We start from the raw sequence: 49,133 nt of genomic DNA, 5'->3' as shown, positions 1-49,133 counted from the left end.
GTTTGCGTCATCTAGCGAAATAGAATCTGCTGTTAGAACTCAATCTGTACGAGTGCCCACACAGATGATTGCTTCATATTTTTAAAGAACATTCCGGTTACCCGGTTTCGAGTTGCTTTCGCGTCTCGAGGGCTGTGCATTCTACTCAACCCTGATTTGTTGTCAACACTTAATTTTGAGAAAGTTTTCATTTTTCAAAACTGAAGTTTTATTTGACTCCCTGAGTCGCTAGCGCCTCGCTATGCGTTGCTGCCTGCCGTCTCAGTGGGGTCGCATTATAGGGAGATTCGCTTTTGACGCAAGCCCTTTTTTAAAGAAAATTGCGAAAAACGGATCGTTTGCGCAAATTACACACAAAAGGCATTAAAAAAGGCCATTAAATATCCTTTTAATGGCCTTTTTCGCTGTTTTAATTGTATCTGTGCTTATGAAACACCCGCTATATATTGATAAAGACTCACGCCCCACACCAAGGCGGCTATCAGTAGAGATAAGGTCACTGCGGCAGAACCCATATCCTTGGCACGCCCGGATAGCACGTGCATATCGGTAGAAACTCTATCTGTCAGCGCTTCAATCGCCGAATTGATCAACTCGACGATAAGAACCAGTAGCAGCACAACCACTAAAGCCAGCCAATGCATCATGTCGGTTGCAATAATAAAAGACAGGGGCAACAAGAGCAGTGCTAGGGCCAGCTCTTGACGAAAAGCAGCTTCTTCTTTTATTGCCGCGCTTAAACCTAGATAAGTACAACGTAAGGCTTTAAATAATCGTCCTATACCTTGGCCATTGGGTTTATTGGAATTTACTTGCATCTACTACTCATTCCTTTAACCATAAAAAAGCCCCAATGAAGGGGCTCTTTACTCTATATTAGGCAACACCGTACTGGTCACGGTACGCTTTGACCGCTTGCAGGTGCTCGTCCATATCACCTTGCTGTTCCAGATAGGTAATAAGGTCGGCTAACTTAACAATAGAGACAACCTGCGTATTAAAGTCACGCTCTACTTCTTGAATCGCCGATAACTCAGCCTTGCCTTTTTCCTGACGGTCTAGGGCGATAAGAACGCCTGACAGATCCGCGCCGTTGGCTGCAATGATTTCCATCGACTCACGAATCGCCGTGCCAGCAGTGATCACATCGTCCACCAGCATGACCTTACCTTTAAGCTCTGAGCCTACCAGACTGCCGCCTTCACCGTGGTCTTTCTTTTCTTTACGGTTAAAGCAATAAGGTACGTCTTTATCGTAATGATCCGCTAAAGCAACCGCCGTGGTAGTAGCAATTGGAATACCTTTATAGGCCGGGCCGAACAATAAGTCGTACTCTATACCTGCATCTTCCAGCGCTGCAGCATAAAAACGACCTAGTTTGGCCAGGTCTTTACCCGTGTTAAATAAGCCGGCGTTGAAAAAGTAAGGACTCGTGCGCCCAGACTTCAAGGTGAACTCACCAAACTTAAGTACCTGTTTGGCTAATGCGAATTCAATAAACTGCTTTTGATATTCTTTCATTACTCTACTCGTCAAGCTGTTAAGGGTTAGGCCAAGGTTTGCTTTTGGATATCGATGATTTCACGAATAGAATGCTTCGCCAGGCTTAGCATTTGCTCAAGCTCATCGAATGAGAAAGGTTCACCCTCGGCAGTGCCCTGAACTTCAATGATTTTACCGGTTTCGGTCAAAATCACGTTCATATCGGTTTCAGCCGCAGAATCTTCTAAATATTCCAAGTCACTGATCGGCTCACCATTGTAGATACCCACTGAAATAGCAGCGATCATGTGTTTAAGGGGATTGGTATTGATCATGCCCTTGCTGCGCATATAGGTAAGCGCATCGACAAGTGCAACACATGCACCGCTGATTGACGCGGTACGGGTGCCGCCATCGGCTTGAATAACATCGCAATCTATGGTGATAGTGTTTTCACCCAGGGCTTTTAAATCAACCGCCGCACGTAAGGCACGCGCGATCAGGCGTTGAATTTCCATGGTACGTCCACCTTGTTTACCACGCGCCGCTTCACGGTTATTACGAGTATGGGTAGAACGCGGCAACATGCCGTATTCTGCGGTAACCCAGCCTTTACCCTGACCCTTCATAAAGCGCGGTACACCCGCTTCAACACTCGCCGTACATAAAACCTTGGTATTACCAAACTCAACCAATACCGAACCTTCGGCATGCATGGTGTATTGGCGAGTAAAGGTCACTGGGCGAATTTGATTAGGTGTTCTTTCACTAGGACGCATTCACTATCCCCTTCAATAAAAAATTTCGTTCATTATATGTGTTCACCCGCGGCTATGCCACGGCACTTTTATGAAAATGGCCATTTTTGCCGGAAAATTCTGCTAGAGCTCACATTTTGTTAAGGTATAATCATAGCGATACTGCTATTCAAAATTAGGAAATCATTCATGATCCACAGCATGACTGCGTATGCTCGCCAAGAAGTGAAAGGCGACTGGGGTACCGGAACTTGGGAAATTCGCTCCGTAAACCAACGTTACTTGGAAACTTTTATTCGCGCCCCTGAGCAATTTCGTGGTTTAGAGCCTGTGATCCGTGAACGCCTGCGAAAGAACCTGCAAAGGGGTAAGGTTGAAGTTTTCCTAAAATTTGCCGCTAACCCGGCCCATGTGGGCGAGCTCAACATCAACGAGTCACTGGCCTCACAGCTGGTAAAGAGTGCCCAATGGGTACAGGCACAAAGTAAAGGCGACATTAACCCGGTTGATATCCTGCGCTGGCCCGGTGTGATGGAAGCAGAAGAAATGGATATGGACACTGTGCAAAGCGAATTGCTTGCCGGTTTAGACGGTGCCATTGAGGACTTTAAAGCCGCCCGTGGCAGCGAAGGCGAAAACCTTGAGCAGATGATCAGCACTCGCCTTGACGCCATCCTTGAGCAAGTGACCATAGTTGAAGCGCATATGCCGGAAGTGATCAAATGGCAGCGTGAAAAGCTATCGCAAAAGCTTGAAGAGCTGCAAGCCGAGATCGATGAAAGTCGTCTTGAGCAAGAACTTATCTATCTGGCGCAAAAACAAGATGTCGCCGAAGAGCTCGACCGCCTAAAATCGCATGTAAAAGAAACCCATAAGATCCTGAAAAAAGGTGGTGCCTGTGGCCGACGCTTGGACTTTATGATGCAAGAGTTTAACCGTGAGGCCAATACCCTGGCGTCCAAGTCGATTAATACCGAAGTCACCAACGCCGCCGTAGAGCTTAAGGTGTTAATTGAGCAGATGCGTGAGCAAATTCAAAATATTGAGTAAACCTTAGGCCCGACTTTAGACGTCTTAACCGGCCTCGCTTTATGCGGGGCTTTTTTATGCCTTACGACTTGGCAACAAGCTGTCTTCCCAATCTAGTACCTTCACTTATTCCTTCATAAAACAGAAAAATATATTAAAGAAAAAGAGGGTTAGAAATTAAAAAAACAAACAAAAAAAAGTAATTATAAAAACATTTAAAAACCTCTATCAAAAACTCAACGACCCATAAAAACTAACACCAATACATCAGGTTAGAAATTTTCACGATTTCAAATCCGCAAAAACAACTTAGTACACTTTCAATACAAAATGGTACATATAATAAATTGACCACATCCGCTGATTATTAAATAACTAAAAGCCGCCGTGAATATAATAAAAATCTCGGTGAATAATAAAAACCATCAACGGAGAAGGTCTAATGAAAGCTACATCTATGCTTAGGAAGGCTTCGGTTGTGCTGACGGTTGCTGCAGGTTTATCACTTGCTACTTCAGCCAACGCCATGAAGTTAAAGCAACAAAACTTACTAGAACTCACTGCTGCTTCACAAAACATCATTGCCGGCGAAGTAATTAAAGTCACCGATGGCTTCGATAACAAGCGTCCTTACACTGAAGTCACCATCAACGTCAGCAGCGATGCAAAAGGCAAATTAAAAGAAGAATCAACCTACACTTTCCGTCAGTTTGGCCTACTGAAGCCGCGTTCTATGGGCAATGGTAAGGTTTATTTGGGTGTCACACCTGACGGCTTCGCTAAATGGAATGAGGGCGAAAACGTCATCGCCTTTATGTACAAGCCAGCCTCTATCACCGGTTTCCAAACTACTGCTGGCATGGCACAAGGTAAGTTTGTTGTCCGCGATGGCAAGGTAATTAACCAATTCGCTAACTCAGGCCTGTTTGAAGGCATGGACACTGCAAGCTTCTCTGACGAAGAGCGCAACATGCTTACTAATCCAGAAGCAGTGAAGATTGATGTGTTTATGAACCTTGTCGGTAAACTTGCGGGAGTACAACAACAATGAAATTCTCTAAACTTGCTGCTGGTATCGCACTAGCTACTCTTTCTGCTGGTGCTTTGGCGGCTGGCCCACTCTATATTCACGATAAAACCATGCAGCCCTACAAATGGGATACGAGTAAAGGCGCAATCCCAGTTTGGACCGATGGCGGTATGCTGGTTCAAGATAAGGATGGTAACCAGGTTGAATCGTTTACCGTGCTAAAAAAGGGCACCAAGTACAACCTCAACATCACCTTGCCAGATGGCACTGTGATCCCTAAAAACACCGTACTCGATCGCGACTACACCTTATTAACGGTTGAGCGAGCGAACGAAATTACGGCCAATGCCATTGCCCAGTGGTCAAACGTAGAAACCGCGACATTAGACATGGCCGTTGCAGGCACCATTGCAAGCAAAACTGGGATATCTGATATCACTGCCGCAAATGCAAATGAGGTCTATGGCGCCGAAAATGGCTATGGTTTTTGGGTAATCTATGACACGGATGGCTCGGTTGTAGAAGACGTGTTTGGGGTACCGAAACAATCTGTTTTAGGTATGGCATTTCCTGAATGGGCCAACGAAGAAACCGGTGAGATTTTAGAAGCAACAGCAATAATGAATGGCTGGGCAGTGGCTCCTAATGACGATGGCAGCAAAATTGCGGGCGTATTCACGCATGAGTTTGGTCATGCTATCAACCTTTCCCACACTCAAGTAAATGGCCAACTAGCCTATCTAAGTTCAGCGGCAAACAAGCTGTACCCAGGCGTGCCTGGCTGTGGTGTGAACCCTATCGCTGGCGGCAATCCAGCGATGATCGAAACCATGTACCCGTACATTGATCACTACAAGGCAGGTGCAGTTAATCAGAGTAGCATCGAACATCCCGATGATGTTGCGGCGATATCAAACCTGTACCCAAGTGCTCACTATGCTAATTCCCGCGGGGCCATAACCGGCGTGTTACGCCTTAAAGATGGCAGAACTGAGTACAGCGGGATCAATGTGGTCGCACGCAACGTCAACAACCCGCTATTCGATGCGGTGTCAGACATGTCAGGCTCTGCCACACAGGGCAAAGTCGGTCCGGATGGGCGATACACGATTCGAAATCTGACGCCGGGTGAGCAATACGTGTTGTATGTAGAGCCAATCGTTGCCGGTGGCTTCCCAACAACACCTCAACCTTTACTTTCAACGGCAGAATATTGGAACGAAAACGAAAGTAGCGATCCCCTGATCGATGAAGTCTGCGACCAAACGGCTATTATCGCCGAAGCAGGTGTTACCAAAGAAGCGGATTTCACTTTCAATGGATACATGAAAGGGGTGCAGGTAACTCCCCTATCCTCAGTGACTTTTAGCGATTTGTCGAAAAATGGCCGCAAGGCAGTTGGTACTGCCGGTCTCAGTGCGGTGATGTGGGATGCCAATAACGGTTTTGAAATTTTACCCAGCCGCTATGTGGGTGCTGAATCATACCTAAGCCGCAACGGTAAACATGTTTTGGTGCAACACGATCAGGATGGCAACGGCATTATGGAGCCCACCGTTTGGTCAGGGAATGAAGCGCGTTCGGTTGGCTATCTCGGACAAAGCCAATGTAACGTCTCCACCAGTTTCGCCGGGGTAAAAATCAGCGCCCTTGGTTCAGCCATGGACGATTCAGGTTCTACCGTTGTCGGTATGGCATACCAAGACTTAAACGGCAATGGCAACTGCCAAGAGTACTTCTCCGGCGAAATGAAACCCTTTATCTGGGATGAAAAAGGCGGTATCCGCGAACTGGATACCAGCGGTGTGAATTGGAACCGAACTTTGTACGCGTTTGCTCACGGCTTATCTGGTAACGGTAAAGTGGCGCTCGGTCAGGTGAATTACAATCAGGCCGTTGCCTGGGTTGATGACGGTCCTATGCTCGACCTCACCACCGCGTTCAATGCAAAGCAAGCTAAGGTCTCAAACTTCGACGGCAGCCGCGTTGCGCTGACCAGCAATTACGGTGTTCAATTATGGGATTCAAGTAAAGGACTGAGTGAAGATGCGGTAACCAACATCGGCTCGCTGCCATGGTGTGAGGATATTCAATACATCTTCTACTCTTGGAACCTGTGTAAAGAGCTATCACCAGATGAGATCACAGCCTCTTACGGTGCCGTGCCTATGACGGTTAGCGATTTGAGCGATGACGGCAGAGTCGCAATTGGCCGAGCCGGTGGTAGCCGATTTGGCTATTATGGCGCACTGTGGGTGGAAGATATTGGCTGGCTTGAGCTAAGCCGCTTCTTGCGTGAGCAAGGTGCAGCGGAACTCGGTAAATTGTCGATGAGTAATCCGATTGCCCTAAGTGGCGACGGTAGCAAAATGCTGGGTGTTGCCGGTGGGATGTCTTGGTATATGGATTTGAGCCAAGTTTATGTGTGTGACAATGGTGATTCGATATTAACCGGGTTCCCTGGTGGACTAAGAGAAGCGGTCGCCAATGGTGCTAAAATAGGACGCTGTGGAATGATTCAGTAACTTGTCAGAATCTAACAATGTGCTTTTCTTGTTAGTCTGATATCTCAATTGGGACTCGCTCTGTCGGGTCCCATTTTTTGTTCAGCGAGTTTGTGCTTACAGATGCAAACAACAACAGAAGCCGCAAAAATTTTTCATTGATACCCAACGAACCAAGATAGCATCCTAGTTGCTAAAAGTAATTCCCCCTCGCTGTGTTCTGTGTCTGCAGGATCCCCAACAGGACAATTAACACAAACCGCATTTACGGTCCGGGCCAAAAATGATGATAAACATCTAGTTGTGTACATGGCCCACCAGCCAAAACAAAAAATTAACAACAGTTCATTTATCACCCGAAAAACGCTCCCTTCACATCGCAACCCAATAAGCCATTTTAGGTACATTTATACCGACAAAGAATATGAGAATAAAAATAACAAAGATTAAAGAATATCTAACCCATGAAAATGAATAAGCATTCAGGTGGTTTAATCAGCTCCAATGTCGTGAAATTTGAATTAAAACTCTAATTTAAAAAGTAAACAAAACTCTTCAGATGCACAAAACAAAACAACAAGAGCATTTAAATCAATGACTTATGAAAAATAAAAACAACATCAGCATTAATCAGAAAGACTCTAAAAAAACCTCTGATACAAAATTGAACAAATAATCAATTGAATAACAATTCGATTTATAAAACCTTAGAGAGAGCTGAGTGTTAATAGTCAGTAAATAAAAATAAAATCATCAACGGAGAATTTCTAATGAGAGCCAAATCCATGCTCAAGAAGGCTTCAATTGCGCTAACGGTAGCTGCAGGGTTTTCCCTGGCTACCTCAGCCAATGCCATGAAGCTGAAGCAACAAAATCTAGAAGAACTCACTTCCGCTTCACAAAACATCATCGCCGGCGAAGTCATTAAGGTCACCGATGGCTTCGATAACAAACGCCCTTATACCGAGGTCACCATTGCAGTCAACAGTGATGCCAAAGGCAAACTAAAAGACGATTCAACCTACACTTTTCGCCAGTTTGGCTTGCTAAAGCCACGCTCAATGGGCAACGGCAAGGTGTATTTAGGCGTTACACCGGACGGTTTCGCCAAATGGAACGAAGGTGAAAACGTGATTGCCTTTATGTACAAACCAGCCGCTATTACCGGCTTCCAAACGACCGCCGGCATGGCACAAGGTAAGTTTGTTGTGCGCGATGGCAAAGTCCTAAACCAATTTGCGAACACGGGCTTATTTGACGACATGGATACATCAAAATTTTCTGATGAAGAGCGCAATATGCTCACTAATCCTGGCGCTGTGAAAGTGGATGCCTTTATGAATTTGGTCGGTAAATTAGCGGGAGGACAGCAGTAATGAAATTTTCAAAACTAGCAGCAGGCATCGCTTTAGCCACACTCTCTGCCGGAGCATTCGCCGGTGGCCCTCTTTATATCCACGAAAAAACCATGCAGCCATACAAGTGGAATACCGCAAACGGAACCATCCCTGTATGGACCGACGGTGGCCAACTCATTAAAGACAAAGATGGTAACGATGTTCAAGCCTTCACCATTTTAGAGAAAGGCACTAAGTTCAACGTTGATATCACATTACCCGATGGTGAGGTGTTACCTAAAAACATCCCCCTAGAACGCGATTACACCTTCCTGACGATTGCTCAAGCTAACGCCGTAACCGCCGATGCCGTTGCGCAGTGGTCGAATGTTGACACATCAACCTTGGACATGGCCGTTGCTGGCACCATTGAAAGCCAAACCGGCATCAGTGACGTTAATGCATCTAATGTAGACCAAATCTATGGGGCGGAAAATGGTTATGGCTTCTGGGTTAACTACGACAGTGATGGCGCAATTCTGGAAGAGTATTTTGGCATCCCCCGTAACCAGGTGCTGGGCATTGCCTTCCCTGAATGGGCCGATGAAGAAACCGGTGAAATCACCGAGGCAACGGCGCTTATGAACGGTTGGTACATAGATATCAAGGACACCGAGGGCAAGATGGTTCAGGGCGTATTTACCCATGAGTTCGGTCACGCTATGAATATGTCTCACTCACAAGCAAACGGCCATTTTACCTATATAGCTTCCCCTTGGAGCCCTCAATACGACGGCGTGCCCGGCTGTAGCACAACTAACCAATACACGGGTCGAGGCCAGGCACCGGCCGATGGCATCGAAACCATGTTCCCCTTTATCAACGTGCGCGGCACAGAAGGCATGGAGCAAGGCACTGTCAATGTACGTGATGATATCGTGAATATTTCCGACCTCTACCCAACTGCGGATTACAAAACCAAGTACGGTACCATCAAGGGTAAACTGTTTACCAAAGAAGGGGTTGAGTATTCGGGTATGAACATGATCGCCCGTAACCTGGATAACCCCATGTACGATGTGATCACTCAACAAACGGGTAATATGACACAAGGTCGTATCGGTCCCGATGGCTCATTCACCATCAATGGCTTAACACCCGGTGGTCGTTATGCGTTATACATGGAGCCAATCCGAGCCGGGGGTTACCCAACCACCCCATCCGCGCTTATTTCTGAGTCTGAATTCTGGAATAGCAACGAGAGTTCATCACCGGCAATGGATAATGCCTGTGACATGACTGAAATCGTTGTTGCCGGCGGTGAAACCAAAGAAATCGAAATGCATTTCAATGGTTACAAAAATGGTATCCAATACACGCCATTAGTTTCTGCATTTGTCACAGAGCATTCGAAAAACGGTAAAAAAGCGCTCGGTTCAACACCAGGCGGTGTTCCGTTCATGTACGACAGCGTGCAAAACTCTTTTTCTACAATGATCGCTCCGGATGGTTCAGCACTACTTAGCTCAACCACCGCAGCAATGAACAAAACAGCTACAAAAGCGGCTGTTATTGCTGACCTAGATGGTGATGGCATTGGCCAAGGTGCGGTTTGGGATATTCGCTCTAACAAGCTTATGGAACTGGAAGACCCTTCAAATAACACCTGTACACTGGGCAGCCAACAAGGTGTGAGCTCTCAGTCAATTTGGGATATAGACGATGAAGGTAAACTTGTTGTCGGTACTTACCGCAAACCAACATCTGGTGGCCAAGAATGCGCGCAAGGTGAAGGTGCTCGCTCATATGCTGTACCAACGGTATGGGACACTACGACTGGCAAAGCGACTGAGCTAGGTGGTCTTGAGTATGTGCCTTCGCTTTACGGCTCTCGTATTGATGTACTAGTAAATGGTGAGCGCAGAGAAGTATGGATGCGTGCCGATCGTATGTCAGGTAATGGTAAAGTCATTACTGGTACAGGCAACAGCCAAGGTCTAGTGGCTTGGATTGATGGCGAACTTCATGACATCAATAGTAAGTTTGGCGCCCGCGATATTGCCGTAATTAGCCAAGATGGCGGAAAAATTGCGTTTAATACTCTCATTGGTGAAGGCCGCGACCGCAAGTATGACGGGATCAAAGTTTGGAATACCCAAACAGATGAGCTTGAGGCGCTAGGCAGCATGCGTTGGTGTGATGACATTCCTTACATCCAGCGATTCGTTAACTACTGTGAAGCACCGTATAACTTGGATCATGAATACATATCGTCTGTTGTCGGTGTACCAAGCATGATCCCTCTTGATGCAAATGAAGACTTGTCACTCATTACTGCACGTTACAATGGCGGTAGTGCAATTTACATGGACGGTCTTGGCTGGATGACAGCTGCTGAGTTCTTCGGTCGTCAAGGCGTTGTTGAAGCTAAAAACCTGTTAACCGACAACTGGTTTGCTATGAGCGCGAATGGCTCAGAAATGATGGCTAACTTAGCTGGTGCAGCGATCAGTATTGAGATCGATGCCAACAAAGCATTCGTCTGTAAAGACGGCGTAAACCAGGAGCTGAGCTTCCCTAAACAGGTTATGGCCGCAGTAAAAAATGGTGCTGAATTCGGTCGCTGCGAGCACCTAGACGACACCTATTAATCTTTATGTTGTGACCCAAGTAATGGCCCTTAACTGGGCCATTTTTCTATCCCATACAGGGCTTTTAGAACTACTTTTTATCTTGATTGGCTGCATAAATATACAAAAAAAATTATATAAGCCCACTTAATCATAACCATTGATTATTAAAACCCTCCCCTCCAAGAATCCCACTTAATAGCAAAGATTAAACCAACAAAGTCATATGCTTAAAAAATCTCAAAGCAAGATGGAGGTGCAGTGATGGGCAGGCCTAGAAAATAGGAAAAAAATAAACTCAAGCAATTGATATTCAAACCAATTAAAACCAAAAAACGAATTACCTCAGGGACGGTTCAACTGGATACACCTGTACAAAAGTGTACATAAATTGCATTGAATACTCACCCGCAATGTTCAATAAATGTTCACCACAGAAACATGTTATTAACAGCTCGATGATTACTACAGATTCATCAATGGAGAGTGTCCAATGAAAACTAAATCATTACTTAAAAAGGCTTCAATCGCATTGACTGTCGCTGCAGGTTTATCACTTGCTACGTCAGCTAATGCAATGAAGCTTAAAAAGCAAAACTTGCAGGAGCTCACCATGGCTTCGCAAAACATCATTGCCGGTGAGGTTATTAAAGTAACCGATGGCTTCGACAACAAGCGCCCCTACACCGAAATCACCATTGCTGTGGACAGCGATGCCAAGGGTAAGCTGAAAGAAGACTCAACCTACACCTTCCGCCAATTTGGCCTGATCAAGCCTCGCTCTTTGGGCAATGGCAAGGTCTACCTAGGTGTGACGCCTGAGGGCTTTGCAAAATGGCATGAAGGCGAAACCGTCATTGCCTTTATGTACAAACCGGCTTCTATCACTGGCTTCCAAACCACCGCAGGTATGGCACAAGGTAAGTTTGTGATCACTAACGGCAAGGCCGTTAATCAGTTCGCTAACAGCGGCCTGTTTGAAGATATGGACACATCCAAATTTACCGATGAAGAACGCAACCTAATAACAACCCCAGGTGCGTTAGACGCAGACACCTTTATGGGCCTAGTTGGTCGACTTGCAGGAGTACAGCAGTAATGAAATTTTCAAAAATTGCAGCAGGCATTGCCCTAGCTACCATCTCTATGGGTTCAATTGCAGGCGGCCCGCTTTATGTTCATGAAAAAACCATGCAGCCATATAAATGGGATACCTCGAAAGGCACAATCCCGGTATGGACAGATGGTGGCAAGTTAATTAAAGACAAAGATGGTAACGATGTTGAGAGCTTTACCGTGCTTGAAAAAGGCACCACCTTCAACGTAGATATCACCTTACCCGATGGTACAGTGCTAGAAAAAAACGTCCCGCTAGATCGCGATTATACTTTCCTCACAATCGCCCAGGCCAATGCCGTCACCGCCGATGCGGTCGCCCAATGGTCCAACGTTGAAACCTCAACCTTGTCAATGGCCATAGCGGGAACAATTGAGAGCCAAACGGGTATTAGCGATGTAAATGCAAGCAACGTAGATCAGATCTACAGCGCTGAAAATGGCTACGGCTTTTGGGTCAACTATGACACCGACGGCGCTATTTTAGAAAACTACTTTGGTATTTCTCGAGACCAGGTTTTGGGTATCGCTTTCCCAGAGATTGCCGACGAAGAAACCGGAGAGATCCTCGAGGCAACGGCGCTGATGAATGGCTGGTATATTGATATCAATGATACCGACGGCAAGATGGTACAGGGCGTATTTACCCATGAGTTTGGTCATGCCATGAACATGTCACACTCTCAAGCTAATGGCCATTTAACCTATGTTGCCAAACCCTGGTTCCCGCTCCATGACGGTGTCGCCGGTTGTCCGGGCACAACGACTTACACTAACCGTGGTCAAGCGCCAACCGACAGCATCGAAACCATGTACCCCTTCATTAACGTACGCGGAGTTGAAGGTCTAGAGCAAGGTACGGTCAATGTCCGTGATGATATCGTCAATATTTCCGACCTTTACCCCACGGCCGATTATAAATCCAAGTTCGGCACCATTAAGGGTAAGTTATACACCAAAGAAGGTGTTGAATACTCGGGTATGAACATGATTGCGCGTAACCTGGACAACCCGCTGTACGACGTGATCACCCAGCAAAGTGGTAACCTGACCCAAGGCCTAGTGGGTCCTGATGGCTCTTTCACTATCAGCGGTCTGACCCCTGGCGGTCGCTACGCTCTGTATATGGATCCCATTATTGCCGGTGGTTACCCAACTACACCAACGAGCATCATCTCAGAGAATGAATACTGGAATGAGAATGAAGGTACGTCTCCAGCGCTAGACCAGGCCTGTGATATGACTGAAATCATAGTGTCCGGCGGTGAAACCAAAGAAGTGGAAATGTACTTCAATGGTTATCACAGCGGCATTCAATACACGCCACTTATTTCTGCGTTTGTCGTTGATCACTCGAAGAATGGTAAGAAGGCACTGGGCACGACCCTAACGGGCATTCCTTTTATCTATGACAGCGTGCAAAACTCTTTTGAGACAGTGGTCACCCCCGAAGGCTTTGCCCCATTGAAAGCAACCAATGCAGCAATGAATAAAACGGCAACAAAAGCCGCAGTACTGGCCGATATGGATGGCAACGGCATTGCTCAAGGTGCGATTTGGGACCTTCGTTCGAATCAATTAACCGAGTTAGAAGACCCGAGCAACAACACCTGTGCGCTAGGCAGCCAGACAAGCGTAAGCTCTCATGCTATTTGGGATATGGATGACACAGGTCACATTGTAGTGGGTAATTCACGTAAACCGACTGCCGGCGGCAATGAGTGTGCGCCTGGCGAGGCTTCTCAGTCATACGGTGTGCCCACGATTTGGGATACCAAAACAGGTAAAGCAACTCTGCTTACGGATGGCTTAGAGTTTATCCCTAGCAGATGGAACAATAGTTATGAGGTGCTGATCAACGGTGAGCGCACAGAAGCCTGGGTTCGCGCCGACAAAGTGTCTGGCAATGGTAAAACCATTACCGGTTCGGGCAACAATAACAATTCGCAACTGGCTTGGGTCGATGGCAAATTACGCGATTTGTTTAAAGACTTTGGAGCCCTTAATGCCTCGGTTATTTCTCAAGATGGTGAGCGCATCGCCTTCGGTTCACAACGTGGCTTTGGTCGCAGAGCCTTCGGTCAGGGTGTAAAAGTATGGCATACCGGTACCGACGAAATCACCGAACTAGGTGGCCTGCGTTGGTGTGACGATGTGCCTTTTGTTAACTTCGGTATGAACATGTGTGCATCGCCATTCAACCTAACCCATGAAGACATTGCCGCAAATTCAGGCCTGCCTTTGATGATGGTAATGGATGCCAACGACGATTTATCGCTTATCACAGGTCGTACTCTAATCGGTGGTATGCCAGCGGGTTCAACCATCTATCTAGAAGGTATTGGCTGGATGACGGGTGAAGAGTTCTTCGCTAAGCAAGGTGTGATTGAAGCTAAGAACCTGATGACCAATGGTATCTTTGGTGTCAGCGCCAATGGCTCAGAAATGATGGCTGGTCTGGTTGGAGCTTCTACGCCAATCACCATTGAGATTGACGCCAACAAAGCCTTTGTATGTCAAGGCGGTGTAAACCAAGAACTAAGCTTCCCTAAACAAGTTATAGAAGCGGTGAAAGGCGGTGCCGAATTTGGTCGCTGTGAACACCTAGACGACAAATATTAATCTCTGTGTTGTGACTCCTAAGCAATGGCCCTTAACTGGGCCATTTTTCTATTTATAATCCCCAATCCCCTGTGCCAATTCACTGGGCCACTGCAGCATCAATTTTCATTATCGACACGGACAAAAATGCTTGTTTTACATTTGTGGACAGCTTGCGCATAGTCGCCGGTCGCTTAATCGACCACATATCATTACTTTTAGGACTCCCGTACCGTGCTTCCCAAATCTCAAGCTGGCACTCCAGGTATCTTTGCGCCGATTTTGGCTTTGACCTTATACGCTATCGCCGCCGGCTATTTAATGAGTTTATTGCCGCTTTCCTTGGCCCAATTTGCGTTTGACGATGCCCTAGCAAGCTGGCTTGCCAGTAGTTTTTATATCGGCCTGCTGGCGGGTACTTTGGGCATAGAGCCGGTGCTTAAGCGTCTGGGATTTCGCCCTACTTACCTGGCCTGTTTGGCCCTTTTTACCCTGACCGCAATCGCCCTGCCCCTCTATCCTCAGGCCTGGTTTTGGCTTGCGTTGCGACTGCTGGCCGGCTTTGCCGTGGCGGGAATTTTTGTGGTGGTGGAATCCTGGTTAATGGCTGGCGAGCCAAGTACCAGGGCTAAACGTCTTAGCCTGTATATGGTGGCCTTGTATGGTGGCACGGCTTTTGGTCAGTTGGGGATTAATCTCTTCGGCACCTCGGGAGCGGCGCCCTTTATCAGCATTACCCTGGTGATGGTGGCGGCATTTTTGGTTATGGTCTTGTTGCCTAATCAGGCTCCAAACCATCATCACAGTGCCCGCCTGGAGCTAAAACAGATATTAAAACTCAATCACAGTGCCCTGTTTGGCTGCCTGATCTCTGGTTTGGCTCTGAGCGCCATCTATGGCCTTATGCCCTTGGCGTTGGCGGCACGTGGCATCGCCGAGCAAGATATAGGAACCCTGATGGCGCTGGTGATCTTAGGTGGGATGGCGGTACAGCCGCTGATCACCTTGCTCAATAAATACCTGGCACCAAGCATGTTAATGGTGGCATTTACCCTGCTTGGAGTACTGGCGCTGGCTCTGTCTCTCACCTCCGAAAGTTTAAAGGTGCTGGCTTTGGCAGTTTTATTACTGGGTGCAGCAAGTTTTGCCTTGTACCCCATAGCTATCGACCTAGGCTGTCAGCAATTGCAAGAGCGCTATATGATAAGCGCCGCCCAGGTTATGCTGCTGAGCTACTCTGTCGGCTCTGTACTTGGGCCCTTATTTGCCGAGCCCTTTATGGCTCACCAACACGGCTTCTTTACCTATTTGTTTATTACTTTGGCCTTTAGCGCCATTTATATTCTGCTTGCCAGTTTGCGCAGCGAAAAGGCCGTTTCAAGCGAAAGCGAATAAGCAAAGGGGGCTTTCGCCCCCAAGCTTATTCGCCTTTATGATCCCGACATTGCTCCTCGGGGTATTCAAATTCAAGGTGGTATGAGCCAGTTCGAAGTCGGCAAGCAGCTGCGCTAAACGCCGTTTTAAATCCATCACTTCAACAGCATCAAGGTGCTCACGCAAACATAAATGGGCGGTCAGAACATGGTGCTCGCCATCCAAAGACCAGTAATGCACATGATGAGCTGTGCTGATCTCTTGCGGCTCCACTAAGAGCGCCGCCAACCTGCGCTGAGTTTGCTGATCCGGCGTTCCCTGCAAAAATAACCTCAGTGTTTGGCGCAGATTACGTACCACATTAACAAGAATAAAAAGGGTAAAGAGTATGGATAAAATGGGGTCGAGTATCGGCCAGTCCACAAACATCAGTACTATGGCCACCAGCAGTACCGCCACCCAGCCAAGCACATCTTCTAACAGATGCCAGTTAAGCACCTTTTCATTCAACGACTTACCCTTACTCAGTTTGAGCGCCGCGTAACCGTTAACAGCTATACCAAGCACCGCCAACAGCAGCATGCCCTCGGTCATGGGCATAACCGGGTCGAAAAGCCGCGGTACGGCAAGCACCAAGACCCAGGTCGAGCCGACCACAAGCACCAGAGAATTCAACAAGGCACCCAGCAGGCTTAAACGCCGATAACCATAAGTAAAGCGGGCATTGGCATGCTTGTTACTAAGCTTATTCAACACCCAGGCACTGCCGATGGCGAGGCTATCACCTAAATCATGCACCGCATCGGCCATAATAGCCGTACTGTTGGTAAGCCAGCCGCCAATAAACTCTATCAGGGTAAAGCCGAGGTTTAAAAAGAAAGCCCAGCCGATGCGCTCCGAAGCTATATCATGGTGATTATGGTGGTGATGATGTGAATGCACGCGCTTCCCCTGATCCCGGTTGATATCATCAACTTAGTGTAAAAGGGCCATGAAAAGCAATGTGCACCTTTAGTTTTGTCCCTGGAAGGTCAGGGTTCACCTCGACAAATAAGCAATGCAGAAGCATATTGCCGATAAAGGCCAACAGTGGAGCAGATTGCAAGGCTAAAGCCTCGCCCACAGTACCAAGCTACAAGGCCGACAAAATACTGAGTCCTTACATCCTTGTCCCCTTAGCCATATTTATTAACCCGGGGGCAGAAATCCGTTATACTAGTGGGCTATTTTTAGTCGTCCCGTTATTTGTTAGAGAGACATCATGAGCCAAGTTCGTGGTAATTTGTTTATTCTTTCTGCCCCATCTGGTGCAGGGAAATCAAGCCTGATCAACGCCTTACTAGAGCGCCATGCCAATATGCAGGTGTCGGTATCGCACACCACCCGCGCCCCGCGCCCAGGTGAAGAAAACGGCGTTCATTACCACTTTGTCGACCAAGGCCAGTTTAAAGAGCTGATCGCCAATGATGATTTCTTCGAATGGGCGCAAGTGTTCGACAACTACTATGGCACTTCCAAGGCGGCCATCGAGCAGCAGTTGGAAAATGGCATTGACGTGTTCCTGGATATCGACTGGCAGGGCGCTCGTCAAGTACGCGAGCTTGCTCCCGAGGTCACCACCATCTTTATTTTGCCGCCGTCCAAAGATGAACTGCAAAGCCGCCTTACCAATCGCGGTCAGGATTCAGCCGAAGTGATCGCCGCGCGCATGGAAAAAGCGCAATCGGAAACCTCACATTACGACGAGTACGATTATGTAGTGGTAAATGATGACTTCGACACCGCCCGTGAAGAGATCGCCACCATAGTGGCCGCCACCCGTTTACGCCTGAGCACACAAAAGCGTAAACACGGTGACTTGATCGACGAACTATTAAAATAAAACCCGCCCAAGTATTGGCCTTGAGTGGGTGTTGCAGTAAACTACGCGTTTACAGATTTAATTTTTGGAGTGAAGCATGGCTCGCGTAACTGTTGAAGATGCAGTAGATAAAATTGGCAACCGTTTTGACTTGATCCTTGTCGCGGCGCGTCGTGCGCGCCAGATCGCGGTAGGTGGTAAAGACCCTATGGTAGATGCGGAAAACGATAAACCTACGGTTATCGCTTTACGTGAAATCGAAAACGGTCACATTACCGTGGATACCCTAGACGCAATTGAGCGCCAGGAGCAGCAAAACCAAGAAGCTGCCGAAATGGCTGCCGTTGCCGCTATCGTTGGCGGTAACCAGTAAGCGCATATAATGCTCTGTAAACGGCTGCATTTTCCTTGCAGCCGTTGGCTTTCCCCGCTTTTCATCGTATATTCACTTCTTAGTCTATTTCTCCTCGCCGTTTCCGGAGCGTGAATGTATCTCTTTGAAGGCCTCAAGAAAAAAATATCAGAATACCTAGCCCCCGAAGATGTGGCGCTAGTACAAAAAGCCTACGTCGTGGCCAGAGAAGCGCACGAAGGGCAATTTCGCTCAAGCGGCGAACCTTATATCACCCACCCCGTTGAAGTAACGCAAATCCTCGCCAACATGAAGTTGGATCATGAAACCCTGATGGCAGCTTTAATGCACGATGTCATCGAGGATACGGATTTTTCCCAACAGGACCTGGCGGGGATCTTCGGTGAAACCGTCGCCGATCTGGTCGAAGGGGTGAGTAAGCTCGACAAGCTTGGCTTTAAAGACAAAAGAGAATTCCAAGCGGAAAACTACCGCAAAATGATCATGGCGATGACCCAGGATATTCGCGTTATCCTGATCAAGCTGGCGGACCGCACCCATAATATGCGCACCCTAGGTGCCCTGCGTCCGGATAAGCGCCGCCGTATTGCCCGTGAAACCTTGGATATCTTTGCCCCTATCGCCAATCGCCTGGGTATCCACGATATTAAAAACGAACTTGAAGACTTAGGTTTTCAAGCTCTCTACCCGATGCGCTACCGCGCTTTAAAGTCGGAAGTAGCCAAGGCCCGCGGCAACCGTAAGGAAGTGATAACCAACATTCAAGGCGAAATAGAATCGCGCCTCAGCGAATGGGGTATTCACGCCCAAGTATCGGGCCGGGAAAAACACCTCTACAGCATCTACCGTAAAATGCTCAACAAGGAGCTGATGTTCAACGAAGTCATGGACATCTATGCATTTCGCATCGTGGTCGACAACATGGATACCTGTTATCGGGTACTTGGTGTGGCTCATAATCTGTATAAGCCCATTGAAACCCGCTTTAAAGACTATATTGCGGTGCCCAAAACCAATGGTTATCAATCCCTGCACACCTCGCTGGTCGGCCCGCACGGTATTCCCGTAGAGATTCAAATCCGCACCTTGGACATGGACCATATGGCCGACAAAGGGGTCGCGGCCCACTGGATGTATAAGAAAACCGGGGAAAACTCTGGTCATACGGCACAACAAAGGGCGCGCCAATGGATGCAAAGCCTGCTGGAGCTACAACAAAGTGCCGGCTCCTCGTTCGAATTTGTGGAAAACGTAAAAACCGATCTCTTCCCGGAAGAGATTTACGTGTTCACCCCGGATGGCCGCATCGTCGAGCTGCCCATGGGCGCCACCGCGGTGGACTTTGCCTATGCGGTGCACACAGATGTGGGGAATACCTGTGTCGGGGCGCGAGTCAATCGCAAACCGCATCCGCTGAGCAAGGCGCTGGATACCGGGCAAACCGTGGAAGTGATCACCAGCTCAGGGGCGCATCCAAATGCCACCTGGCTGAACTTTATCGTCACCGCCAAGGCGCGTTTGTGCGTGCGTAACTATCTGAAAAATCAGCGTCACGAAGAAGCCTTGCAACTGGGTCGCCGACTACTGGACTCGGCCCTTGGCGAGTATTCACTCGACAGCATCAGCAGCGAAACCATAAACCGGGTGCTCGAAGAGCATCAGGTCAATTCGATGTTGGAGCTGATGGTGGAAATCGGCTGCGGCAATATTATGAGCGTCTTGGTTGCCAAGCGCCTACTGCAAAGCGATGAAGCCGATTTAGATAAACTCGCCACCTCGACCAAGGCGGCGATCATAGGTACCGAAGGCATGTTGGTGAATTACTCCAAATGCTGCCGTCCGGTGCCCGGAGATGATATCGTTGCGTACGTTAGTCAGGGTAAAGGCCTGACCGTACACCGCCAGGAATGTAAAAATATTCGTGGCTGGCGCAACGAGTTATCAAAGTATTTCGTGGTGAAGTGGGAAGACAATTCGGAAAAAGAATATATCGCCACGCTGCGGGTGGAAATTATCAACCACCAGGGTGCCTTGGCTAAGCTCACCAGCTTAGTGGCCTCTACCGGAGCGAATATTGTCGAACTGCAAACCGATGAAAAAGAAAGTAACCTCTACGTAATAGACCTCGGCGTGACGGTGAAAGACCGTATTCACGTCGCCAATATTATGCGTCGCATTCGGGTAATGCCGGATGTGCAAAAGGTTTATAGAAAAAAATAAAGGAAAATCATGAACAAAATCATTATCTCTACCGAAAATGCCCCTTCGGCTATCGGTACTTATAACCAAGCCGTAAAAGTAGGCACTGCCGTTTATCTATCGGGCCAGATTCCACTAGTGCCAAGCACTATGGAAATGGTATCGGACGACTTTGCCGAGCAAACGCATCAGGTATTTAAAAACCTAATCGCCGTATGTGAGGCCGCCGGTGGTGAACTACAGGACATGGTTAAGGTAAATATCTTTTTGACCGACCTAAGCAACTTTGCCGTCGTTAATGAGATCATGAGCCAATACTTCAGAACTCCTTACCCAGCTCGCGCTGCTATCGGCGTAAAAGAGCTACCTAAGGGCTCACAGGTTGAAATTGACGGCATTATGGAATTACCGTCAACCAACTAAGTACTTTAGGCCATGGGGAAACTCATGGCCGCCTCTGCTGCACCTTCAATCTCCTGATAAACCTCTTCCAGTAAGACCTTGAAATCGGCGTACCTATATCCACCTTATATCTTGTAAATCACCAAGGGGAATAAAGGTTAAAGCCAGCGCCTGAGCTGACGCCGGCGGTTTTTCGTTACAGTAAAGCTTCGCGTTGCTTCACTTCTTCTGACCAGACACCAACCTGCACCTGACCTATATGGCTTTTTTGTAACAGCAGCATGGCCAGTCGCGATTGGCCTATGCCACCGCCTATGGTTTGCGGTAACTCCTTCGCCAGTAGCGCCTGATGCCAAGGCATGGCACTTTTATGGCTTTGCCCGCTGAGCTCGAGCTGAGTCAACAAGGACTCAGGACAAACACGAATTCCCATGGATGAAATCTCAAAGGCATCTTCAAGCACCTTGTTCCATACCAGGATGTCACCATTTAGGCCAGGTAGCCCTTCCTCTGCGGTGGTTGACCAATCGTCATAATCCGGTGCTCGCACATCATGGCGCAGACCATCGGCCAGCTTACCGCCGATACCAATTAAGAACACCGCACCTAAGCGCTTACAAATGGCACGCTCACGTTCTTTAGCGCTCAGATCAGGGTATTGCTGACGAAGTTTTTCCGCATGCACAAAGTGGATCTGCTCTGGCAACTGCGGCTCAATGCCAAACTCACGGGCAACATATTCTTCGGTGGCCTTCAGGGCGCCGTAGATGCTGGTCACAGTTTCTTTTAGTGAAGCCAGGCTGCGCTCGGTGCGCTCGCAAATCACCTTTTCCCAATCCCATTGATCTACATACACTGAGTGAATCGGACTTAGTCTTTCCTCATCCGGACGCAGCGCCTTCATATGAGTATAGATACCGGTGCCAACGCTAAAGCCATAGTCACCTAAGGTTTTGCGTTTCCACTTGGCTAAGGAATGCACTACTTCATAGCTTTGCTGTGGCAGGCTTTTCACCTGCACAGATACCGCTTTTTCATGGCCGCTTAGTTCATCCTGCAGACCATCGCCGACCTGGGCCAAAATAGGCGCCTGTACTTCGACTAGGTTTAAGGCCGTAGCCAGTTGCTGTGAAAAAATCTGTTTTACGGCACTAATTCTTTGTTGATGTTGAATAAATTCTTGGCTCATGGCTCTCATTCCCATTGCTGCTGATTGCTTCGTTATGAAAAACAATACCGCAACCAAATAAACATTCAACACCATCTAAAAGAAATAGCTTTACTTAAAAATAAAAATCAATTTAACTTGAAAATATTAGATTTCATTTAATTTAAGGCCTGTTTCACCATGACAAATTATCGATTCGATAATCTCGACAGATCCATACTCGGTGCCCTAATGACCAATGCCCGCACTCCTTATGCTGAATTGGCAAAACAATGCGGTGTGAGTGCCGGCACCATACATGTGCGTATAGAAAAGATGCGTCAGGCCGGGGTGATCACAGGCACTCAGGTCAGCGTTGATGCTAAACGACTGGGCTATGATGTCTGCTGTTTTATCGGCATAAATCTCAATAACGCCCGCGATTATCCACAGACTCTGGAGCGCTTGCGCGAGCTTGACGAAGTGGTCGAGGCCTATTACACCACGGGCAACTACAGCATTTTTATTAAGGTGATGACCCGTTCTATCGAGCACCTGCAAGACGTGCTGATCAACAAGATCCAGGCCATTGAGGCGATTCAGTCCACAGAAACCCTGATCTCCTTACAAAACCCCATTAATCGCAACGTTGCCCCTTAAGCGGGGTGCCGCTGGATTGCACTTGCCTGATTAGCGTATAATCCCGGCACTTTTTTATTGCAGTCGAATTGGGCCATGACCAACAAGCGTTACCACCGAGTAAAACAGGTATTAGACAGACGACAAACCGACCTCACAGTATGTTTAGACGAGGTACATAAGCACCACAATCTTTCCGCTATAGTGCGCACCGCCGATGCCGTGGGTTGTCATAATGTCCACGCGGTCTGGCCAAAAGAGCAACGTCGTCTCACCAATAACACCTCGGGCGGCAGTAAAAACTGGGTGGAAACCCATATGCACGACGATATCGACACCGCGGTGGCAAAAATCCGCGAGCAGATCCCAGGCGTGCAGTTGCTGGCCACCAACCTCAGCGATGATGCCGTCGACTACCGCGATATCGATTACACCCAGCCCACCGCGTTTATCGTTGGTCAGGAACGCGATGGTATTTCCGATAAGGCCCTGGCCCATGCGGATAAACACATAGTGATCCCCATGCGCGGCATGGTGCAATCCCTGAATGTGTCGGTTGCCGCCGCATTGATCTTGTATGAAGCCCAGCGTCAGCGCGAAGCCAAAAATTGCTACGAGCGCGATATGCTCGACCCGGGCATTAAACACAGATTATTGTTTGAAGGCTGCCACCCCATCATAGCCCAGCAGTGTAAAGAAAAAGGCCTGGCCTACCCGGCGCTGGACGACGAGGGCGAAATCATCGCCGATGAGACCTTCTGGAACACCTTACGTTACAAGCGAAAAGGTTAACTACTTGAAAGGCAACCCCTTGGATCAGTACACTTAGAGTATTACCGATTCAAGGACGCGCCCATTGTCGAGCCTCAACACTTACCCGATCACCGAACTTAAGGGCGTGGGCCCGAAAATGGCCGAGCGCCTCAATAGGCTCGGCATCAAAACCGTGCAGGACCTGCTACTGCATCTGCCGCTGCGCTATGAGGACAGAACTCGAGTAGTAGCCATCAATCAGCTACTGCCGCACACCCATGTCTGCATTGAGGCGACCATAGAAAACGCCAGCATCACCTTTGGCCGTCGGCGCATGTTGCTCTGTCAGCTCAACGATGGCACCGGACGCATTACCCTGCGCTTTTTCAACTTCTCTGCGGCACAAAAGAATGCCATGCAAACGGGTAAGGTGATGCGTTGTTTTGGCGAGGTGCGCCGTGGCAAGGCGGGGCTGGAAATGGCCCACCCGGAATACAGCATCAGCGACAGCGCCCAATCCTTACCGACCCAAACTCACCTCAGTGCCATTTACCCAACTACGGAAGGGCTTAAACAGTTATCCCTGCGCAACCTGGTGGAGCAAGCCTTGCAGGTATTGGCCCGCTCGCCCATTGAAGAATTACTCCCAGAGCAATACCGCCCTGCCGGATGGGCATTGAACGATGCCGTGCGTTATTTGCATGAGCCTCCCATAGACGCAAATATGCAGGCACTGGAGCTAGGCACTCACCCGGCGCAACAGCGCCTAGCCTTTGAAGAATTGCTGGCCCATAACCTAAGCCTATTGGCGTTAAGGCAAAAGGCGCAGGCACATAAAGCGGTCACCCTGGCGCCGACTCATGCGTTGGAGCAAGCCTTCTTAGCATCTCTGGGCTTTGCTCCTACCGGTGCCCAACAAAGGGTAGTGGCGGAGATCAAAACCGATTTGCAGCAGCCCTACCCCATGATGCGCCTGGTGCAAGGCGATGTAGGCTCAGGTAAAACCCTGGTAGCGGCACTGTCCGCCTTATGCGCCATTGCCGCCGGATATCAGGTGGCCCTTATGGCCCCGACCGAGATCCTCGCCGAGCAACATGCCCTCAATTTTGAGCGCTGGTTTAGCGAGCAGGGCCTGACAGTCACCCTGCTTGGCGGCAAAACCAAGGGTAAGGCGCGGGAGCAAATCCTCGGGGACATCGCCAGTGGTCAGGCGCAAATGATTATCGGCACCCATGCCCTGTTTCAAGAGCAGGTGCAATTTAACAACCTGGCGCTGATTATTATCGATGAGCAGCACAGGTTTGGCGTACATCAACGCCTGGCGCTGCGAGAAAAAGGCAAATTTGGCGACTGTTACCCGCACCAACTGGTAATGACCGCCACCCCCATTCCCCGCACCTTGGCGATGACAGCCTATGCCGACCTGGAAACCTCCATTATTGACGAGCTGCCCCCGGGACGCACACCTGTGACCACAGTCGCTGTGCCCGACAGTCGCCGTGACCATGTGATCGAACGGGTGCGCCATGCGGTGCAAGAGCACGGCCGCCAGGTGTATTGGGTGTGTACCCTGATTGAAGAGTCCGATGCCTTGCAATGCCAAGCCGCACAACTCAGTGCTGAAGAGCTGAGCGAGCGCCTGCCGCAATTGCGCATTGGCCTGGTGCACGGGCGTTTAAAGGCGGATGAAAAGCAAGACATTATGGCGCGTTTTAAAAACGGCGAGCTGGATGTACTGGTCGCCACCACGGTTATCGAAGTGGGTGTTGATGTGCCCAACGCCAGCCTGATCATCATAGAAAACCCGGAACGTTTAGGCTTGGCTCAACTGCATCAGCTGCGTGGTCGGGTCGGCCGCGGTGCCGCCGCTTCTCATTGTTTGCTGCTCTATCATGCGCCCCTGTCTCACACGGCGCAACAACGCCTAGGAGTGCTGCGTGATAGCAACGACGGTTTTGTGATTGCCGAGCGCGACCTTGAAATTCGTGGCCCCGGGGAGGTGTTGGGCACCAAGCAAACCGGCATGACCGACTTTAAAATTGCCGATTTAGAGCGCGATAAGGCCCTCATTGGGCAATTACGTCCCCTGGCCAAGCGCCTGCTGCATGAGCACCCGCAAGCAGCCATGGCATTAAGCCAGCGTTGGCTCGCCGGCCGTTCCAGCTACGCCCAGGCATAAAAAAGCCCCGGCAACCAAGGTTGTCGGGGCTTATCAATTTTAAGTCCGGCTTAGAACTTGTATTCGATACCTAGGCCTAGGTAATCTTCATCGTTTTCTGACGCATCGTCTTCAAACTTAGTGTAGAAACCGAATAGCTTAGTGTTTTTGTTGAACTTGTAGTCCACACCCGCAGTGATACCATTGCGATCTAGACCATCGAAGTCCATGGTTTGGTACTGAGCTTTAAGCACAGTTTTATCGATTGCGTAAGACGCGCTAACTAGGAAACCATCCGCGTCTTCACCGCCTTCAGCTGGCTCTTGAGTCTGGTACATAGCACCTAGTTTAAAGCCAGCTAGCTTAGTTTGTACCGTAGCACGAACAATGTCGTAGCCTTTAACGTCGCTGTCGGCAGCAACAGAGGCAAACAACTTGGTTTCTTTAAGACCTTGGTCACCGTATGTAAGGGCTACAGAGTAACCGTCATCGGCATCAACATCGTCTTCAGCGATGTAGCTGGCGATTAGCTTAACGCCACCATAGCTGTTTGAAGTATAAGTAACTGAGTTACCTAGACGGTTTTCACCTTTAAAGATGTTTTTGATATCGGCTTCAAGGTCGCTGAACAGGTCAACTTTACCTTGAGATTGCTTAAGCGCCGTGTCGTTACGACCAACAACTACCTGACCGAAGTTACCTTTTAAACCAACATATTGGTTACGAGCAGTAATGTTGTCATCGTCGCCTTTAGAGTCGGCGTCAGAAACATCTACCTGAAATTCAAACTTATAAACTACATCTAGGCCATCGCTTAGGTTTTCAGTACCTTTGAAGCCTAGGCGTGACGCATTACTTTTGATTTCAGTGAATGAACCTTCACCTTCGTCAGAAGACTGCATTGTTACATTGGCTTTACCGTAGATATTTACGTCGGCAAGCGCGTTGAATGATAGACCAGATAGTACCGCTACTACTAAAGCAGAAGGAGCAAATCGCATAGTTGTTTCCTCAATTAAAAAATCGCAACAAGTGTTTCAATGCGTGCAGTCTGCCAGCGGTAAATTACAAAAATATGACAGATGCAACTTAATGTTCAATAAACCGTCACCGGTATGAAACCAAAGCGTCATGCTTTTGTCTTAAATCACTTTTTTAGGTGACTTCTTCGCCCAGCAATTGTAGTTGCAACTGCAATTTTTCAATCAGATCTTTTTGTTCATTATCTTTATGGAAGGCAACGAAAATATCCCGTGAGGTTTGCGGTACCCCCTCTACTAAAAATAACTCGCCAGAGTCCAGATACTGCTGCGCCTGCACCCGGGGCACAAAGGCACTACCGCCACAACGCAGTATTAGCTCCAGGGCGATACGCCCGGTACTGGTACGAAAATAGGGCGGTGCCGAGTTAGCAAAGTTGCGGGCATGCCATAGGGAAAAGGCCGTACCCCAATCAACAAACACATACTGGTTATTGAAAAACGTCTCGGCGGTGGCGTCCGGATAGCTCGACAGCGGAATAATATCCAGAGTGCAAATGGGCTCCACCACCAATTCATCAACCTTAGGCAGATCAAACAATACAGCCAGATCCAAGGTACGTTCCAGCAGTAGTCGCGTGCTTTCCTGTTGGTTTTTCACCTCAGCCACCAGGGAGATCCCCGGCATGGCCGAGACCACATGGGCTATACCGAATTGCAAAAACGCATCCCAGATATTAGCGGTGCCACTGAGCGCCAATTGACGGCGCATATTATCGGCCAGGGCCACATCCAGCTTTGCCCGCTGCACCCCAGTGACAATCAATTTGGCATGGGGCAATAGGCGCTCCCCAGGCGGTGTCAGCTGAATATTATTACGCTGGCGTAAGAACAAGTTGACCCCTAGGCTTTGTTCCAGTTGGCGAATACGAAAGCTAACCGCAGATTGGGTAATGTAGAGATTTTCCGCGGCCCGGCCAAAATGGCGGGTGCGCGCTACTTCGATAAAGGTTTTAAGTAAATCGATATCCACTCGTTTTTATCCTCACGATAAAAATTTTTTGTTTAATAAAACCAAGCTTCTGTACCATACTCCAGCCGAAATCTCTTGTAAAAAGGAGTCTGCTATGACGGCCAATCAACTTGTCGAGTTACGCAAAGCGTTTCCATGTGATCATAAATTTTATAACGACGAAAAGTTTCCTCGTGGCTTTAGTCGCAGTGGTAACTTCACCTTGCTCGAGTCAGAAATCCTCGAACAGCATGGTCGTTTATTAAAAGCGTTGCAAGAAAAAACCGTAGAACCCAGCAACGACACCCAAGCACACTTCGTCGCGGCCACGACTGGGTTATCGACCCCAATCAACCCGATTGAAAATGCCTGGATTAAATACCTTAAACTCACCACCAGCAAGGCCAGATTCTTTACCTTGTTTGGTCGCAAGCGCAGCTACGACGCGCCTGAAGTGGAAGTTGAAACCGATGCAGATGACCTGGATTAATTCCAGGTTTTTTTTGCTCGGAATTTACACTTGAGAGCGGGTTTGTCTGCTAAGGCAGTGCTTGCTCTCGCCCACACTGCCTGGAACACAACTAAACTGCTGGCATTTATACGGCCAGGCGACGGCGGCCAAAGCGCCAAGAATCATAGCTAAAGATAACCAGCGCCACCCAGATACAGGCAAAGGTGATCATCCTCTGTACATCGAATACTTCGCCATAAAACAACACCGCCAGCATAAACATCAGGCTCGGACCTATATATTGGAAAAAGCCTATGGTGGTGTATTGCAAGCGCTTAGCGGCGGCGGTAAAGCACAATAAAGGCAAGGTGGTTACCACACCGGCACTGATCAACAGCAGATTAAGCTGCCAGCTGTTGCTGGTCAGATCCGAGCTTGCGGTGGGGGTCATTAAATACCAATAAATCAGTGCCGCCGGCAATAAAATCAGTGCTTCTAATAACAAACCGGGTAAGGACTCCACCGGCATTTTCTTACGGATCAAACCATAAATAGCAAAAGAGCCGGCCAAGGCAAAGGCCACCACGGGGAAGGAGCCGAAACTCAGCACCTGGATCAGCACCCCGGTGACCGCCAGGGCCACGGCGGCTAATTGCCAGCGGCGCAAGCGTTCACCTAAAAAGGTCACCCCAAGTAACACATTGAGTAGAGGATTAATGTAGTAGCCCAGACTGGCATCGAGCATATGATCATTATTCACCGCCCAAATAAACAGCCACCAGTTGAAACCCAATAAAGACGCACTCAGCAACAACATACTCAGGTATTTGGGCTTAGCTATAATGGCCTGCACCTTATGCCATTGCTTTGCCAGCGCGACGATCACCAGCAGAAATAACACTGACCAAATGATGCGGTGCACTAGGATTTCCAGCGCCGGCACCTGCAGCAGTTGCTTAAAGTAAACCGGGGCGAAACCCCACATAACAAAGGCTAATGCGGCAAAGAGCATGCCCTTTTTTTTCTCTGGATGGGACGACATAAGGGAACCATACTGACTAAAAAGCGTATTTTACGCGCGCACTTGGCGCAGAGCCAGCACTATCCGACTAAATAAGTACCTGTGCCATAAGCGATTTGCACTCCCAGTTCATTATGCAGCTCCATACGGCACACGCACACCTTATTACCGGAGCGGATCAACACGGCACTGGCGCTAAAACGCTCGCCCTTGCCGGGGCGTAAATAGTCGCTGCGCAAGTCTATGGTGCCCAAGGTAGCCAACCTGCTTTTCAAACTGGTAAGCGGCTCACCATCGAGCTTATCCACCACGGAAGCCGCCGCCAAAATTCCCCCTACCGTATCTAACAAAGAGGAGATCACCCCACCGTGTAAAATTCGTTGCTGGGGGTTGCCGATTAAATCATCCCGCCAGGGCATATGAATGCGCGCCGACTCGCCATCGAGATGAGTTATCTCTATACCCAACAACTGACTAAAGGGCATTTGCACAAAAAGCTGGGCTAACTGCTCATAGGCAAAGGATTTATCCATGGCATTCTCTAACTTGATAAAACTGGTAAGATGAGTTCATCCTAGCGCGAGATGAGTTTTTAAGCAAAGTTCTCGCCTTTAATGCTGCGGCTACAGACAAGGTCAATAAAAGACTCTAAAATAGCCCGCTATGAGCACTGTATCCGCATTATTCAACGAGCCAACACCAGAGCAAATACTGCAACAGGTCTTTGGTTATAGCCAGTTTCGCGACGGTCAACAGCAGGTGATAAACGCCGTGCTGGCGGCCCAGGACGCGCTCGTTTTGATGCCTACCGGCGGTGGCAAATCCCTTTGTTATCAAGTGCCGGCCATGTTATTGCCCGGGCTCACTCTGGTGATTTCCCCCTTGATTTCACTGATGCAGGATCAGGTCACTCAGCTTAATGCCCAAGGCGTTAAGGCCGCCTTTATTAATAACTCTCTGAGTCGTGAAGAGCAGCAACTGGTTTATCAGCAGCTCCATGATGGCGAGCTAAAGCTCTTGTATGTGGCCCCGGAAAAGGCGCTGCAATATGAGTTCCTCGAGCGCCTGAGTTATTTGCATTTAAGTTTAATTGCCGTCGATGAGGCTCACTGCGTTTCTCATTGGGGGCACGATTTCCGCCCCCATTATTTCCGTTTAAGCGAGTTAAAGCAGCGCTTTGCCCAGGTGCCCATGATGGCACTGACGGCCACCGCCGACAGCGCCACACGCGTGGACATAGTCAATCAGCTTGGGCTGATCTCCCCCTATATCCATATCGGTAGTTTCGACCGGCCCAATATTCGCTACACCCTGGAAGAAAAATTTAAGCCCTTTGCCCAGTTGCTGCGTTATCTGCGCACCCAAAGCGGACAGAGCGGCATCATCTATTGCACCAGCCGCAAACGAGTCGATGACCTGGCACAAAAGCTGAGCGAGTCCGGACTCAACGTCGCCGGCTACCACGCGGGCATGAGCAACGAGTCCCGCCATTTTGTCCATAACGCCTTTGCCAAGGATGATATTCAAATCGTGGTCGCCACGGTTGCCTTCGGCATGGGCATCAATAAACTCAATGTGCGCTTTGTGGTGCATTACGATATCCCCAAAAATATCGAGTCTTACTACCAGGAAACCGGCCGTGCCGGGCGTGACGGGTTGGCCGCCGAGGCCATTATGTATTTCGATCCTGCCGATGTGCCCAGGGTAAGACGCTTTTTTGAAGATATCGAAGACGAACAAAGACGCCGGGTTGAAGAGCAGCGCTTTAATGCCATGGCCAGCTTTGCCCAAGCACAAACCTGCCGCCGGCAAATCCTGCTTAACTACTTTAGTGAATATCAGCGCGAAGCCTGTGGCAACTGCGATATTTGCCTTAACCCGCCGCAACGTTTTGATGGCACCTTAGTAGCGCAGCAGGCGCTTTCTTGTGTCTATCGGGCCGGTCAGAGATTTGGTTTGGGTTATATCGTTGAATTACTGCGCGGCGCCAATACCCAGCGTATTCGCGATTTAAACCACCATACCCTGAGCACCTATGGCATAGGCAAGGATCACAGCAGCGAATACTGGCTCAGTATCCTGCGCCAACTGGTGCATCAGGGCTTGCTGCATCAGGATATCAGCCAGGGCTCGATATTATGCCTGACCGAGGCGGCGCGACCGGTACTCAAGGGCGAGTACCAACTGCAACTGGCCGAGCCACGGCTGCAGGCCCAGCACGTATCTCAGGATAAGCTGGCACAGTTTAACTACGACAAGAAGCTTTTCGCCAAATTGCGCGCCTTGCGTAAGCAACTTGCCGACGAAGACGATGTGCCGCCCTATGTGGTCTTTACCGATAAGACATTGGCGGAGATGGCACAATCTATGCCCACCAATGACACAGAGTTTTTAAAGGTTTCCGGAGTCGGCTTTAGCAAGTTAACTAAATATGGTGGCGCCTTTATGACACTGATCCGCAATTACTTATCGGCGGAATAATCCGCTTGTTGAGCCCCGTCAGCATAGGGCTGACCATAAAACCTGGCCAGTTTATCAATTTGCTGCTCGGTTAAGGATGCGGCAATGGCCGACATCAGGGCATGACGGCGCTTACGCGCACGGTAATCGAGTAACTGCTGGCGCAAATAGGCAACATGTTGGCCTTTTAAATGCGGCGTGTCGGCACTGCGGGCAATACCATCAAGACCGTGACAGCTCTGACAGCGAGCCGCCAAAGGCTCGGCATTAACTTCAAAAGCCAGCAATAAAATCAAGATGAAGTAACTATATTTCATATACATAGAGAGTAAAAAAGTGACCACTCTAAGTCTAGACCGAGATCATCAGGTAATCATCATTAATCCAGATATCATGCCAGAAGCGGATGAGTTCGACTTTTGGGGCCATATTTTTCTGCATCAGGATGAAATTAGCATCGGCGAATTTTCCAAGGGCGCCGACCGCCATATGCTGCGCTTTCATTACCGCAATTGCCCTTTTGAGCTGCACTTTGAGTATTATGGCGATAATCTGTGGATCGCTGCCAGTGGCGCACAGTCCGAGCTACTTCTGGAAAATTTAACGGATTATTTGAGCGCAAGTTAACGCTTTGTGCAGTAGACTGAAATGACGGAAGCTAAAAAAATAGTGAGTTAGATGAAACGGCTGGCGGTGATTTTAGGGATCTTAGTGGCGGCGCAAGGACAGGCTCTGGCACAGTGTAAAAGTGAACATCTAGCACCCGATTCAGAGCAATTGCTATCGCGACAACTTGCAGATAAACAGCCATTACCCGATGCCGATGGCAAACGCCAAATCGGCAGCATTCGCTTTATCCAAAACAATATTTTCGATACCAAACTGCCAAGCGAAGACAATTGGCTGTTTCACCTAGCCAACAAGATGCACATTATGACCGAGCCGCAGGTGTTGAAAAACATTCTGCTGTTCAGTGAAGGCGACCTCTATACTCCCGAATTATTGCGTGAATCCGAGCGTCTGCTGCGCCAACAAGGCTATTTATACGACGCTCAGATCAGCGCTACCGAACGCTGTGAAAAATATGTGGATGTGGTGATCACCACCCGCGAGCTTTGGACTCTGCTGCCGGAGATCAGCTTCAGCCGCAGCGGCGGCGAAAACCGCTCCACCTTTGGGTTTCGCGACAGCAACTTTTTAGGCTGGGGTAAACGCCTGTCTTTGGTGCGCACCAATGATGATGAACGCAGCGGCTACGAATTTACCTATGCCGACCCCAATATTTTCGGCAGCCGTTACCAGGGCCGCCTCGAATATGCCGATAACAGCGACGGCGAACGCCATTGGCTGGCCCTGAGTTATCCCTTCTATTCATTAGATACTCCATACAGCTACGGCTTTGCCAACGGCAGCAATAAACGCGATGAAAAGCTCTACGACAAGGGCGAAACGATCAGCGAATTTTCTCAGGAAACCAGTAGCAGCGAGGTGTTTTTTGGCCTCGCGCGACGCCCGGCAGAGCACTGGACTCAGCGCATACGTTTTGGCTACCGTTACCATAAAGAGCGCTTTTACGAGCTTGCCCAAACCTATGTGCCCATCGCCACGGAGCGCACACTTTCTTACCCCTATATCGACATTAGCTGGTTCGAAGATGACTTTGTTAAGGTGCATAATATCGACACCATAAGCCGCACCGAAGACTTGAATCTGGGTTGGCAGATCCATACCCAACTCGGCTACTCGCCCAGCACCTTCAGCGACGATGCCAGTCGTTATGTACTTAAACTCAATGTGCGCCGCAGCCACTATATCAGCCAGCAAAGCTTATGGCGCTGGTCGCTCGGCCTTGATGGCACCATCCGCGAGCGAGATTTTGATGCCGAGAACCTCTTCTTCGGCGCTCAGGCCGAATACCTCTTTAACAGTGACGATGCCCAGTCCTGGTATGTGAAGGCGCAGGTGGATGCCGCCGAAGGACTGACCGCGGATCAACAACTTGCCCTTGGCGGAGAAACCGGCCTGCGTGGCTATCCGCATCATTATGATCTCGGTGACCGGCGCGCCCTTTTTAGTGTTGAAAAGCGCTATTACTGGCAATATAACCTTTGGCAGTTATTTAGCGTTGGTGGCGCCCTCTTTTACGATGCCGGTCAGGCCTGGTTTCATGACAACCAGGAAAACGCCCATTTTCGCCATAATTTTGGCTTCGGCTTACGCCTGGCTCCGAGCCGTGCTAATGCCGGCGCGGTGATCCACCTGGATGTCGCCCGCCCCATCAACCGCAGCGACGATGTCGACCCGCTGCAGTGGCTGGTGAGTGTGAAAAAAACCTTCTAACACACTTTGTTGCTTCAATATTCCATGCTATATAGCTGCTTTTAATGCTTCCTTTATTTTGTAGGAAAAAACGGTGTCGCTACTGGAATTAGTCAGCCAAAACTATAAATGGATCATCACCTTGGGAGTGCTATTGCTCTTCCCTCTGCTGGTGCGCTTACAGCAAAAAATATTCGATAGAGCCATTAAGGGGCGCGTCGACCCACACCGCAAACAACGGGCGCAATTGCTGCTTAAGGTATTACTGGCCATAGTGCTGAGCTGTGTGCTACTGGTGTTTTGGGGCATAGAACTGCGCGGCCTGCTGGTGTTGGGTTCAAGCCTGTTTGCCATGCTTGGCGTGGCCCTGTTTGCCGGCTGGTCACTGCTTTCCAACCTGACCTCATTCTTATTGATGTTTGCACAAAACGACTACCGCATCGGCTACTGGGTCAAGGTGATCGATGGCGCCAATTTTGTCGAGGGGCGTATTGTTGAAATGGGGCTGATGAATGTAGTGCTTGAGCATGTCGATGGTCATAGGGTGCTCTACCCCAACAACCTCTTTGTTACCCGTCCGGTGATGGTGCTCAACAAGGCTCCACTCAAAGCCAAGCCGATACGCAAAATACTTGGCCCGAAAAAATAAAAAAAATAAGCGCCTAAAGGCGCTTATTTTTATCAGTTATTGAGCTCGGCTGTTTTCAGCTCATCTTCCATATCGCTGATCTCATCGATAAACGTTTCCAATTGCTGCTCAACAATGGCGTTAGCATGGGCAAAATAAGCCAGATGGAATACCGCATCGCCCTCATTGACCAGCGGCAAGGTTTGCTGACCAATCACAATACCACTGCGCGGTGCAACAACAGCGCACTCGGTATCACCAAGCGGGCTGTTGATATAGGCCAAAACCTGACCCTGACGCACCCGCTCACCGAGCGATACCTGAGCACGAATAATGCCGTCGGTTTCGGCACGGATCCAACTGGTGGCCGAGGCAATCACAGGCTCCGCCTGTTTACGTACCCGCTTGCCGCGCATCATACGCAGCTTACGCATGACGTTTTCCACCCCTTGCACGCCAGCGGCAATAGCAATAGGGTCAAAGCGCAGCGCCTCACCGGCTTCATAGGTGATCACTGGAATACCACGGGCCGCCGCTTCGGAGCGCAGTGAACCGTTGCGCAAGGAGGCATTGATCACCGCCGGAGTACCAAAAGCATTGGCTATTTTAGCGGTTTCATCATTGCTCAAGTCGGCACGAATTTGCGGTAAATTAGTGCGGTGCAGAGCACCTGTGTGCAAATCAATAATATGACTGCAGTGCACAGCCACCTCGTTAAAAAAGGTGTTGGCCATGCGCCCGGCCACAGAGCCACGAATCGAGCCGGGGAAACTGCGGTTTAAATCACGACGATCAGGTAAATAGCGCGACTTGTGAATAAAGCCGAACACATTAACTACGGGCACGGCAATCAAGGTGCCACGCAGCTTGGCGACATCCACCTTGGCCAGGGTTTGCCGCACTATTTCCACCCCGTTAAGCTCATCGCCATGAATGGCGGCACAAATTAACAAGGTCGGCCCAGGCTCAACGCCGTTGACCACTTCTAAATTAATGGTCAGGGGTGAGTGGGTGTACAACTTGGCCGCTTCGAGTTCAAAGACGCGGCGCTCTCCGGGAGCAACCTGCTCCCCTAATAAAGTAAATGGCGGATTTTTCTTAGCCCTTGCCACGGGTTCTAGTCCTCTTTGCTTTCGCGTTCTTTTCAATAAATTGAATGATCATGCTGGCAATGTCTTTACCTGTCGCCACTTCAATACCTTCTAAGCCAGGTGAAGAGTTTACTTCCATCACCAAGGGGCCGCGCTCCGAGCGTAGCAGGTCAACACCGGCCACATTCAAGCCCATGGCCTTGGCCGCCGCCACCGCGGTTTTACGCTCTTCCGGAGTAATGCGAACCAGGCTGGCACTGCCGCCGCGGTGCAGGTTAGAGCGGAATTCACCCTCTTGGGCCTGACGCTTCATCGCCGCAATAACGCGATCGCCAATAACGAAACAACGAATATCTGCGCCGCCGGCTTCTTTAATGTATTCCTGTACCATGATGTTGGCTTTAAGACCCATAAAGGCCTCAATTACGCTTTCCGCCGCCTTGCGCGTTTCCGCAAGTACCACGCCAATACCCTGGGTGCCTTCAAGCAGCTTGATCACCACGGGTGCGCCGCCAACCATTTCCAATAAGTCTTTTACGTCATCGGGTTTTGATGCAAACCCGGTTACCGGCATACCGATCCCTTTGCGCGACAATAATTGCAAAGAGCGCAGCTTATCGCGCGAGCGAGAAATGGCGACCGATTCATTAACCGGATACACGCCCATCATTTCAAACTGGCGTAATACCGAGCAACCATAAAAGGTTACCGAGGCGCCGATACGCGGAATAATGGCGTTAAAACCTTCAAGTTTTTCACCCTTGAAGTGAATTTCCGGCTCCTGTGAATTGATGTTCATATAACAACGCAGCGCATCCAACACTTGCACCTCATGACCACGCTTTTCAGCCGCTTCAATAAGGCGGCGAGTGGAGTAGAGGTTTTTGTTGCGCGATAAAATACCAATTTTCATAGTTATCCTTATAACTTTGTTTGGTGTGAGAGCTCTGGGTCAACCACAATGCGGCCCACCATGGCGGTGCGCCCTAGCAACATACGAAACTTCATGGTGTCGCGGTTGGTCAGTGTTGCTTCCATAGGCCATTGTTGGCCATCAATACTCAATAAAGTTTCAATCACATAACGCATTTCGCTATGGCCGCCAGAATCGGTGACGGTACGCTCATCCTTTACTTTAGCTTGGCACTGAATTTCGGTTTCGACATCCTCTTGATTGGGATGCACCCAAAAACGCACCCACTTTTCGCCATCCTGCATATAAGGTTCAACCTTAAATGCGTGAATACAAGAGGTGCGAGCACCGGTATCTACTTTAGCTTTGATCTGTTCGATCCCTAACTCGGGCAACGCAACCCACTCGCGCCAACCTACTAATATTCTGTTTTCCATAATGGCTACCGGTTCAGTGCTCCGACTAGGAGCAAGTTGTTAAAGATCCGCTTTATACGGTAATTCACTTCAATTGACAGTGAAATTATTTACTCGCGTCGATTAATATAATTGATTGACCTATATAAACTTGTAGTCAAGGATAGAAGAAAATAGCAACAACAAAAAGCGAATTTCCCCATGAGTGCATTAATCCATGCCTTAGTACTCGACGGCCAAGGCGGCGTTAGCAAAGAACTGACCAATATAGACCAAGTCAGCGCCTGGCAACGTAGCGACGGATTACTGTGGCTGCATCTCGACTATTGCTTTGATGAAGCCAAAGACTACCTTAACTGCATTAATTTAAGTGATTTTGCCTATCAATCATTACTGGCCGATGAAACCCGCCCGCGCATGGTAGCCGACGACCAGGGTACCCTGATGTTTTTGCGCGGCGTTAACCTGAACCCGGCACAAACTCCGGACGATATGGTGTCTATTCGCCTTTATGTCAGCGAGCAGGTGATTGTCTCCACCCGCCACCGTCGCCTGCTTTCGGTCAGCGCCCTGGCGGATTCGTTGCGTGCCGGCCAGGGACCCAAGGACGCCTCTTCGCTTATTTGCCAACTGAGCGAAAATCTGACTTCACGGATGCAGGACGTTATCGACGAACTTGAAGACAAGCTCGACCAGTTTGAGGAGCAGGTAGATGGCAGCAACAAGCCCCATGATCATAATGCACTCTCCCAGGTGCGCAGACAGACCATAGGCTTAAAGCGCTATATCCGCCCGCAAAAAGACGCCCTGCGCGCCCTGCTAACGCAGCAGCCAAGCTGGCTCCAAGACGAGGATTGCTCGCGCCTCAGCGAAACTATTAACCATCTGGTGCGCTATTTAGAAGAGCTGGATATGAATATTGAGCGCGCACAAATTATTCAACAAGAGGTTTCCAGTTTGGTTTCCGATCAGTTAAATAAGCGCATGTATGTGATGTCAGTGGTGGCGGCGCTGTTCTTGCCCTTGGGCTTTTTGACCGGCCTGCTGGGGGTCAATATCGGCGGCATACCGGGTACAGAGTCCGATGCGGCTTTTGCCATTTTCGTCATTGCTCTGGTCGCCCTGACCGCCTTGATTGCCGTTTATTTTAAGCTAAAGAAATGGCTTTGATCTGATCAAGACGCACACTTTCGTGGTTGCTAAAGTGCAGCCACTCGCCCTGGCCGCTGATGATTCCTACGTCTTCGGCCTGAGCACAAAACTGCTCACCGCTGTGCAAAGTTACCGCCACCTTATTATGACGCATGCAAAAAATCTCGATCAGGTCATGCTGCTCGCAGGAAATAGGCGTATAGCTCAAAGCCTTCCCCTCCCATTAATCAAATAACTCATCTCTATATAGCCTAACCCCCCTGCTTTTGACAGCCCGACCTTGGCGGCGACAAGAAAAAGGGGCTCATTGAGCCCCAGAATATTGCTGTTCGTTTATTAAAAACGGTAGGTGATATTACCGTAGATAAAGCGCCCATCCAGGCTGTACGGGGCAAAAGGCGTATACGGGAAGATCTGATTAAAATCAGACTGGCCGACATTATCCACAGTGGCCTGCGGATATTGGTCGAACAGGTTATTGGCGCCTAAAGCCAGCTTCCAATTGGCATCAGGGTGATAAGCCACTTCCAGGTCGGTCAGCCATTTCGCATCCAGATATTCGTCACGCTCCGGCTGTGAGGAAATATCCGCCACCTCACCGTAGCGAGTGAGGCGTAAAGTGGTTTGCCACTGGCCCAGGTTCCAAATCGCTGCCAGGTTTAATTTGCTGTCCGGGGTGCCCTCTTCAAAGCGGCCGATTTCACGGCGGGCAAACAGCTGATAGCTCTCGCCCAGTGAGTCCAGCTCTTGCGGATTGTCTTTAACGGATGTGATTTCGGTGTCGTTAAAGTTCGCCGCCGCGCTTAAACGCATATCGCCCCAGCTTGCCAAATCAAGCTGATAAGTAGCGACTATATCCACGCCCTGGGTGCGCGAGTCTATGGCATTGGTGAAATAGCGCACACTTTCAACATTGGCTTCGCCTGCGGCCGCTAGGATAGCAGCCACTTCGTCGCCTTCGAGGTTTTCCGAAAGCACGATGCGATCGTCGATATCGATACGATAAGCATCCAGGGTCAGGCTAAAGGCACCACGGTTATAGATAAAACCAGCTGTGATATTGACCGACTCTTCAGCTTCCAAAGGCTCAGCGCCCAGAGCTTGTGCCGCGACGGTATCTGCTGGGAACAAACCTATTTCAAACGGCTTGTTATTCTCCAGCACGGTTGAGATCTGGCGATATGAGCTTTGTGCCAAAGACGGCGCACGGAAACCGCTGCTGATGGCGCCGCGCAGGCTCAGGTTGTCGCTAACGCTATAACGGCTTGCCAGTTTCGCGGTAAAGGTGCTGCCAAAGTCGCTGTAATCTTCCAAACGACCGGCCAAAACCATATTCCAATCATCGCTTAGATAGGTATCGAATTCCGCAAACAAGGCCATATTGTAGCGGCTTTCATCGGTCACGCTGGCAGGGCTAAAACCAGGCAGAACCTGAGCACCACCGGCTCCCAATGGAGCACCATTGCTGTCAACAGCGGTAATGTAAGAGGCCTCTTCGCCTTGCTCGATTTTATAGCCTTCACGACGGTACTCGGCACCGATAGTGAAAAACACATCATCATTTAGACCCAAATCAAGCACGGTGCTGGCATCGGCGTTAACCAACCATTGGTCATACACCAGGGCGCCGTTATCGAACTCACGCGGGCTATTAATACCCAGCGAGGTATTAAGGCTATTGCTGACGCCGAAGGCAAAGTCGTTGCGACCATAGTTGCTGCTGATATCCCAGCTCCAGTCGCCGCTTTCCCCTTCCAGTCCAAGGGCCAGGGCATAGTCTTTCACTTGGGTATCGATTTGTGGCAAGAAACCATCGGGGTAAAGCTCAGTCACATTGCGGTTATCCTTGGCGCGGCGATAAAATCCGCCCGAGTTCCCCTCACGCTCCGAGTAGCTGCCAAAGGCATATAAGCTGTAGCCCTGGTCTAACTCATAGCCGCTATTGATAAACAAGGCGACATCTTCAAGCGCTGCCTTGCCGAAGCGGTGGTTATATCTGTCTATGGTAAATTCACGCGGGTCCAGACTGCCATCCTCAAGACGGGCATACTGCTCGCGGGGATCGAAACCAGAGCGCAGGGTCGGCTCATGGTCGCGGTATTCTAAGGCGATATTCACAAAGCCATCATCCCCTAAGGCCAAGCCGGTGTTGGCACTAAAGGTGCGATTGGTGCCATCGTTAATGCGGCGGTCGTCGCCGGTTGCAAAGGCTAGGTTGCCATTATTATCGGCGTAGGCACTTTCAAGCTGCGGCACACCAGCCATTTGCGTATCATATTCACCGTAGGTAGCGCTGATGCTGCCGCCTTCATCGGCGTCCTTCAGCACTATATTGATCACCCCGGCTATGGCATCCGAGCCATATTGAGCGGCGGCGCCGTCGCGTAACACTTCAACACGCTTAATGGCGGCAACTGGGATCATATTCAAATCCACCGCAGTCGAGCCACGGCCTACAACACCGCCCAGACTTAATAAGGCGCCGGCATGACGACGCTTACCATTGACCAGGACTAGGGTATGATCCGGTGCCAAACCACGTAATACAGCGGGGCGGGCATGATCTGTACCATCGGATAAGGTGGCACTGGGGTAGTTAAAACTCGGCACCTGAGTGGCCAAAACCTGACTGATCTCCAACTGACCCGTGCTGGTCATATCATTACTGGTGATCACATCCACAGGCACTGTACTCTCGCCCAGGCTACGTAGGCTGCGGCGAGTACCAGTCACGGCAATCACTTCCATATCCTGCTCTGCCACATTGCCGTTTGGCGCCGTAGCAGCAAGGCTTGGCGCACTGCCCAATGCCGATGCGATAGCCAGGCTTAAAGCCAACTTATTGGTTGTAAAAGTCATGAGAACCCCTCGAATACTGGAATGTGCAAGTAAAAAAGGGGGCAATCATACGTAGCCGTTTCGGTAACAGCAAATAGCAAAATAAGCTAACTTATTCACCTAAACAAGCACTTAATAACACCTTGTTTCATTGGTAAAGAAAGTGCTAAAAAGGCGCTATAAACATGCAAGAAAAAACAGTTTGAGTTTGTTTTTTGGGCAGTTTTAATACGCTTGACAGTTCAATATCTTGCGTCGTCATAGCCACAAGACCAGGAGTTAGCGCTAAGCAAATATCCGAGCAAGCACATACATAGGAACCAAGGTAAAAAATCAGAAGGTATAAAGACAAGTAATAATGGCGCTCTCGGCAGGGATCGAACCTGCAACTTGGCCTCCGGAGGGCCACGTGATATCCATTTCACCACGAGAGCTTTACCAATTCACTTAAATAGCTAATCATTCTAGCGGGCTAAATATCTGCTTACATACTTAACAGAATTGGCATTAGTCAGCACAGGGGATTGCGCCAACTGCGCCTATAGTAATGGCATCCCTTGGGAAATACCAGCCCTCGCGAATCGGATGGCGATAATTTATTCAGTAGCAAAGTTACACCCGCCTGGTCCATAGGCGCAGGCTTCAGACTCAAATAGCTGGATTGCCCAGCTTGACTTCACCCCGCCGCCTTTTTGCTAAAAACCCACTGCCAAAAAGCGCGTGCAATAGTCACTATTGCCAATAAAACAACAAGTTAATTATGCAGAACAGGCTGGTTTTAAGCATTTTTATGCTCCTAGCCTGGCAAGCTACAAAAAAACAACAAAATAACCACAATATATTGACTATAAAAATCTATAATTTGAATTTTAATTCTATATAATTGCATTAAAATTCAAATTATCTTTATTTACGAGTTAAAAAGCCCGCTTACATGTCAGATGGCAAGATCCCCTTTTAACATGCAAGCCCTGCTTTTATAGCAATATCACGCAAAAAAATAGCGATTATTTTTGCACAAAAATGCACAAAACTCGGCAAATAAAGAATAAAAAGGCACGATAGCTGAATATTAATTTTCGTCCCTATTTTAAAGGGTTGTTTAATTATTGTTAACGTGCTTTTTATTAATGGCAAATTACATTGCTATATCAAGATCACAGGGTAATACAACATGGGTAAATTTAAGCCAACACTACTGGCTACGGCCATTGCCGGCTGCTTATGTGGCCACGCCAACGCCGAGCAAGCCAATAGCGAAATCAAACAAGAAAAGGCATTGGAAGTCATTCAAATTACCGCGACTCGTCGCAGCGGTTCGGCGCAAGAAGCGCCGCTTAACATCACCGCCATGGATGCCGATGTGATGAAAGATCAGAATATAGCCCAGCTCGAAGACGTGGCGCGCTGGGTACCAGGCCTGACCATTACCGATCAGGGCGGACGTGAAGGCTCGCCTATCATAGTGCGCGGCTTAAACACCAACTCGTCGGAGCGTGCCTCCGACAGCGGCACAGTGGCCACCTATTTGGGTGAAATCCCCCTTAATATCAATTTACGCCTTACCGATGTGGAGCGCGTCGAAGTCCTGATCGGCCCACAAGGCACACTTTACGGTGCCGGAACTTTGGGCGGCGCCATTCGTTATATGCTTAAGGCACCAGTGCTGGATATCACCGAAGGGCAAATTAGCGGCGACCTGTTTACCCTGTCACAAAGCGATGGCACCGGCGGCGAAGCGGGTTTTGTATTTAACACCCCTCTCATAGAGGATGAACTGGCTCTGCGCGCCAGCGTGAATTATTACCACAACCCGGGTTATATGGATTACAACTTCGTAGTGCGCGAGCCTGGCGTGTCTCTGCCCGACCCAGATTGGAACAATGCCGACGAGGTTAAGGCCAACCTTAAGCAGGTTGAAGATGCCAATGATGAAGACATCACCACGGCGCGCCTGTCCTTACGTTGGGCTCCAAATGAAGTCTTCGAGGGCACCCTGAACTACTTCTATCAAAAGCAGGAACACGGCGGCAACTCGATCACCCAGTACGGCAGCATCAGCCCGGATAACCCCATTCACGATCTAGTCGGCAAATACGACTCTGCCTATCGTGTTGAAGAGCCCAATGAGCAAGAAGATGAATTGCTTAGTCTGGAGCTCAAAGCCGATTTGGGCTTTGCCGAGCTGGTTTCGGCCTCAGGCTGGTCTAGCTATGAGCAAGAAGGTCAGCGCGATCAGACCGATCTGCTTTACGATATCTGGACCGGCTACGCCAACTTCCCTGCCTTTGTCGATTACACCAAGGACACCAGTGAGCAAGACAGCTTTACCCAGGAGCTGCGCCTGGTATCCAGCCACGACGGCCCGTGGAACTGGATTGTTGGCGCTTACTACAACAAGTTTGAAAGCAAGTCGGACGACAGGGAATATGCTCCTGGCTTCGATAACTTCGACTATGGCAGCGATATTCCCAATATCGAACCGGACCTGGAATACATAGCTATTTTTGAGTCAGATACCACGGAAAAAGCCCTGTTTGGCGAAGTAGGTTATGCCTTTAACGATCAGTTCAACATTACCTTAGGCGCACGTTTTTACGAGTATGAAATCGACTCTAAATCAGGTTCGGCAACGCCCCTGTATGATGCCTGGGATGATGTTTTCTATGCCTCACGAGCGGATGTTGAGCTAGAGCCAAGCAGCGCCGAAGATGACGGCAGCCTGTTTAAGTTCAACGCCAACTACACCTTCGACAACGGCTTGGTCACCTACTTCACCATTAGTGAAGGCTTCCGCATCGGCGGCAGTAATGGCCTGGAGTCGTGCCCTGAGCAGCTACCGGAACAGCAAATCGTCTGTGCCCTGCCCAACGAAATGGCCTACAAGCCAGACACCACCACCAACTATGAGCTGGGCATTAAATCAACCTGGCTACGTAATAAGCTGCACTTCAATGCGGCGCTGTTTAGCGTTGACTGGGACGATGCGCAAATTCAGTCGACCACGGTCAATGGTCAGGAGATTATCACCACCAACGCCGGCTCGGCACGCTCTCAGGGTGTTGAGTTATCTACCCGCGCTATTTTGGGCGATAACTGGACCCTCTATGCGACCTACGCCTATGCCAAGGCCGAGCTGACTGAAGATGCGCCCATGTTGTTTGATGTATATGAGCCAGACCAGGCTTATTACGACGGCGCCGATGGCGACCGCCTGCCGGGCTCGCCTGAGCATCAAGCATCTTTAGGGGTCAGCTATGAAAATGAAGTATTTGGCGACAAGTTGTTAAACATCAACTATGGCCTGACCGCACAAAGCGATGTCTATACCAAGGTGGGCCTTAAGGCCGATGGCGAAGTGCTGCCGGGCTATGCTCTTAGCAACCTATCCGCGAAAATCTCGGGAGATATGTGGTCGGCTACCCTGTATGTGGACAACCTGTTCGACAAGTATGCCTTTACCTCGACTCGTCGTGATAAATCCTGGGCGGGCATGGCACGTTATGAAGACCAAAACCATGCCTTGCCAGAGTTGCAGCGGGTGTACGGTCACTACATCACCACGCCACGCACCATAGGCATGAAGTTTACCTATAACTTCGAGCTGTAATACACTAAGGGGCAACCAAGGTTGCCCCTTTTTTTATTTATATGACCCATTCCACTTTGCGCCAACATATTCAACACCTGCTGCGCCAGCAAGCCTTGCCTCAAGCCCATGGTGAACTGGTAAAACGCTTGCAGCACAATCCAAAGGATCACCTTGCCTGGTCACTGATGGCCGAGGTAAACGCCCAAGCCGGTGACCTGACGAAGGCGGTTAAACTCCTGGATAAGGCGCTGGAGTTATCAAAACAACCGGAATATGTGCTTAGCCGAGGCAAGTTTTTATACCTGCTCGGGCGCAGCGGTGAATGCTTGCAAACTCTGCAAGCCCTGGACAAAGCGTCACTCACCGATGCCGGGCAACTGGATACCCTGGCTAACCTCTATTCTCGTCTCGGCGATTATCACAGCGCCCATATCTACCATCTGCGTGCTGCGGCCCGGGCACCGGATAACGCAGATATCCTGGTTAACGCCGCCATTAGCCATAATATTATGGCCGCTAACAACCAAGCCAAGGAACTCTTGCAAAGAGCGCTGCAGATCGCCCCCAATCACTATCGCGCTCATTATGCCCTAGCCGAGCAAAGCAGCACGGCCGAAGCGCAGGCGCATATAAAACAGCTCACCGCCCTGCTGGCACAAGAGCAAAATGCCATAGCCCGTCAACATCTGTTCCATGCCAAAGCCCTAGAGCATGAACAACTTGGGGAATATGACGAGGCCTTTAACGCCTTTTCAAACAGCAAGGAGGCGGTGGCCAAGAATATTCATTTTGATGCCGCTAAGCACAGCGCCTTTTGCCAGCAGTTGATCTCGACACCGCCTCAGCTTATCTCGCAACGGGATAATGATGCTGAAGCAGTATTTGTAGCCGGCATGCCGCGCTCAGGCACCACCTTAGTAGCTCAGTTACTGTGCCAAAGTCCACACTTGGCGCCCTTAGGTGAGTTGCAGGATTTACCTCAGGCGGTAAAACGCATAAGCGGGCAAAGTAGTACCGCCATTGTGACTCCCGAGGTCATAAGCCAAGCGAGCAAAGGGGATATGGCCGCCTTGGCACAGGATTATTTGAGCCGTTATACGGGCTTAAAGGGGGATACAGAGCGGGGCTGCGATAAACTGCCGTTTAACTTTTACTATATCGACTTTATCGTCCACGCCCTGCCAAAGGTGAAGATAGTGCTTATGCTGCGCGCCAAAGAAGACACTTGCATCGCCAACTTTCGCCAGGCCTATCAAGTGCATAGCCCGTTTCACCATTATTCCTTTAAGCTTACCCATATCGCCACATTCTATGACGATTATGAGCGCTTAGCGCGGCACTTTGCCGCTAAGTATCCGAGTAATGTGATTTTACAGAGCTATGAAGACTTGGTAAGCGAAGGTGAGCGGGTGCTGCGCCACTTATATGACTTTTGCCACTTGCCCTGGCAGGATGACTGCTTAGAGTTTTATACCAGGCCTGATGCCTGTGCCACCGCCAGTAAATTGCAAATTCGCCGCCCACTGAACAAGGCTTCCATTGATTTTTGGCGTCACTATCAAACACAATATGAAGCCTTAGTAGATACGCTTTAAGCCAGTAGCGTATCTAGGCTCAACTTAGCGTCGTCAATCCGATGCTGCACCTGATGGCGTGCGTACCAAAAATAATTTAAGGCCGCCACCAGCTTTTGCATGGCCTTAAACTTTTGCCAGTTTCCTTGCAACTCAAGGGCGCTAAAGTACTGGCTGAACAGCCACTCTTGCTGCTCCACTGAGAGCTTAAAGCTCAGGGTTAACATGGCCAGATCGAAGTAGCGGTCACCATGCTGGGCATATTCAAAATCTATGCACTGCCATTGTCCACGGTGGCTGATAATGTTCTCTTTGATCAGGTCGTTATGACAGAAGCAGTAATCCTCGCTTGTAGCCTGTGTCAAGGCTACCACCTCCTGCAACGCCTGAGCATAAGGGTGATAATAAGGTTCACTGGCATAACCGGCCAGCTCATCATGCAAATCCAGTGCTGCGCCACTGCTTGGCAAAGCGTGAATCTGCGTCAAGCGTAACAGGGCTTGCTCACCATCGAAATCACTCGGCATCTGCCCTGGCGCATAAGCGAAAATGGCACAGCGATGACCCTTGTCCACATAAACAGGTGCCGGACACACACCCAGCTGCGCCAGGGTACGCTGGGCGTCGATGGCGGCATCGGGTACCTGCCTGCCATAGAGCTTTACCAGCCAGGTGCCCTGCTCGGTATCAACCCGATAATTCTCGTTGCTCACCCCTTGCGGCAAAAAGGTAATTTGCTCAATCACCGCATCGGCTTGAAATGCCGTGACCAAGGCATGGATACGACCCACCGACTCAGGCATAGGCCGGCACTCCTTGTTCCTTCTGCTGATATTGCTGGCGCCAACGCAGGTAGCCGGCAATCGCCATAAAGGTATAAAACACAAATAAAACCACGGTCGGATAATAGCCCTTGGCCAAATACAAGTAGATGGAAGCGGCATCGATCACCACCCAATAAAGCCAGTTTTCCAACACTTTTTTTGCCACAAAGTAAGTGGTTAACACCGCAAAACAGGTGGTTAAACTGTCGAGATAGGCATAATCGGCACGCGTGTAATTATCCATTACATAGCCTATGCATACGGCGATAAGCGCGGTCGCAATAATCAGCCAGGCATGGGTGCTCAGGCGATAACTGACAATGCCCTGACTCTCGCTGCGCTCCTTGCCATAGCGCCATGCCCACCAGCCATAAATAGCCATACCCATATAATAAAAATGCAGCAGGGATTCCATCAACAAGGCGCCCTGCCAATACATCAGGGTGTAGATCAGGGTACTGAAAAATGCCGCCGGCCAGCACCACAGGCTTTCGCGCATGGCCAACAATAAATAGGCCACGGAAAGCGCAACCGCGGCATATTCCCAGCCGGACATGGCGGCAAAGCCAGATAAGGTACTATTTAAGGCATCCATAAGGTGTTCCTAAAGGCGTTCCTAAGAGTTAGTCTTGAGGCGACAGATCGCCATGCAAAAACTTACAAACAAATATGGCCTTACCAAATTGCTCATAGGAGCGCTTGATCTCAGCGCTTAACACCGCCATCACGGTATCATAGTCGCCAAACACCTGAGTCGAGAGCGTATTGGTGATCACCTTAAGCTCTTTGTGTTCATTAAGACGGTCAATAAAGTCTTTAATAAAGGGGATATAGTCTTGATGAAGCGGGTACTTACTGATTTCAACGGTCAGTTTCATGGGCATGTCACTAGTAATAAAGAATGCCGCTATTGTAACCTGAACCCGAGCGTTGCCAAAATTTCGCCGTGACTTTTATCCTCCCCCACTGTTCGCAAGTTATCGCATGAGCTAGGTTCACTCATTCCAGGCAAGGAAAAAAGCCCCTAACTAGGGGCTTTTTTCCTTGCTGCGCTCAGGCAGCTAATTGGCAGAGAAACCTTGTTTAGCCGCGAACTCGACGTACGCCGAACAGGGCCAGCAGTGACATCAGCATAAAGATGCCGGTGCTACCGCCAGAAGATTTCTTAACTTCAGGCTCTGGAGTCACAGTTACAGGGTACTCACAGCTGCCGTCATCGGTATCTGCGCTACCATCGTAGTTGCTTGCTGTCACATCAGTACAGCCATAGACTGGCTCTGGCTCTGGCTCTGGCTCTGGCTCTGGCTCTGGCTCTGGCTCAGGCTCAGGATACTGACAGCTACCATCATCGGTATTGGCATTTGCATCGTAGTTGGTTGCTGTCGCATCAGTACAACCATATTCGATGCCATCAGATGCAACGCTCAGCAGAAATGTCTGCGAAACGCTGTCGCTGGTGTTGGCCTTATCACGTACGGTTACCGTTACTTCTGTATCACCGTGGAAGTTCGCGTTCGGGACAAGGTTGAACGACATGCCATTGATTTCAGCGCTGATGTTATCGCCGCTCACCAAGAGTTCATTTGGTGATTGGTCAGCATCAAGTACCACTACTTCGATACCATCGATACGGCCGTTTTCTTCTACAGCCATATTCTCAAGGGCCGACATTTTCAGGTTGCCTTTGACCGCAATGGTATGAGTTAAGGTTTTCGCTTCGCTACCAAGTTCATAGGCTAAGGTGATCTCTTTATCGGTTCCCGCCGACTCTGGATTAACGGTCGCTTTGAAAGAGAATTCAACTTCACTTTGCTCAGGACCCACATAGTCGAAACAGATCACTAGGTCGTCTTTAAGCACCTTACCTAGGTCGTTGTAACCAATAACATTGTACAGTGAACCATCTTTAAAGCCGGCAGTAGACGAGTAAACACTGTCGCCGCCTTCGATCATGATCACACCCTCATCAACATTGGCGCCCAGGTTGTCATAGGCATAGATAACTTCAAACTTATCCTTGTGGTCATCGATACCGCTGCGCAGGATCACCCGTAGTCATAGGTGTCACCTGTGTTCTTGTCGGTTACATTATCGAACTCCATAAACAACAGGTCACCTAGGTCAGGACGCTCTTCGGCATACTGTGATGCTATGGTTAGACCGGTAGGGTCGTAAGGGTCACGCTTGTTAGCGATTTCGAACGAACCACGCCAGAATGGCGCTAATGCTTCCATCAAGAAACCAGGACCACGGTGCTGGCTCATCATCCACCACAGCGGTGTAAACTGCATGGCACCGGTTGGGTGTAAACGCACTTCGTTGTTGTTAGCCTGATTGTAGACTTCAAACTTGGCGCCTTGCTTATAGAACAACCAGTCAATTGGTACATCAAAGTACACGTTAGAACCACCTTCATACCAAGGTGTGGTTGGCTGTAGACGGAACTCACCCTGAAGGTCGATGTAACCA

42 protein-coding genes, 1 tRNA gene and 1 pseudogene (1 of these 44 running past the window's edge) are annotated in these 49,133 nt (G+C 49.4%); 23 read left to right on the top strand and 21 right to left on the bottom strand.

Annotated features, from left to right (window positions below):
• Positions 1-425 precede the first annotated feature (425 nt).
• The 3 genes from C2M34_RS05245 to rph are packed head-to-tail and all read right to left on the bottom strand — an operon-like array spanning position 426 to position 2,261.
• Entirely contained in the window at positions 426-818 is a 393-nt protein-coding gene (locus C2M34_RS05245; protein WP_105258231.1) for a diacylglycerol kinase, read from the bottom strand.
• A 58-nt stretch (positions 819-876) separates the two neighbouring features.
• Positions 877-1,521: an orotate phosphoribosyltransferase gene (gene pyrE, locus C2M34_RS05240; protein ID WP_105187767.1), complete on the bottom strand. Its 645-nt coding sequence runs from the start codon at positions 1,519-1,521 to the stop codon at positions 877-879.
• A gap of 26 nt (positions 1,522-1,547) precedes the next feature.
• The gene (gene rph / locus C2M34_RS05235) at positions 1,548-2,261 is read right to left on the bottom strand and encodes a ribonuclease PH (RefSeq protein ID WP_105187768.1); all 714 of its coding nucleotides are present in this window, start codon (positions 2,259-2,261) and stop codon (positions 1,548-1,550) included.
• Between the two features lie 168 nt (positions 2,262-2,429).
• Here rph and C2M34_RS05230 point away from each other — a divergent pair, with 168 nt between their 5' ends.
• The 8 genes from C2M34_RS05230 to C2M34_RS05195 all read left to right on the top strand — a co-directional run bounded on the left by C2M34_RS05230 (position 2,430) and on the right by C2M34_RS05195 (position 15,882).
• Complete coding sequence (locus C2M34_RS05230) at positions 2,430-3,290, top strand: YicC/YloC family endoribonuclease (RefSeq protein WP_105200285.1); 861 nt, start codon at positions 2,430-2,432, stop codon at positions 3,288-3,290.
• 421 nt (positions 3,291-3,711) lie between these two features.
• A complete protein-coding gene (locus C2M34_RS05225) occupies positions 3,712-4,320 on the top strand; it encodes a hypothetical protein (RefSeq protein ID WP_105200284.1) in 609 nt (202 codons plus the stop codon).
• A gap of 53 nt (positions 4,321-4,373) precedes the next feature.
• A complete protein-coding gene (locus tag C2M34_RS05220; protein WP_234398769.1) occupies positions 4,374-6,824 on the top strand; it encodes a hypothetical protein in 2,451 nt (816 codons plus the stop codon).
• A gap of 749 nt (positions 6,825-7,573) precedes the next feature.
• Entirely contained in the window at positions 7,574-8,179 is a 606-nt protein-coding gene (locus C2M34_RS05215) for a hypothetical protein (RefSeq protein ID WP_233997935.1), read from the top strand.
• Positions 8,179-10,791, top strand: a complete 2,613-nt coding sequence (locus C2M34_RS05210; RefSeq protein WP_105258229.1) for a hypothetical protein — start codon at positions 8,179-8,181, stop codon at positions 10,789-10,791. The genes C2M34_RS05215 and C2M34_RS05210 overlap by 1 nt, the downstream gene beginning before the upstream one ends.
• Before the next feature lie 472 nt (positions 10,792-11,263).
• Entirely contained in the window at positions 11,264-11,869 is a 606-nt protein-coding gene (locus C2M34_RS05205) for a hypothetical protein (RefSeq protein ID WP_105200280.1), read from the top strand.
• Complete coding sequence (locus C2M34_RS05200) at positions 11,869-14,508, top strand: hypothetical protein (protein WP_105258228.1); 2,640 nt, start codon at positions 11,869-11,871, stop codon at positions 14,506-14,508. Before C2M34_RS05205 ends, C2M34_RS05200 begins: the two co-directional genes overlap by 1 nt.
• Before the next feature lie 213 nt (positions 14,509-14,721).
• Entirely contained in the window at positions 14,722-15,882 is a 1,161-nt protein-coding gene (locus tag C2M34_RS05195; RefSeq protein ID WP_234398768.1) for an MFS transporter, read from the top strand.
• Between the two features lie 25 nt (positions 15,883-15,907).
• Here the strand turns inward: C2M34_RS05195 and C2M34_RS05190 are convergent.
• Positions 15,908-16,803: pseudogene (locus C2M34_RS05190) on the bottom strand (cation diffusion facilitator family transporter).
• Between the two features lie 319 nt (positions 16,804-17,122).
• On the opposite strand from C2M34_RS05190, the gene gmk reads away from it, so the two are divergent.
• The 4 genes from gmk (at position 17,123) to C2M34_RS05170 (ending at position 20,717) form a co-directional block, all read left to right on the top strand.
• Complete coding sequence (gene gmk / locus C2M34_RS05185; protein ID WP_105200277.1) at positions 17,123-17,743, top strand: guanylate kinase; 621 nt, start codon at positions 17,123-17,125, stop codon at positions 17,741-17,743.
• A gap of 76 nt (positions 17,744-17,819) precedes the next feature.
• The gene (gene rpoZ, locus C2M34_RS05180; protein ID WP_105200276.1) at positions 17,820-18,095 is read left to right on the top strand and encodes a DNA-directed RNA polymerase subunit omega; all 276 of its coding nucleotides are present in this window, start codon (positions 17,820-17,822) and stop codon (positions 18,093-18,095) included.
• A gap of 114 nt (positions 18,096-18,209) precedes the next feature.
• The gene (spoT, locus tag C2M34_RS05175) at positions 18,210-20,315 is read left to right on the top strand and encodes a bifunctional GTP diphosphokinase/guanosine-3',5'-bis pyrophosphate 3'-pyrophosphohydrolase (RefSeq protein ID WP_105200275.1); all 2,106 of its coding nucleotides are present in this window, start codon (positions 18,210-18,212) and stop codon (positions 20,313-20,315) included.
• A gap of 9 nt (positions 20,316-20,324) precedes the next feature.
• Complete coding sequence (locus tag C2M34_RS05170; protein WP_105200274.1) at positions 20,325-20,717, top strand: RidA family protein; 393 nt, start codon at positions 20,325-20,327, stop codon at positions 20,715-20,717.
• Positions 20,718-20,892: 175 nt separating this feature from the next.
• Here C2M34_RS05170 and asnA read toward each other — a convergent pair whose 3' ends face one another.
• Entirely contained in the window at positions 20,893-21,885 is a 993-nt protein-coding gene (asnA, locus tag C2M34_RS05165) for an aspartate--ammonia ligase (RefSeq protein WP_105215220.1), read from the bottom strand.
• 159 nt (positions 21,886-22,044) lie between these two features.
• Between asnA and asnC the strand changes: the two genes are divergently transcribed.
• The 3 genes from asnC (at position 22,045) to recG (ending at position 25,414) form a co-directional block, all read left to right on the top strand.
• Positions 22,045-22,503, top strand: a complete 459-nt coding sequence (asnC, locus tag C2M34_RS05160; protein WP_105200272.1) for a transcriptional regulator AsnC — start codon at positions 22,045-22,047, stop codon at positions 22,501-22,503.
• 75 nt (positions 22,504-22,578) lie between these two features.
• Entirely contained in the window at positions 22,579-23,274 is a 696-nt protein-coding gene (gene trmH, locus C2M34_RS05155; protein ID WP_105258227.1) for a tRNA (guanosine(18)-2'-O)-methyltransferase TrmH, read from the top strand.
• 64 nt (positions 23,275-23,338) lie between these two features.
• On the top strand, positions 23,339-25,414 hold the full coding sequence (recG, locus tag C2M34_RS05150) for an ATP-dependent DNA helicase RecG (protein WP_105214603.1): 2,076 nt from the start codon (positions 23,339-23,341) through the stop codon (positions 25,412-25,414).
• 50 nt (positions 25,415-25,464) lie between these two features.
• Here the strand turns inward: recG and C2M34_RS05145 are convergent, their stop codons facing one another.
• Together C2M34_RS05145 and C2M34_RS05140 are read right to left on the bottom strand one after the other, a co-directional pair.
• Positions 25,465-26,394 (bottom strand): porin, encoded by a 930-nt coding sequence (locus tag C2M34_RS05145; RefSeq protein WP_105258226.1) that lies wholly within the window; start codon positions 26,392-26,394, stop codon positions 25,465-25,467.
• 154 nt (positions 26,395-26,548) lie between these two features.
• Positions 26,549-27,406: a LysR family transcriptional regulator gene (locus C2M34_RS05140; RefSeq protein WP_105214608.1), complete on the bottom strand. Its 858-nt coding sequence runs from the start codon at positions 27,404-27,406 to the stop codon at positions 26,549-26,551.
• Between the two features lie 94 nt (positions 27,407-27,500).
• Between C2M34_RS05140 and maoP the strand changes: the two genes are divergently transcribed.
• Positions 27,501-27,875 (top strand): DUF413 domain-containing protein, encoded by a 375-nt coding sequence (gene maoP, locus C2M34_RS05135; protein ID WP_105200267.1) that lies wholly within the window; start codon positions 27,501-27,503, stop codon positions 27,873-27,875.
• 106 nt (positions 27,876-27,981) lie between these two features.
• Here the strand turns inward: maoP and rarD are convergent, their stop codons facing one another.
• Positions 27,982-28,878, bottom strand: coding sequence for an EamA family transporter RarD (gene rarD, locus C2M34_RS05130; protein WP_105258225.1), 897 nt, complete (start codon positions 28,876-28,878; stop codon positions 27,982-27,984).
• Positions 28,879-28,937: 59 nt separating this feature from the next.
• Positions 28,938-29,390 carry a thioesterase family protein gene (locus C2M34_RS05125; protein ID WP_105214612.1) on the bottom strand — a complete coding sequence of 151 codons (453 nt, stop codon included), beginning with the start codon at positions 29,388-29,390 and terminating at the stop codon, positions 28,938-28,940.
• A 130-nt stretch (positions 29,391-29,520) separates the two neighbouring features.
• Between C2M34_RS05125 and recQ the strand changes: the two genes are divergently transcribed.
• Complete coding sequence (gene recQ, locus C2M34_RS05120; protein WP_105214614.1) at positions 29,521-31,338, top strand: DNA helicase RecQ; 1,818 nt, start codon at positions 29,521-29,523, stop codon at positions 31,336-31,338.
• Here recQ and C2M34_RS05115 read toward each other — a convergent pair.
• Positions 31,320-31,640 (bottom strand): c-type cytochrome, encoded by a 321-nt coding sequence (locus tag C2M34_RS05115; protein ID WP_158681392.1) that lies wholly within the window; start codon positions 31,638-31,640, stop codon positions 31,320-31,322. The two genes, recQ and C2M34_RS05115, sit on opposite strands and share 19 nt — an antisense overlap.
• A gap of 13 nt (positions 31,641-31,653) precedes the next feature.
• Here C2M34_RS05115 and C2M34_RS05110 point away from each other — a divergent pair, with 13 nt between their 5' ends.
• The 3 genes from C2M34_RS05110 to C2M34_RS05100 all read left to right on the top strand — a co-directional run bounded on the left by C2M34_RS05110 (position 31,654) and on the right by C2M34_RS05100 (position 34,285).
• The gene (locus C2M34_RS05110) at positions 31,654-31,944 is read left to right on the top strand and encodes a DUF3630 family protein (RefSeq protein WP_105258224.1); all 291 of its coding nucleotides are present in this window, start codon (positions 31,654-31,656) and stop codon (positions 31,942-31,944) included.
• A gap of 51 nt (positions 31,945-31,995) precedes the next feature.
• Complete coding sequence (locus C2M34_RS05105; RefSeq protein WP_158681391.1) at positions 31,996-33,657, top strand: BamA/TamA family outer membrane protein; 1,662 nt, start codon at positions 31,996-31,998, stop codon at positions 33,655-33,657.
• A 73-nt stretch (positions 33,658-33,730) separates the two neighbouring features.
• Positions 33,731-34,285, top strand: coding sequence for a mechanosensitive ion channel domain-containing protein (locus C2M34_RS05100; protein ID WP_105214620.1), 555 nt, complete (start codon positions 33,731-33,733; stop codon positions 34,283-34,285).
• Positions 34,286-34,317: 32 nt separating this feature from the next.
• On the opposite strand, the gene C2M34_RS05095 is transcribed toward C2M34_RS05100, so the two are convergent.
• Genes C2M34_RS05095 through C2M34_RS05085 form a run of 3 tightly spaced genes read right to left on the bottom strand, consistent with a single transcriptional unit; the run spans position 34,318 to position 36,705 of the window.
• The gene (locus tag C2M34_RS05095; protein ID WP_105200259.1) at positions 34,318-35,376 is read right to left on the bottom strand and encodes a succinylglutamate desuccinylase/aspartoacylase family protein; all 1,059 of its coding nucleotides are present in this window, start codon (positions 35,374-35,376) and stop codon (positions 34,318-34,320) included.
• Entirely contained in the window at positions 35,363-36,268 is a 906-nt protein-coding gene (gene rimK, locus C2M34_RS05090) for a 30S ribosomal protein S6--L-glutamate ligase (RefSeq protein WP_105200258.1), read from the bottom strand. The genes C2M34_RS05095 and rimK overlap by 14 nt, the downstream gene beginning before the upstream one ends.
• A gap of 8 nt (positions 36,269-36,276) precedes the next feature.
• The gene (locus C2M34_RS05085) at positions 36,277-36,705 is read right to left on the bottom strand and encodes an ATP-dependent zinc protease family protein (protein ID WP_105200257.1); all 429 of its coding nucleotides are present in this window, start codon (positions 36,703-36,705) and stop codon (positions 36,277-36,279) included.
• 180 nt (positions 36,706-36,885) lie between these two features.
• On the opposite strand from C2M34_RS05085, the gene C2M34_RS05080 reads away from it, so the two are divergent.
• On the top strand, positions 36,886-37,854 hold the full coding sequence (locus C2M34_RS05080; protein ID WP_105200256.1) for a zinc transporter ZntB: 969 nt from the start codon (positions 36,886-36,888) through the stop codon (positions 37,852-37,854).
• Here C2M34_RS05080 and C2M34_RS05075 read toward each other — a convergent pair.
• The 3 genes from C2M34_RS05075 to C2M34_RS05065 form a co-directional block, all read right to left on the bottom strand.
• Positions 37,832-38,044: a Rho-binding antiterminator gene (locus C2M34_RS05075; protein ID WP_105200255.1), complete on the bottom strand. Its 213-nt coding sequence runs from the start codon at positions 38,042-38,044 to the stop codon at positions 37,832-37,834. The genes C2M34_RS05080 and C2M34_RS05075 overlap by 23 nt on opposite strands.
• A gap of 128 nt (positions 38,045-38,172) precedes the next feature.
• Complete coding sequence (locus C2M34_RS05070) at positions 38,173-40,695, bottom strand: TonB-dependent receptor plug domain-containing protein (protein WP_105258223.1); 2,523 nt, start codon at positions 40,693-40,695, stop codon at positions 38,173-38,175.
• Positions 40,696-41,033: 338 nt separating this feature from the next.
• Positions 41,034-41,108, bottom strand: a tRNA-Arg gene (locus tag C2M34_RS05065).
• Between the two features lie 740 nt (positions 41,109-41,848).
• Between C2M34_RS05065 and C2M34_RS05060 the strand changes: the two genes are divergently transcribed.
• Positions 41,849-44,284, top strand: coding sequence for a TonB-dependent receptor (locus C2M34_RS05060; RefSeq protein WP_105258222.1), 2,436 nt, complete (start codon positions 41,849-41,851; stop codon positions 44,282-44,284).
• Positions 44,285-44,325: 41 nt separating this feature from the next.
• Complete coding sequence (locus C2M34_RS05055; protein WP_105258221.1) at positions 44,326-45,861, top strand: tetratricopeptide repeat-containing sulfotransferase family protein; 1,536 nt, start codon at positions 44,326-44,328, stop codon at positions 45,859-45,861.
• On the opposite strand, the gene C2M34_RS05050 is transcribed toward C2M34_RS05055, so the two are convergent.
• The 5 genes from C2M34_RS05050 to C2M34_RS05030 form a co-directional block, all read right to left on the bottom strand.
• Positions 45,858-46,643, bottom strand: a complete 786-nt coding sequence (locus C2M34_RS05050) for a phosphotransferase (RefSeq protein ID WP_105258220.1) — start codon at positions 46,641-46,643, stop codon at positions 45,858-45,860. The genes C2M34_RS05055 and C2M34_RS05050 overlap by 4 nt on opposite strands.
• Complete coding sequence (gene pnuC / locus C2M34_RS05045; protein ID WP_105258219.1) at positions 46,636-47,259, bottom strand: nicotinamide riboside transporter PnuC; 624 nt, start codon at positions 47,257-47,259, stop codon at positions 46,636-46,638. The genes C2M34_RS05050 and pnuC overlap by 8 nt, the downstream gene beginning before the upstream one ends.
• 28 nt (positions 47,260-47,287) lie before the next feature.
• Positions 47,288-47,542 (bottom strand): YkoF family thiamine/hydroxymethylpyrimidine-binding protein, encoded by a 255-nt coding sequence (locus C2M34_RS05040; protein ID WP_105188085.1) that lies wholly within the window; start codon positions 47,540-47,542, stop codon positions 47,288-47,290.
• 205 nt (positions 47,543-47,747) lie between these two features.
• The gene (locus tag C2M34_RS05035) at positions 47,748-48,713 is read right to left on the bottom strand and encodes a GlyGly-CTERM sorting domain-containing protein (RefSeq protein ID WP_105258218.1); all 966 of its coding nucleotides are present in this window, start codon (positions 48,711-48,713) and stop codon (positions 47,748-47,750) included.
• A protein-coding gene (locus C2M34_RS05030) for a S8 family serine peptidase (protein ID WP_105258217.1) crosses the window boundary here: on the bottom strand, positions 48,710-49,133 show its end. Its footprint extends 3,761 nt past the window's final position; 424 of the gene's 4,185 nt are visible here — the last part of the coding sequence; its start codon lies beyond the right edge, outside the window — the gene reads right to left on this strand; the stop codon is at positions 48,710-48,712. The genes C2M34_RS05035 and C2M34_RS05030 overlap by 4 nt, the downstream gene beginning before the upstream one ends.

The organism is Pseudoalteromonas sp. T1lg88, assembly GCF_002964765.1.
In the GTDB taxonomy this organism is placed as follows: Bacteria; Pseudomonadota; Gammaproteobacteria; order Enterobacterales; family Alteromonadaceae; genus Pseudoalteromonas.
The sequence above is the reverse complement of the archived record's forward strand: the minus strand, read 5'-3'. Positions and strand labels throughout refer to the sequence as shown.

What these genes read in the sequence shown, in the direction of transcription:
- C2M34_RS05245 (WP_105258231.1), bottom strand. Translation starts at nt 818, where the DNA reads ATGCAAGTAAATTCCAATAAACCCAATGGCCAAGGTATAGGACGATTA.
- pyrE (WP_105187767.1), bottom strand. Translation starts at nt 1,521, where the DNA reads ATGAAAGAATATCAAAAGCAGTTTATTGAATTCGCATTAGCCAAACAG.
- rph (WP_105187768.1), bottom strand. Translation starts at nt 2,261, where the DNA reads ATGCGTCCTAGTGAAAGAACACCTAATCAAATTCGCCCAGTGACCTTT.
- C2M34_RS05230 (WP_105200285.1), top strand. Translation starts at nt 2,430, where the DNA reads ATGATCCACAGCATGACTGCGTATGCTCGCCAAGAAGTGAAAGGCGAC.
- C2M34_RS05225 (WP_105200284.1), top strand. Translation starts at nt 3,712, where the DNA reads ATGAAAGCTACATCTATGCTTAGGAAGGCTTCGGTTGTGCTGACGGTT.
- C2M34_RS05215 (WP_233997935.1), top strand. Translation starts at nt 7,574, where the DNA reads ATGAGAGCCAAATCCATGCTCAAGAAGGCTTCAATTGCGCTAACGGTA.
- C2M34_RS05210 (WP_105258229.1), top strand. Translation starts at nt 8,179, where the DNA reads ATGAAATTTTCAAAACTAGCAGCAGGCATCGCTTTAGCCACACTCTCT.
- C2M34_RS05205 (WP_105200280.1), top strand. Translation starts at nt 11,264, where the DNA reads ATGAAAACTAAATCATTACTTAAAAAGGCTTCAATCGCATTGACTGTC.
- C2M34_RS05200 (WP_105258228.1), top strand. Translation starts at nt 11,869, where the DNA reads ATGAAATTTTCAAAAATTGCAGCAGGCATTGCCCTAGCTACCATCTCT.
- gmk (WP_105200277.1), top strand. Translation starts at nt 17,123, where the DNA reads ATGAGCCAAGTTCGTGGTAATTTGTTTATTCTTTCTGCCCCATCTGGT.
- rpoZ (WP_105200276.1), top strand. Translation starts at nt 17,820, where the DNA reads ATGGCTCGCGTAACTGTTGAAGATGCAGTAGATAAAATTGGCAACCGT.
- spoT (WP_105200275.1), top strand. Translation starts at nt 18,210, where the DNA reads ATGTATCTCTTTGAAGGCCTCAAGAAAAAAATATCAGAATACCTAGCC.
- C2M34_RS05170 (WP_105200274.1), top strand. Translation starts at nt 20,325, where the DNA reads ATGAACAAAATCATTATCTCTACCGAAAATGCCCCTTCGGCTATCGGT.
- asnA (WP_105215220.1), bottom strand. Translation starts at nt 21,885, where the DNA reads ATGAGCCAAGAATTTATTCAACATCAACAAAGAATTAGTGCCGTAAAA.
- asnC (WP_105200272.1), top strand. Translation starts at nt 22,045, where the DNA reads ATGACAAATTATCGATTCGATAATCTCGACAGATCCATACTCGGTGCC.
- trmH (WP_105258227.1), top strand. Translation starts at nt 22,579, where the DNA reads ATGACCAACAAGCGTTACCACCGAGTAAAACAGGTATTAGACAGACGA.
- C2M34_RS05145 (WP_105258226.1), bottom strand. Translation starts at nt 26,394, where the DNA reads ATGCGATTTGCTCCTTCTGCTTTAGTAGTAGCGGTACTATCTGGTCTA.
- maoP (WP_105200267.1), top strand. Translation starts at nt 27,501, where the DNA reads ATGACGGCCAATCAACTTGTCGAGTTACGCAAAGCGTTTCCATGTGAT.
- rarD (WP_105258225.1), bottom strand. Translation starts at nt 28,878, where the DNA reads ATGTCGTCCCATCCAGAGAAAAAAAAGGGCATGCTCTTTGCCGCATTA.
- C2M34_RS05125 (WP_105214612.1), bottom strand. Translation starts at nt 29,390, where the DNA reads ATGGATAAATCCTTTGCCTATGAGCAGTTAGCCCAGCTTTTTGTGCAA.
- recQ (WP_105214614.1), top strand. Translation starts at nt 29,521, where the DNA reads ATGAGCACTGTATCCGCATTATTCAACGAGCCAACACCAGAGCAAATA.
- C2M34_RS05115 (WP_158681392.1), bottom strand. Translation starts at nt 31,640, where the DNA reads ATGTATATGAAATATAGTTACTTCATCTTGATTTTATTGCTGGCTTTT.
- C2M34_RS05105 (WP_158681391.1), top strand. Translation starts at nt 31,996, where the DNA reads ATGAAACGGCTGGCGGTGATTTTAGGGATCTTAGTGGCGGCGCAAGGA.
- rimK (WP_105200258.1), bottom strand. Translation starts at nt 36,268, where the DNA reads ATGAAAATTGGTATTTTATCGCGCAACAAAAACCTCTACTCCACTCGC.
- C2M34_RS05085 (WP_105200257.1), bottom strand. Translation starts at nt 36,705, where the DNA reads ATGGAAAACAGAATATTAGTAGGTTGGCGCGAGTGGGTTGCGTTGCCC.
- C2M34_RS05080 (WP_105200256.1), top strand. Translation starts at nt 36,886, where the DNA reads ATGAGTGCATTAATCCATGCCTTAGTACTCGACGGCCAAGGCGGCGTT.
- C2M34_RS05070 (WP_105258223.1), bottom strand. Translation starts at nt 40,695, where the DNA reads ATGACTTTTACAACCAATAAGTTGGCTTTAAGCCTGGCTATCGCATCG.
- C2M34_RS05060 (WP_105258222.1), top strand. Translation starts at nt 41,849, where the DNA reads ATGGGTAAATTTAAGCCAACACTACTGGCTACGGCCATTGCCGGCTGC.
- C2M34_RS05055 (WP_105258221.1), top strand. Translation starts at nt 44,326, where the DNA reads ATGACCCATTCCACTTTGCGCCAACATATTCAACACCTGCTGCGCCAG.
- C2M34_RS05050 (WP_105258220.1), bottom strand. Translation starts at nt 46,643, where the DNA reads ATGCCTGAGTCGGTGGGTCGTATCCATGCCTTGGTCACGGCATTTCAA.
- pnuC (WP_105258219.1), bottom strand. Translation starts at nt 47,259, where the DNA reads ATGGATGCCTTAAATAGTACCTTATCTGGCTTTGCCGCCATGTCCGGC.
- C2M34_RS05040 (WP_105188085.1), bottom strand. Translation starts at nt 47,542, where the DNA reads ATGAAACTGACCGTTGAAATCAGTAAGTACCCGCTTCATCAAGACTAT.